The sequence below is a fragment of the Ignavibacteriales bacterium genome (assembly GCA_026390795.1).
Classification (GTDB): domain Bacteria; phylum Bacteroidota; class Ignavibacteria; order Ignavibacteriales; family Melioribacteraceae; genus Fen-1258.
This window is the reverse complement of record JAPLFG010000005.1, coordinates 1-57,671: the sequence shown is the minus strand read 5'-3', so window position 1 is coordinate 57,671 and position 57,671 is coordinate 1. Positions and strand designations below refer to the sequence as shown.

General features: G+C 36.4%; 60 protein-coding genes and 5 tRNA genes (1 of these 65 running past the window's edge). 54 read left to right on the top strand and 11 right to left on the bottom strand.

Features of this window, described 5'->3' with window-relative positions:
• Positions 1–429, top strand: the 3' portion of a protein-coding gene (locus NTX65_16290) for a leucyl aminopeptidase (protein MCX6170897.1). It extends 1,068 nt beyond the left edge of the window; only the last 429 of its 1,497 coding nucleotides appear in the window; its start codon lies off the left edge, out of view; its stop codon occupies positions 427–429.
• Between the two features lie 185 nt (positions 430–614).
• On the opposite strand, the gene NTX65_16285 is transcribed toward NTX65_16290, so the two are convergent.
• The 10 genes from NTX65_16285 to NTX65_16240 all read right to left on the bottom strand — a co-directional run bounded on the left by NTX65_16285 (position 615) and on the right by NTX65_16240 (position 10,242).
• Positions 615–1,220, bottom strand: a complete 606-nt coding sequence (locus NTX65_16285) for a LysE family transporter (protein MCX6170896.1) — start codon at positions 1,218–1,220, stop codon at positions 615–617.
• Between the two features lie 104 nt (positions 1,221–1,324).
• Positions 1,325–4,171, bottom strand: coding sequence for an insulinase family protein (locus NTX65_16280; GenBank protein MCX6170895.1), 2,847 nt, complete (start codon positions 4,169–4,171; stop codon positions 1,325–1,327).
• 134 nt (positions 4,172–4,305) lie between these two features.
• The gene (locus NTX65_16275; GenBank protein ID MCX6170894.1) at positions 4,306–4,749 is read right to left on the bottom strand and encodes a hypothetical protein; all 444 of its coding nucleotides are present in this window, start codon (positions 4,747–4,749) and stop codon (positions 4,306–4,308) included.
• 283 nt (positions 4,750–5,032) lie between these two features.
• The gene (locus NTX65_16270; GenBank protein MCX6170893.1) at positions 5,033–5,461 is read right to left on the bottom strand and encodes a VOC family protein; all 429 of its coding nucleotides are present in this window, start codon (positions 5,459–5,461) and stop codon (positions 5,033–5,035) included.
• Between the two features lie 25 nt (positions 5,462–5,486).
• Complete coding sequence (locus tag NTX65_16265; protein ID MCX6170892.1) at positions 5,487–5,897, bottom strand: DUF1801 domain-containing protein; 411 nt, start codon at positions 5,895–5,897, stop codon at positions 5,487–5,489.
• 80 nt (positions 5,898–5,977) lie between these two features.
• Entirely contained in the window at positions 5,978–6,451 is a 474-nt protein-coding gene (locus NTX65_16260; GenBank protein ID MCX6170891.1) for a VOC family protein, read from the bottom strand.
• 63 nt (positions 6,452–6,514) lie between these two features.
• Positions 6,515–6,940 (bottom strand): hypothetical protein, encoded by a 426-nt coding sequence (locus NTX65_16255; GenBank protein ID MCX6170890.1) that lies wholly within the window; start codon positions 6,938–6,940, stop codon positions 6,515–6,517.
• A 152-nt stretch (positions 6,941–7,092) separates the two neighbouring features.
• Positions 7,093–7,770 (bottom strand): ABC transporter ATP-binding protein, encoded by a 678-nt coding sequence (locus tag NTX65_16250; GenBank protein ID MCX6170889.1) that lies wholly within the window; start codon positions 7,768–7,770, stop codon positions 7,093–7,095.
• Positions 7,771–7,790: 20 nt separating this feature from the next.
• Positions 7,791–9,017 carry an ABC transporter permease gene (locus NTX65_16245; protein MCX6170888.1) on the bottom strand — a complete coding sequence of 409 codons (1,227 nt, stop codon included), beginning with the start codon at positions 9,015–9,017 and terminating at the stop codon, positions 7,791–7,793.
• 1 nt (position 9,018) lies between these two features.
• Positions 9,019–10,242 (bottom strand): ABC transporter permease, encoded by a 1,224-nt coding sequence (locus NTX65_16240; GenBank protein ID MCX6170887.1) that lies wholly within the window; start codon positions 10,240–10,242, stop codon positions 9,019–9,021.
• Between the two features lie 119 nt (positions 10,243–10,361).
• Here NTX65_16240 and NTX65_16235 point away from each other — a divergent pair.
• From NTX65_16235 to NTX65_16040, 40 genes are all read left to right on the top strand, one after another.
• Positions 10,362–10,436, top strand: a tRNA-Pro gene (locus tag NTX65_16235).
• A 58-nt stretch (positions 10,437–10,494) separates the two neighbouring features.
• Positions 10,495–10,568, top strand: a tRNA-Arg gene (locus NTX65_16230).
• Between the two features lie 36 nt (positions 10,569–10,604).
• A tRNA-His gene (locus tag NTX65_16225) sits at positions 10,605–10,678 on the top strand.
• A 19-nt stretch (positions 10,679–10,697) separates the two neighbouring features.
• Positions 10,698–10,769 (top strand) — tRNA-Glu (locus NTX65_16220).
• Between the two features lie 47 nt (positions 10,770–10,816).
• Positions 10,817–10,909 (top strand) — tRNA-Glu (locus NTX65_16215).
• Positions 10,910–10,974: 65 nt separating this feature from the next.
• Positions 10,975–11,790 carry a lysophospholipid acyltransferase family protein gene (locus NTX65_16210; protein ID MCX6170886.1) on the top strand — a complete coding sequence of 272 codons (816 nt, stop codon included), beginning with the start codon at positions 10,975–10,977 and terminating at the stop codon, positions 11,788–11,790.
• Between the two features lie 214 nt (positions 11,791–12,004).
• Positions 12,005–13,282 (top strand): TolC family protein, encoded by a 1,278-nt coding sequence (locus NTX65_16205; GenBank protein MCX6170885.1) that lies wholly within the window; start codon positions 12,005–12,007, stop codon positions 13,280–13,282.
• A gap of 4 nt (positions 13,283–13,286) precedes the next feature.
• Complete coding sequence (locus NTX65_16200) at positions 13,287–14,213, top strand: HlyD family efflux transporter periplasmic adaptor subunit (protein ID MCX6170884.1); 927 nt, start codon at positions 13,287–13,289, stop codon at positions 14,211–14,213.
• A gap of 113 nt (positions 14,214–14,326) precedes the next feature.
• Positions 14,327–17,335 carry an efflux RND transporter permease subunit gene (locus NTX65_16195; GenBank protein ID MCX6170883.1) on the top strand — a complete coding sequence of 1,003 codons (3,009 nt, stop codon included), beginning with the start codon at positions 14,327–14,329 and terminating at the stop codon, positions 17,333–17,335.
• Between the two features lie 479 nt (positions 17,336–17,814).
• Positions 17,815–18,924: a hypothetical protein gene (locus NTX65_16190; protein MCX6170882.1), complete on the top strand. Its 1,110-nt coding sequence runs from the start codon at positions 17,815–17,817 to the stop codon at positions 18,922–18,924.
• A gap of 283 nt (positions 18,925–19,207) precedes the next feature.
• Positions 19,208–19,696: a nuclear transport factor 2 family protein gene (locus NTX65_16185; GenBank protein MCX6170881.1), complete on the top strand. Its 489-nt coding sequence runs from the start codon at positions 19,208–19,210 to the stop codon at positions 19,694–19,696.
• Positions 19,697–20,057: 361 nt separating this feature from the next.
• Positions 20,058–20,360, top strand: a complete 303-nt coding sequence (locus NTX65_16180; protein ID MCX6170880.1) for a type II toxin-antitoxin system Phd/YefM family antitoxin — start codon at positions 20,058–20,060, stop codon at positions 20,358–20,360.
• A complete protein-coding gene (locus NTX65_16175) occupies positions 20,344–20,670 on the top strand; it encodes a type II toxin-antitoxin system RelE/ParE family toxin (protein ID MCX6170879.1) in 327 nt (108 codons plus the stop codon). Before NTX65_16180 ends, NTX65_16175 begins: the two co-directional genes overlap by 17 nt.
• A gap of 185 nt (positions 20,671–20,855) precedes the next feature.
• Positions 20,856–21,092 (top strand): hypothetical protein, encoded by a 237-nt coding sequence (locus NTX65_16170; protein MCX6170878.1) that lies wholly within the window; start codon positions 20,856–20,858, stop codon positions 21,090–21,092.
• Between the two features lie 160 nt (positions 21,093–21,252).
• A complete protein-coding gene (locus NTX65_16165) occupies positions 21,253–21,636 on the top strand; it encodes a hypothetical protein (protein MCX6170877.1) in 384 nt (127 codons plus the stop codon).
• Positions 21,637–21,751: 115 nt separating this feature from the next.
• A complete protein-coding gene (locus NTX65_16160) occupies positions 21,752–22,711 on the top strand; it encodes an NAD(P)-dependent alcohol dehydrogenase (GenBank protein MCX6170876.1) in 960 nt (319 codons plus the stop codon).
• Positions 22,712–22,785: 74 nt separating this feature from the next.
• A complete protein-coding gene (locus tag NTX65_16155) occupies positions 22,786–23,223 on the top strand; it encodes an SRPBCC domain-containing protein (protein ID MCX6170875.1) in 438 nt (145 codons plus the stop codon).
• Positions 23,224–23,484: 261 nt separating this feature from the next.
• Entirely contained in the window at positions 23,485–24,543 is a 1,059-nt protein-coding gene (locus NTX65_16150; protein MCX6170874.1) for a porin, read from the top strand.
• A 29-nt stretch (positions 24,544–24,572) separates the two neighbouring features.
• A complete protein-coding gene (gene pstS, locus NTX65_16145; protein MCX6170873.1) occupies positions 24,573–25,619 on the top strand; it encodes a phosphate ABC transporter substrate-binding protein PstS in 1,047 nt (348 codons plus the stop codon).
• 14 nt (positions 25,620–25,633) lie between these two features.
• Positions 25,634–26,602 carry a phosphate ABC transporter permease subunit PstC gene (pstC, locus tag NTX65_16140; protein MCX6170872.1) on the top strand — a complete coding sequence of 323 codons (969 nt, stop codon included), beginning with the start codon at positions 25,634–25,636 and terminating at the stop codon, positions 26,600–26,602.
• Entirely contained in the window at positions 26,602–27,453 is an 852-nt protein-coding gene (pstA, locus tag NTX65_16135; GenBank protein ID MCX6170871.1) for a phosphate ABC transporter permease PstA, read from the top strand. The genes pstC (NTX65_16140) and pstA (NTX65_16135) overlap by 1 nt, the downstream gene beginning before the upstream one ends.
• A 14-nt stretch (positions 27,454–27,467) precedes the next feature.
• Positions 27,468–28,217: a phosphate ABC transporter ATP-binding protein PstB gene (gene pstB, locus NTX65_16130; protein MCX6170870.1), complete on the top strand. Its 750-nt coding sequence runs from the start codon at positions 27,468–27,470 to the stop codon at positions 28,215–28,217.
• 14 nt (positions 28,218–28,231) lie between these two features.
• Positions 28,232–28,918 carry a phosphate signaling complex protein PhoU gene (gene phoU, locus NTX65_16125; GenBank protein MCX6170869.1) on the top strand — a complete coding sequence of 229 codons (687 nt, stop codon included), beginning with the start codon at positions 28,232–28,234 and terminating at the stop codon, positions 28,916–28,918.
• 37 nt (positions 28,919–28,955) lie between these two features.
• Positions 28,956–29,156, top strand: a complete 201-nt coding sequence (locus NTX65_16120) for a hypothetical protein (protein ID MCX6170868.1) — start codon at positions 28,956–28,958, stop codon at positions 29,154–29,156.
• A 479-nt stretch (positions 29,157–29,635) separates the two neighbouring features.
• Complete coding sequence (locus NTX65_16115; protein MCX6170867.1) at positions 29,636–30,838, top strand: PP2C family protein-serine/threonine phosphatase; 1,203 nt, start codon at positions 29,636–29,638, stop codon at positions 30,836–30,838.
• 181 nt (positions 30,839–31,019) lie between these two features.
• Positions 31,020–31,814 carry a phosphate ABC transporter substrate-binding protein gene (locus NTX65_16110; GenBank protein MCX6170866.1) on the top strand — a complete coding sequence of 265 codons (795 nt, stop codon included), beginning with the start codon at positions 31,020–31,022 and terminating at the stop codon, positions 31,812–31,814.
• Positions 31,815–31,841: 27 nt separating this feature from the next.
• On the top strand, positions 31,842–32,699 hold the full coding sequence (pstC, locus tag NTX65_16105; protein MCX6170865.1) for a phosphate ABC transporter permease subunit PstC: 858 nt from the start codon (positions 31,842–31,844) through the stop codon (positions 32,697–32,699).
• Positions 32,696–33,532: a phosphate ABC transporter permease PstA gene (gene pstA / locus NTX65_16100; protein ID MCX6170864.1), complete on the top strand. Its 837-nt coding sequence runs from the start codon at positions 32,696–32,698 to the stop codon at positions 33,530–33,532. The genes pstC (NTX65_16105) and pstA (NTX65_16100) overlap by 4 nt, the downstream gene beginning before the upstream one ends.
• A gap of 15 nt (positions 33,533–33,547) precedes the next feature.
• Positions 33,548–34,303 carry a phosphate ABC transporter ATP-binding protein PstB gene (pstB, locus tag NTX65_16095; protein ID MCX6170863.1) on the top strand — a complete coding sequence of 252 codons (756 nt, stop codon included), beginning with the start codon at positions 33,548–33,550 and terminating at the stop codon, positions 34,301–34,303.
• Positions 34,303–35,079 (top strand): phosphate ABC transporter ATP-binding protein PstB, encoded by a 777-nt coding sequence (pstB, locus tag NTX65_16090; protein MCX6170862.1) that lies wholly within the window; start codon positions 34,303–34,305, stop codon positions 35,077–35,079. Before pstB (NTX65_16095) ends, pstB (NTX65_16090) begins: the two co-directional genes overlap by 1 nt.
• Before the next feature lie 14 nt (positions 35,080–35,093).
• On the top strand, positions 35,094–35,786 hold the full coding sequence (gene phoU, locus NTX65_16085; protein MCX6170861.1) for a phosphate signaling complex protein PhoU: 693 nt from the start codon (positions 35,094–35,096) through the stop codon (positions 35,784–35,786).
• A gap of 189 nt (positions 35,787–35,975) precedes the next feature.
• Positions 35,976–36,917 carry an LD-carboxypeptidase gene (locus NTX65_16080; GenBank protein ID MCX6170860.1) on the top strand — a complete coding sequence of 314 codons (942 nt, stop codon included), beginning with the start codon at positions 35,976–35,978 and terminating at the stop codon, positions 36,915–36,917.
• 203 nt (positions 36,918–37,120) lie between these two features.
• Positions 37,121–38,503 (top strand): [FeFe] hydrogenase H-cluster radical SAM maturase HydG, encoded by a 1,383-nt coding sequence (hydG, locus tag NTX65_16075; GenBank protein ID MCX6170859.1) that lies wholly within the window; start codon positions 37,121–37,123, stop codon positions 38,501–38,503.
• Between the two features lie 240 nt (positions 38,504–38,743).
• Positions 38,744–39,790, top strand: coding sequence for a [FeFe] hydrogenase H-cluster radical SAM maturase HydE (gene hydE / locus NTX65_16070; GenBank protein ID MCX6170858.1), 1,047 nt, complete (start codon positions 38,744–38,746; stop codon positions 39,788–39,790).
• Positions 39,791–39,860: 70 nt separating this feature from the next.
• Positions 39,861–40,364 carry a tetratricopeptide repeat protein gene (locus tag NTX65_16065; protein ID MCX6170857.1) on the top strand — a complete coding sequence of 168 codons (504 nt, stop codon included), beginning with the start codon at positions 39,861–39,863 and terminating at the stop codon, positions 40,362–40,364.
• A complete protein-coding gene (locus NTX65_16060) occupies positions 40,364–41,272 on the top strand; it encodes a DUF58 domain-containing protein (protein ID MCX6170856.1) in 909 nt (302 codons plus the stop codon). Before NTX65_16065 ends, NTX65_16060 begins: the two co-directional genes overlap by 1 nt.
• A 112-nt stretch (positions 41,273–41,384) precedes the next feature.
• Positions 41,385–41,579 carry a hypothetical protein gene (locus NTX65_16055; GenBank protein ID MCX6170855.1) on the top strand — a complete coding sequence of 65 codons (195 nt, stop codon included), beginning with the start codon at positions 41,385–41,387 and terminating at the stop codon, positions 41,577–41,579.
• 145 nt (positions 41,580–41,724) lie between these two features.
• A complete protein-coding gene (locus NTX65_16050; protein MCX6170854.1) occupies positions 41,725–42,084 on the top strand; it encodes a DUF3795 domain-containing protein in 360 nt (119 codons plus the stop codon).
• Positions 42,085–42,282: 198 nt separating this feature from the next.
• Complete coding sequence (locus tag NTX65_16045) at positions 42,283–42,540, top strand: AbrB/MazE/SpoVT family DNA-binding domain-containing protein (protein ID MCX6170853.1); 258 nt, start codon at positions 42,283–42,285, stop codon at positions 42,538–42,540.
• Positions 42,541–42,861, top strand: coding sequence for a type II toxin-antitoxin system PemK/MazF family toxin (locus NTX65_16040; GenBank protein ID MCX6170852.1), 321 nt, complete (start codon positions 42,541–42,543; stop codon positions 42,859–42,861).
• Between the two features lie 42 nt (positions 42,862–42,903).
• Here the strand turns inward: NTX65_16040 and glmM are convergent, their stop codons facing one another.
• Positions 42,904–44,256, bottom strand: coding sequence for a phosphoglucosamine mutase (gene glmM / locus NTX65_16035; GenBank protein MCX6170851.1), 1,353 nt, complete (start codon positions 44,254–44,256; stop codon positions 42,904–42,906).
• A 96-nt stretch (positions 44,257–44,352) separates the two neighbouring features.
• Between glmM and NTX65_16030 the strand changes: the two genes are divergently transcribed.
• The 13 genes from NTX65_16030 to NTX65_15970 all read left to right on the top strand — a co-directional run.
• Positions 44,353–45,069, top strand: coding sequence for an endonuclease III (locus NTX65_16030; GenBank protein MCX6170850.1), 717 nt, complete (start codon positions 44,353–44,355; stop codon positions 45,067–45,069).
• Between the two features lie 86 nt (positions 45,070–45,155).
• A complete protein-coding gene (locus NTX65_16025; GenBank protein MCX6170849.1) occupies positions 45,156–46,013 on the top strand; it encodes an EamA family transporter in 858 nt (285 codons plus the stop codon).
• A gap of 207 nt (positions 46,014–46,220) precedes the next feature.
• Positions 46,221–47,624, top strand: coding sequence for a dihydrolipoyl dehydrogenase (gene lpdA, locus NTX65_16020; protein MCX6170848.1), 1,404 nt, complete (start codon positions 46,221–46,223; stop codon positions 47,622–47,624).
• Positions 47,602–48,309, top strand: a complete 708-nt coding sequence (gene lipB / locus NTX65_16015; GenBank protein MCX6170847.1) for a lipoyl(octanoyl) transferase LipB — start codon at positions 47,602–47,604, stop codon at positions 48,307–48,309. The genes lpdA and lipB overlap by 23 nt, the downstream gene beginning before the upstream one ends.
• Positions 48,310–48,323: 14 nt before the next feature.
• Positions 48,324–50,414: a dehydrogenase E1 component subunit alpha/beta gene (locus tag NTX65_16010; GenBank protein MCX6170846.1), complete on the top strand. Its 2,091-nt coding sequence runs from the start codon at positions 48,324–48,326 to the stop codon at positions 50,412–50,414.
• Between the two features lie 69 nt (positions 50,415–50,483).
• Positions 50,484–52,088, top strand: a complete 1,605-nt coding sequence (locus tag NTX65_16005) for a 2-oxo acid dehydrogenase subunit E2 (protein ID MCX6170845.1) — start codon at positions 50,484–50,486, stop codon at positions 52,086–52,088.
• A 114-nt stretch (positions 52,089–52,202) separates the two neighbouring features.
• Positions 52,203–53,105, top strand: coding sequence for a lipoyl synthase (lipA, locus tag NTX65_16000; protein MCX6170844.1), 903 nt, complete (start codon positions 52,203–52,205; stop codon positions 53,103–53,105).
• A 404-nt stretch (positions 53,106–53,509) separates the two neighbouring features.
• Complete coding sequence (locus tag NTX65_15995) at positions 53,510–53,797, top strand: ferredoxin family protein (protein MCX6170843.1); 288 nt, start codon at positions 53,510–53,512, stop codon at positions 53,795–53,797.
• Positions 53,794–54,864 (top strand): 3-methyl-2-oxobutanoate dehydrogenase subunit VorB, encoded by a 1,071-nt coding sequence (locus tag NTX65_15990; protein MCX6170842.1) that lies wholly within the window; start codon positions 53,794–53,796, stop codon positions 54,862–54,864. The genes NTX65_15995 and NTX65_15990 overlap by 4 nt, the downstream gene beginning before the upstream one ends.
• Positions 54,861–55,679, top strand: a complete 819-nt coding sequence (locus NTX65_15985; protein ID MCX6170841.1) for a thiamine pyrophosphate-dependent enzyme — start codon at positions 54,861–54,863, stop codon at positions 55,677–55,679. Before NTX65_15990 ends, NTX65_15985 begins: the two co-directional genes overlap by 4 nt.
• Position 55,680: 1 nt before the next feature.
• The gene (locus NTX65_15980; protein ID MCX6170840.1) at positions 55,681–56,235 is read left to right on the top strand and encodes a 2-oxoacid:acceptor oxidoreductase family protein; all 555 of its coding nucleotides are present in this window, start codon (positions 55,681–55,683) and stop codon (positions 56,233–56,235) included.
• Between the two features lie 89 nt (positions 56,236–56,324).
• Positions 56,325–56,882, top strand: a complete 558-nt coding sequence (locus tag NTX65_15975; protein ID MCX6170839.1) for a hypothetical protein — start codon at positions 56,325–56,327, stop codon at positions 56,880–56,882.
• Between the two features lie 110 nt (positions 56,883–56,992).
• The coding region (locus tag NTX65_15970; protein MCX6170838.1) for a F0F1 ATP synthase subunit beta at positions 56,993–57,671 on the top strand (679 nt) is incomplete at its 3' end.

Here is a 57,671-nt window from a genome sequence, read left to right as displayed (position 1 = left end):
GCAGACGCGTTGCATTACGCTTCTCAGCAGAAGCCGGATGAAATAATTGACTTTGCAACTTTGACCGGCGCTTGTGTTGTAGCGCTCGGTGAAATTGCCGCCGGATTATTCACTCAGAATGATAAACTTGCAGGAAATTTGTTGAACTCGGGTTCACATTCATTCGAACGTTTGTGGCGTATGCCTTTCTGGAATGATTATAACGATATGATTAAAAGCGAAATTGCTGACATAAGCAATCTTGGTCCGCGCTGGGGCGGGGCAATTACGGCGGGTAAATTCTTAGAAAATTTTGTTGATGAAAAAATCCCTTGGGCTCATATTGATCTTGCAGGACCAGCGCTCAAGCATAAATCGAATAACTACACGGAGAAATATGATACAGGGTTCGGTGTAAGATTGATGATAAATTACCTACAATCTGTTTAATTAAATTAAAAGGTCGTCTCAAAAGTCAAACTAGTCATTGCGAACGGTTCGCCATAGGCAAATCGTAAAGCAATCTCTAGCATATTATTCTGGAATGAGATCACTTCGCTTCGCTCGTGATGACAAACGATCTTTTAAGACAACAAAGCATATAATAAAATCGTAATGATTAATTAATTCTTTCATTACGAAATTATCCCCATCCACAGCTGGTAAATTCCGAAACCGATTAATGCTATTACAGAAAACCCGAGTGTTATGCGGTTAACGCGGGGACCGATATTTTTAGCATATGCGAAGAGAAAAATAATTCCCATTAAACATAAGATCAGCGTTACATAAAAACTTACAATCAACGAGATGCCATTTAGAGGGGTTTCGCTATATCCTTTAAGAAACAACGGTCCCATGACAAGACTCCATCCAAGATAAGGAGCGGGATTAAGAACATTTACAAGAGTTGCGTTCATTAATGTTTGGCTGGTTTTAGTTTCCGTGGGTACTGTCATATCAAATTTTTTCCATGATTTATAAGAACCGAACGCTAAATAAAATAAGAAGAGCGCGCCGCCGAAATGAAGAAATTTTACGAACCACAGCGGAATCTGATTTAATAAAAGTAATACAAGAATTATGATAGGTCCGTCGCTTATAATTGGAGCGAACGCGGCGGGAAGCGTGTGCTTCCAACCTTTGCTCAATGTCTGTGATATTAAATATGTAAGAAGCGGTCCCGGCTGAACTGCTGCCGCGAAAGCAAATGTGAATCCGAAGATTATGTAGCTGAGCATTTCATAAAAATTTTAATTATGAAATTATAATATCACTTTCTAATCTACGGATCAAAAAAATATTTTATCAGCCCATAGATAAACTATGGGCTGATTTAAGAATGCTACTTTTTCTCCGGGTACAGAACAACCTTAATATAATTATCACCGAATGTTTCTTTAGCTCTCTTTTGAATAATTGACTTATCCAGGGTTTCGGTAAGTTTATCTTTTTCTAAAATGAGAAGAGGATCTTCATTATACCAATAACTTGAGTACAAGGAACTAAGCCAGTAGCGGTTCTCTTTCAAATTTGTTTCGTTTGTTCTTTTTTGTATCTCTTTAACTTTGGTTAAATAAAGATCACCAATGTTGTAATTCTTCAAACTGTCTAATTGTACAAAAACCGTTTTAGTTAATTCATCCACTCTTTCGGGATTACATCCGAACCAGATATTAAACGTGTACCTTTCTTTAGGATTCTTTTCCGGAGATCCATAGACTGCAACTCCGTATGTTCCGCCTTTTTCTTCACGGATAACTTCGCGCAATTTAATATCGAGAACATTTCTCATTGATTCGTATTCCCAACGGTTCTGTGGTGTCCAGTTGAATGGACCTGTAAAAATTAATTGAACAAAACTTTTCGGTTCAATTCCTTTATAAACGTTTTTCTCCACAACCCCTTGCGGGTAGTTTATTCCGATATCTTTCCATGTTTCATTTCGTTTAATGGAGGGGAGACTGCCTATATATTTTTCAATAAGCGGTTTTATCTTTTCTTTATCGAATTTACCGACAAAATAAAAAGTGAAATCGCTTGCATCTGCAAAACGATCTTTATAAATCTGATATGCTTTGTCGAAATCAATTTCATTCAATAATTCGGAATTCATTGGGCGGCGGCGGATATTATAATCATTAAGTGTAACCTGAATTGTATCTTGAAATGCTTTTTCCGGAGAAGCTTTTTGATTTGCCAAATAATTCTGCATTTGAGCTTTATATGCAAGGTAACCGGCACTATCTTTCCTCGGCGAAGTAAAGTTTAGGTAGATTAATTGAAAAGCGGTTTCTAAATCTTTTGGTGAGCATGTTCCATTGATGCCTTCGCTTAGATCTCCTACAAACGGAAAAACAGAAACTATTTTACCGGTTAAATATTTTTGAAGCTGAATATAATTGAAACTTCCGGCTCCGCTCTGGCGGATTATATTACCTGCCTGCGAGGCAGAAACATAATCTGCATTGTGTACCAGAGAACTTCCTCCGGGACTAGCTGCCATGAACATAATTTCATCATTCTTAAAATCAGTTGGTTTTAAAACCACTTTAGCGCCATTTGCAAGAGTCCATTCGGTTACATCAATTTCTTTCAGATATTTTTCATCCACAACTGGTGATGCTTTTGGTTCTTTCTCCACCAACGGTTGATTTGAAACTTTATCTTCATATGCCGTAATCTCTTTCATCGGAACAGCGTCAATAACGGCCTTAAGATCTTGCTCAGTTGGTATTTGCAGTCCTTCTTTTTCCGGCATATTGATTGTGATTACTCTGTTATCACCGGTCATTAATGAAGGGGCAATAGCATTCACTTCTGCGAGAGTGATTGTCGGAAGATATTTTTTGTAAAACAAATATTCATATTCTCTTCCAGGGATTATTTCATCCTGCAAAAAATTGCGCAGATATTCTTCTGCATATTCACGTGAATCGGCTTTATCTTTTTCTAAAAACCATTTTTCTGAAGATCGCAAACGACTTTCTTTTGTACGTTCCAATTCCGATTGAGTAAAGCCAAATCTTTTTGCTCTTTCATATTCGGTAAGTAAAACATCAAGACACTGTCCCATTTTGTTATCCTTAACTGCATATCCTATAAGATTAAAAACATTCTGATCACCAAGGAATCTTCCTTTACCGGCACCGGCATATGCAAATGGTGCATCCGGTTTTTGTGTCAATTCATTTAAACGCTGAGAAAGCATTCCGCTGAACAATCCTTCAACCGTTGATGTGCGGAAGTCCTTCACATATATATCAGGCTCTGCTTTGGATTTACTGTAGATAGTCACACTTGACATAGGAGCTTCTTTATCTGCCGCGATTGCAAATAGAGTTCCTTTCTGTGCCGGGATTGGAAAATTAATTCTTTCTCGCGGATCTTTCGGATCAACCAATTTTGAAAAATGTTCTTTTATTAACGCTTCAATTTTTGATTTATCGAAATCGCCAACAGCAACAACAGCCATTAATTCCGGACGGTACCAATCCTTATAAAATCGTTTTATTGTTCCGTAGTCGAACGATTCAAGAATCTCTTTTTTCCCGATGACGTACCTTTCGGCATATTTTGAATCTTTAAAAAGTACCGGAAGCTGTTTCTTGAACATTCTTTCACTGGCACCTCTTCCAAGCCGCCATTCTTCAATTATTACACCTCTTTCTTTATCGATCTCTTCATTTTCGTAAGAGACATTATGAGCCCAGTCTTCTAAAATCTGAAATGCCTTTTGCATTACGTGAATACTATCAGTAGGAACTTGAATCATATAAACTGTTTGATCGAATGAAGTGTAGGCATTCACTTCGGGACCAAATTTCATACCGATTGATTCAAGATAATCGATCAATGCCTGCTTTTTGAAATTCTTAGTCCCGTTGAATGCCATATGTTCGCTGAAGTGAGCTAATCCTTGCTGATCATCGTCTTCAACGACGGAACCAACTTTTACCGCAAGACGTAATTCTGCTCTCTTTTCCGGTTTTTTATTTTTCTGAATATAATAAGTAAGTCCGTTATCCAACTTACCGATAGTGATAGTGCCATCCAGAGGTATTTTATCAGTCAGTTCTAGAGGTAATATTTTTTGATTTGCCTCCTGAGCTTTAAGGTCGGTAAAGGATAAACTTCCGAAAAGGAAAGACAATAATAACAATACACTTACTTGAATGATTTTTTGTTTCATGGTAGCACCCCTTGAATGTAATTAAATAAGTTAATGAATGATCTTCTACTAGCCGGTAACGGAAAATCTATTTGCTTAACTATTTTTGTATATCAACCTTCTACCTTATTGCGCCTTTCGAATAAATTTTGTTTTTAAAAAATTCTAAAAATGTAAAAAAGGATAATCGTTAAAATAGTGATTGAGGAGACGCCGATTGGAAACCAAACTGGTGCAATCCATGGACGTGGAATAAGGAATAGTACATCGGTTGTAGTAAATTTCGGCGGCCATTTAATTAAAATATATAAAGAGACATAATAGAATAAGTCCCAAAAAGCGAAGGTCCACAGAAAAATAATAATTCTTTCCAGCCAGGTTTCTCCGGCTAATAGAGACATTGTAACAAGCATTACTATTGTTGCTGCTTCTCTGGTTTTTTCAATATTAACGAAGTGCTTATCTAATTCTCCGAGAAGTTTTTTATTCGATTCCTCTTCTAAAATGCCAAGAGCTTTTCGTAGATAAACAACAACAACTCCTTCGAGGTGTGCCATTGCAATTCCGAAAATCATTAGAAGTGAGAATTTTTCAATCATGTTTTTTTCATACTTATTAACAACAAACGTGTGTAATTATTACTTACTTGCCTTCAAGAATAACGATAGTTATTAATTATCAATGATATATATAAATTTATAATATTGCGAAAAGGAGAATTAATTTTCTTTGTTCATATTTCAAAACAAAGTACCCCGATTAAAGATGTGATTTGGTACTGCTTCAACTTAATGTAAAAGAAATTTGTAGTCAATCGTTTTCTTTTTACTCTATTGCTTCATTACTTCATCGTAAAATATCAAAATGAAATCATCATAAATCTTAACCCGATTTATAATACTGAATAAAATCCCATTTATTACCGTATAGATCTTGAAAGATTACAACTTTGCCGTAAGATTCTTCTCTCGGTTCTTCAAGAAAATTTACACCCATACCTTTCATCTTCGTATAATCCCGTCCGAAATCATCTGTATGAAGAAAGAATGCAACACGCCCGCCGGTCTGATTCCCGACCGATTTATCCTGCTCTTGGTCTGATGCCTTCGCAAGAAGTAAGGAAGTTCCGCCGCTTCCTTTAGGAGAAACTAAAACCCATCTTTTAACTTCGCTTAATTGAAAATCCTCAATTAAATCGAACTGAAGTTTTTTTGTAAAATATTCAATCGCTTCATCGTAATCTTTAACAACAAAAGTAACCGCGCCGATTGATTGTTCCATATGCACACTTATTCCTTGATTAATTACCAATTATTACTCATTCAAAAAAAATGTCCTAATCCTTTTTTCTATTTTTCCATGCTTTCGAAATCATTTTATTTAATACGGGAGTGTTGATCTCATTTAACGATTTGATATAAAGGCATGCCTTACCGGTTTTGTGCTTACCGAGTTTTTCCAGCTCATTTTTTAATGGTTCCAAGCCGCCCATTAGATATAAAGAAATATTCTGTTTCCTTGGAGAAAAACCAAGCACAACCGTATCACCTTCGCGCCCACTTTCGTAAACATAATGGTAAAGTCCAAAACCAACTATTGAACTTCCCCACATAACCGGTTTCAATTTGGAAACCGATTCCATCATGTCGATTATTTTAAAGCAATCTTCACGTAAAGTTAAATCTTTTATTTGATTGAGAAATGCAGTTACACTATTAGCGGTTGGTTTTGTTTTATTCTCTGCCATAGCAACACCTTATTCCTTTCGAATTTACTTTTAATAATTTGTTTAATTCTCCAGTGAAATGAAAAAATCTTAAACTACACTTAAGATTCTTCATAAGCTTTCTGCAAAATATTTATATCCAGTTTTATCATTTGAAGCATGACTGATGCAACTCGTTTTACTTTTTCCGGATCCGGATCGCCCAGCATCTTAATTAAAATAGAAGGAACAATCTGCCATGAAACACCGTATTTATCCTTAAGCCAGCCGCATCTTTCTTCAGATCCTCCATTGGAAAGTTTCTCCCAATATTCATCTACCTCTGCTTGTGTTTGGCAATCAACTGATAATGAAATTGCCGGGGTGAAATTATACATTGGTCCGCCATTTAAAGCAATAAATTCATTTCCATCAAGTTGGAATGTCCCGGCAAGTAAAGTCCCTTTAGGGAAAGGAGTTCCTTCTCCGTAACAGGTAATACTTCCAATTTTTGAATTTTTGAAAATTGATGTATAAAAATGGATTGCCTCTTCTGCATTGTTATCGAACCATAAGCATGGAGTTATTTTCTGCATTTGGTTTTTTCCTATCCGATTAAAACAATTGGATGTTCTATTTTAAACAGCTGCAGACATTAGTTAGAAATCAAGCATATATTCTTTCATCTTTTTAACATCATCTTTTACTTCTTTGAATACCTTTTCATTTGCCATCTTTTCTTTTGCATAATTCAGGATTGGTCTAACCGATTCAATTTTTCTCCCGAATTTCTCCATCCAATCATAGCGCGGAAAGATCCAGAGATGAAAACCATGTTCAGTATCTTCATTCTGAAAAAGATAAACTTCCTCTATCTTAAGAAGTTCCCGCATTCCTTTCCGTACTTTACGGATTAGCTTCATAAATTCAGCCGATTCCTCATCTGAAAACTCTGAAATTGATTTTAAATTACGCAATGGAGCCATAATGAAAAAACCGGGTATCGGGACTTCCCAATCCTGACCAACATTAAAGAGTTTTGTTGTTATTATATTTTCAGCCGGGAACAGAATTTTATTTTTCATAACAAAAAGTTAAAAATTGAAGTTCATGAATTCGAGAAAAATATTTTTATTGCTAATAAACAGAAATTTGAACTTGTTGGTCATCTTAGTTATTAAACCGGTATGGAGATAAAAGCTGATCCAAATTAGTTTACTGCTTTTCAACTGTGAGCTTATTGAATTACACCGTCTTTCATCTCAAAAACTTTGTCACCAAGGTTTACAAGCTGTGGATTGTGGGTTACAACTAAAAATGTTATTCCTAATTTGTTTTTAAGCTCGACAAATAGTTTGTGAAGCAGTTCGCTATTGTCGGAATCTAAGTTACCTGTTGGTTCATCTGCGAATATAATATCCGGGTTATTTGCAAGCGCGCGCGCTACGGCTATACGCTGCTGCTCTCCGCCGGAAAGTTCAGATGGTTTATGATTGGACCGATCGCTCAGTCCGACTAGTTCAAGCAATTCTTCTGCCCGTTGTAATGCTTTATGTTTTGGCAAACCGTTAATCATTAATGGAATTGCTATATTTTCAGCGGCAACAAATTCCGGTAGAAGATGATGAAACTGAAATACAAATCCTATCTTCTGATTTCTAAGTGAAGAAAGTTTTTCATCGCTTAAATTAGAAATGTTGATACCGTTCAGTTTCACCTCGCCGGAATCGGCATTGTCTAATCCGCTTAGAATGTGAAGCAGCGTGCTTTTACCAGCACCGGATGCGCCAACGATTATAGAAATCTTTCCACGTTCAACTTGAAGAGAAACTCCTTTAAGAATATTTAGCTTCTGTTCTTTTGTCTTGTAGAAAGATTTGAAAATGTCTTTTGCTTCTAAAATTATTTCGCTCATTATATTAACTCTTTATTTCTCTATTCATATTTGATTGCTTCAATAATTATTGTTTGAGACGCGCGCCTTGCCGGATAAAGGGATGCTACAACCGCAAGAAACATTGCCATTCCGCCAATTGCAAAGATGTCCGTCCATCGAATTTCAATTGGGAGTGCGTCGATTATATACTTAGTAGAATCAAGCGGATAAAAATTATAAGTGATTTGTAGATAACAAACCAGCAGTCCAAGCCCTATCCCAACGGACGTGCCGATCGCACCTACTAAAATTCCTTCATACATAAAAATTCGTAAAACGGAATTTTTGTTTACACCCATTGCTCGCAGAACTCCTATATCTTTTTTCTTTTCAATTACGGTCATTGTTAGAGAAGCAAAGATGTTGAAAGTAGCAACCGCAATTATTAAGCAGAGTAAAATATAAGCCGCCCACCGTTCAATCTGCATTACATTGTAAAGTTGTTTATGAAGATCATACCAGGTATTGACCGAAAATAATTTTGTATCAATTTTCTTTACAAGTTTTTCTTTTACGGATTCCGCTTGCTTAAAATTATTCAAACGAAGTTCGTAACCGGTAATTTTACCGTGTAATCCAAACAGTCTTTGCGCAGATGAAACCGACGTGAATACGTATGAAACATCGTAATCCCTATTTTCGGATTCAAAGATGCCGGCAACAATAAATCTTCTTGTCTGAGGAATTGAAAGGGAAGTAATCGTTTTTTCGATATTGTAAGCCGATGTAACAGTAATAGTATCGCCGATGCGGGACGAAAGACGCAATGCGAGAGGGATTCCTAAAATTATCTTATCGTATGCACCTTCCGTAAGATCGAATTTACCGCTGATTATTTTTGACGCAACTCCCCACGATTCGTCATTCGTTTTATTTTCAATTCCCTTGAGATTTACAATCTCGTAACTTTTCTTGTTTAGTAAAATTGCTTTCCCTTCAACATAAGGGGAGTAGCTTGAAATGTTTTCTGTCTTAGCTAGAGCTTCCTGAACGGAATTAATTTGCGAGAATCCTTTTTCATCTTTAATCGAAATTCTGATATGCGGATCGAAACTGACCATAATAGAAGTTACGAGCGATCCGAAACCGTTGAACACCGAGAGGACAATTATCAACGCCGCAACACCGATTGTAATTCCCAATGTTGAAAGAAGCGAAATAATTGTGATAAAATTTAATTTGTGTTTCGCTCTCAAGTATCTTTTTGCTACAAAAAATTCGATCATCCTATTCGAACCTAATTGCTGAAATTGGTTTTATCTTTGATGCGATAACAGCCGGAAGCATTGACGCAATTAGAGAAACCGCGATTGTAACAGCCGTTACCAATAAATAATTTTTTAATTCGATTGAGATTGGGACATGTGTGACGAAATAAATTTTATCCGGCAGAGAGATGATATCAAACCTCTGCTGAAGAAGAGTTAGAACGAGCGCCAATAAATTTCCAATCAGAACGCCGATTACTATTAAATACATTGCATGAAGGAGAAATGTTTTCATTATCAATTTTCTGTTGGCGCCGAGAGAACGAAGAATGCCGACCGAATTTGTTCTCTCAAGAACTATCATCAGCAATGTGCCAACAATATTAAAGACCGCAACGAAGATTATTAATCCTAACACAATTGGTATTGGCTCTTTCTGAAGATCAATCCATGTGAAAATATTTTGATTCACCTGAAAAATTGTTCTGACATAATAGGGATAGCCGAGGAAATCCTGCAGCTGATCGGCAAGAAGATTAACTCCGGATAACTCTTTTACCTTTATATTGTAACCGGAAACTAAATCTCCCATCCCGAACATTTTTTGAGCTGTCGAAAAATTTACAAACGCATTTAGGTCGTCGTACTCGCTCATACCGCTTTCATAAATTCCGGAGACATAAAACTGTTCGATTGCCGGGGGATTCTCTTGGGAAGGAGATTGATCATTCTTCAAAGAAAAAATTGTAACTGTTTCGCCGACTTTAATCAATAATTTTTCGGAGAGAGTTTTACCAAGAATTATTTTAGGCAGTCCGGAATCATTTTGCAAATTGAACGAACCAGTTTGAATAAATTCGTTAAGTTCGGAATTAGATCCGGGTTCGATTCCGGTAAGAGTAATTCCTTCTGTCATCTTTTTCGATTTAATGATTACTAATTTTGAAACGAACGGCTGAATTCTTGTAAAGTTGTTCTGATATTGCTTTTGAAGTTCAGGAATAACCGTTAATTGTGACGGGAGATTTCTGCTTCCGAAACCGGTTACTTTTATATGCGAGTTAAAATTTGTAATTTTTTCTGAAACTACATTTTCAAATCCGTCTAAAACCGTTAAAGCAATTATTACAACAGCGACACCGATTGCTATTCCAATGATTGTAATAGATGAAATTACCGAAAGGAACCTGGAATCTTTCCTAGTTCTGAGATATTTCCTTGTTAAGAATAGTGGAAGCGACATTATGCTCATTATTTTTTGTAAAGATATAAATATTCGTTGAGAAGCGAAAATTGCGCCATAAAATTGACAATCCGGAACTAAAGATATATTTTTGAACTCCAATTTTAAGAATTATATTACGGGGCGTAGCTCAGCCCGGCTAGAGCGCTTGGTTTGGGACCAAGAAGTCGCAGGTTCGAATCCTGTCGCCCCGACAAACAAAAGAGTCTATGCGTGTTAATCGGATTATTAACACGTTCTTTTTTTATTGATGTGCCCATAGCTCAATTGGATAGAGCAACAGCCTTCTAAGCTGTAGGTTAGTGGTTCGATTCCACTTGGGCATACAAAGTAAAATTGTTCATTCGAATTGTGAGAATATGGTGAGCATAGCTCAGTTGGTTAGAGCATCTGGTTGTGGCCCAGAAGGTCGTGGGTTCGATCCCCATTGCTCACCCTAAAGTTCATTTATATCCGGCCCCATCATCTAATGGTTAGGATAGCGCCCTTTCACGGCGTCAATACGAGTTCGAATCTCGTTGGGGTCACATTCTTTTCTTTTAGCAAATCTTCAATCTCGTCATTTATTTAGAGCGGCCCCTCATTTAATGGTTAGGATAGCGCCCTTTCACGGCGTCAATACGAGTTCTGCCACAGGCATCCCTTCGGGAGAATCTCGTTGGGGTCACTTCTTTCTTAATTCATAAAACTCTTGGATTGATTTTTTTCATTTTGTAAATTCACACAAAATTTATGGCAGATATGGAAAAACAATATACATTTCTTAAAAGAGTTTCCGACAAGGATAAATACGTAACTCCGGATTCCGAATTAGGAAAGAGATTATTTCCTTCCCTCTATTTCTTTACCAATATGTTAAGAATACTAATCTATTCAAACCGACAGGCAAAGAAAGGGATTTATGATGATGTTAGATGGTATGATTCATCAGTAGATACTCGTGAAAGTTTAGAACGTGCCGGAATCAAAATGCATTTTACGGGAATGGATAACCTTCGCAAAGTTGATGGTCCGGTTGTCTTTGTCTCGAACCATATGACAACAATGGAAACAACAATTCTCCCTTCGATAATCAGAGCGGTTAAACCGGTTGTCTATGTTATTAAAGAAGAACTAAGTAAATATCCTTTGTTCGGACCTGTTGCGCTTGCGAGAGATCCGATTTTAGTAGGAAGAGAGAACCCCCGTGAAGATTTGAGAATTGTTCTTGAAGAGGGAAGTAAAAGAATTCAAAACGGAAAATCCATTATAATTTTCCCTCAAAGAACAAGATCAATGGTTTTAGACCCAACTTTTTTTAATTCTTTGGGAAATAAATTAGCAAAAAGAAATAACGTTCCGGTAATACCGATTGCTCTTATTACGGACGCATGGGGAAATGGAAAGTTTATAAAAGAAGCCGGTAAGATTGACCCTTCCAAGCCGGTTCATATTGCTTTCGGCGAACCGCTTTTTATTAAAGGAAATGGTTCCGAAGAACATCAGAAAATAATTGATTTCATATCAACGAAGTTTAGAGAATGGGGAAGAGCTGAATTTGTAAAATAATCCCGTAAACACATTTTACATCTAACGTATCAGAAATTAGTTTCTGCTTTACTTCTTCATTGGAAAGCTTTTCATTTTACCTGAGAATAAAGATAGTGAGAAAACAGAATTTCTACAGAATTAATAAATATATTTAGATTGTACTTTTTACTGATATTCAAAATATTTTTAATAATTATTACGAATTAACTCATATGATGCAGCGGGATAATCATTGAAAACTAATTCCTTCAAAATTCTTTTCATCATCGCATTTTTTTTATCTCTTGGATCATCCTTCGCTCAAAATAATTTACAATTTTACATAGATGCCGCCTTTCAAAATAATCCTACAATGAAAGAGAATTCCAATCTTTTACGAATCGGCGAGCTGAACAAATCTTTAACGGAGTCTCAATACTCATTGCCTCAGATTTCGTTAACATCGAATTATCTCTTTGCGCCTTTTTTTAATAATAACGGAAAAATCATTTCTACAAATCCGGATTCTAAAGCGATTGGTTATGATGCGGGAATTACAAACGGCGGACTTTATTCTGCTCTGATTAATATTGAAAAAAATATTTTCAACGGCGGATTGACGGACGCACTCCAAAAGCAGATCGGCATTCAGCAGGAACAGTTCAAGTACAATTTTGAGTTGGAAAGGCGAAATCTGAAGAAGCAGGTAACGGAACAATATTTAAATGCCTATAAATCTTTATTGATTTACCACCTGGCAAATGACGTTGTTAAAAATATAGAAGACCAACTAACACTTACTGCCGGATTGGTTGAAAAAGGTTATTCAAAAAGCCAGAACTATCTTCTCTTGAAAATCGAATTGCAGTCGCAGCAAATTGTATCGAAAGAGAATTTTCAGCAATATAAAAATGATCTTCTTCAATTAAATTCTTTTTGCGGAGTTAAGGATACTCAAACCGTCTTTATCGATTCAGCACGGATAAAGATGAACGATGCAAAAACGAAATTTACTTTTTTAGAAAAATTTAATTTGGATAGTCTGGCAGCGGTAATTCAACAAGATGTATTCGAGACAAAATATCAGCCGCAGGTAAAGTTATTCTTTAATACCGGTTTAAATGCAGTTGAACTTGAGGGAATTCAAAGAAAATTCGGTTTGAGCGCCGGTATTGATTTTCAGATGCCGATTTATGACGGCGGACAAAAGGGAATTACGCGTCAGCAAAATGAAATATCAATCAGCACAATCCGGAATTACAAACAATTTGCCGCAACCAATATCGAGAATCAAAAACAGATCACAATTTCGAATATCAAACTGATTCAAGATAATTTGAAAAGTATTGATACGCAGCTAAACGATTACAAAGATTTGATCAATCTTTCAAATAAGCAATTGAGAACCGGCGATGTTTCGATGATTGACTATCTAATCATTCTTAGAAATTTTATTGATCTTCAAAAAACGAAAATCGAAAAAGAAATTAACATGTTCTTGGAAATAAATAACTATAATTATTGGTACTGACGATATGAATTCAACCAAAAAAATTTTTCTCAAAATAACCGCGGCAATATTTCTAACAGTACTACTTATTTCGTGCGGTAATAAAGATGACAGAAGCAACAGCGAAAATACCGGCGCCCCGGTTAAAATAACAGAACCGCAAAAAATGAATTTAACGGAATACATAACACTTAACGCTACTACGGTTTTTCTGAAGAAAGAAATTGTACGGGCTACTTTCCAGGGATTCATAGAAAAGATTTACAAAAACATAGGCGATCAGATTTCAAGCGGAGATCTTTTATTAGAAATCAAGACAAAAGAATCCGCAGCCGATGATAATCTTCAAGTTCCTTTTGGAAATAAAATATTTAAAGGAACAATACAGATTAAGGCAAGTTCGAATGGAGTTTTAACAGAGCTTAATTATAATACCGGCGACTTTGTTTCCGACGGCGAACAGATAGCAGTTATTTCAAATCCATCTTCTATGCGGATTAATCTTAACGTTCCTTTCCAATATTCAAACAAAATAAAAATCAATACCTTGTGCGAAATATATCTGCCAAACGGTAAAGTTGTTAATGCATCGATTCAAAGAATTATTCCTAAAGTTGATCTAAGTGCACAAACTCAAACGTATATTCTTGAGATGAAACAATTTGAAAATTTACCCGAGAACTTAAATGTAAATGCAAAAATTCCATTAAGGGCAGTAATAGACGCAACAGTTCTTCTCAAAAGTGCGGTATTGACAAACGAAACATTGGACAAATTTTGGGTGATGAAACTTGCAAATGATACAACCGCGATCAGAGTAAATATAACAAAAGGAATTGAGAACGATTCTTTTGTACAGATTATGAAACCAGAATTAAAACCAACAGACAGAATAATTTCCGAAGGAGCTTTCGGTCTGCCGGATACTGCAAAAGTGGTAATAGAAAAGTGATTGAAAAAGAATAGGGACAAAATTGATTTATAAAATATTATCTGCGTGAATCAGTTTAATCCGCGTCATCTGCGTTCTATTGCCTTTTAATGAATATAAAATAACTTACAACTATGAACAACTTCTACATAAAATTCAAAAGTCCAATTGCGGCAATACTTATTTTCATACTGCTGGGCGGTATCTACTCATTGTTCAATCTAAAGACCGGATTATTTCCCGATATTACTTTTCCAAAAATTAAAATCATTGCGGATAACGGTGAGCAGCCTGTTGATAAGATGATGGCGACAGTTACAATACCTTTGGAGAACGCCATTAAGCGCGTTGAAGATCTAAACATATTACGAAGCACAACGAGCAGAGGAAGCTGCGAGATTTCTGCGTTCCTAAATTGGGGAGGCGATGTTGATCTCGGCAAACAAAGAATTGAAGCGCAGATCAATGCAATAAAACAAAATCTTCCCCCGGGTGTAAATATTACGGTTGAGAAGATGAATCCTTCCATTCTGCCAATCATGGGCTTTTCGCTGGAAGGCACGAAACAGAATCCGATTGAACTGAGGCAGATTGCCGAATACACAATTAAACCAATCCTTTCACGTATTGACGGCGTTTCCGAAATCGCCGTCATTGGCGGTAAGGTAAAAGAATATCATATAATTCTCGATCCGATGAAGATGAGTAATCTTCGGTTAACACCGGCTTACATTGCCGATGTATTATCCAAATCAAATTTTATTTCTTCAAACGGATTTATGGTAGATAACAACCGGCTCTACCTGAACTTGACCGACGCCGCGATAGAGAATAAAACGGAGCTTGAAAATACAGTTATACTCAATTCTCCCAAAAGTAAAATTCAGCTTAAAGATATTGCGCAGATTCAAATTGCAGAAAAGAGAGATTTTCTAAAGATAAACGCAAATGGAAAAGATGTTCCGCTGATCGCAATTTTAAAACAGCCGAACGCAAATTTAATTGATGTCTCTAATGCTGTTAAAAATCAATTGAAAGAAATAAAAAGAGTTCTTCCGCAAGGTGTTGTTTTAAAACCATATTACGATCAAGCCGATTTTGTGAGCGATTCCGCAAGCAGTTTAAAAGATGTTTTATGGATCGGACTGCTTCTTGCAATATTCGTTACAATAATATTTCTCCGTTCTTTTAAAGCCAGTTCCGTAATACTTCTTACTATTCCGATTACGCTCGGATTAACTCTAATAATTTTAGATGCGCTGAATTACACATTCAACATAATGACGATTGGCGCTATTGCCGCGGCGATAGGATTAATAATTGATGATGCGATAGTTGTTGTTGAACAAATTCACCGGACGCATGAAGAAAATCCGACTGAGGGGAGTTACGTACTTGTAACCAAGGCGATCAAATATCTTTTTCCGGCAATGGTCGGTTCATCGCTCAGTACAATTGTAATATTTCTTCCGTTCATTTTAATGGGAGGAGTTGCCGGAGCGTATTTTAAAGTAATGACAGATACAATGATCATTACACTCGTTTCTTCTTTCTTTGTAACATGGATCGGACTGCCGGTAATCTACATTTTGTTCTCGAAAGAAGAACACGCGGTTAAAAGTTTTTCTAAAGAAACAAAACAAAGAAACTGGGTTTACTTCTTCATTAGAAAGCCGTGGATCTCCGCGCTGTTTGTTCTCTTCCTTGTAATCTCTGCCTATTTTATAATCCCAACATTGCCTTCGGGATTTTTGCCGGAGATGGATGAAGGTTCAATCGTTTTGGATTTCACAAGTCCCAACGGGGCATCGCTTGAAGCAACGGATAGAATGCTTCAGCTTGTCGACCGGATTCTTCAAAATACTCCGGAAGTAAAATCATTTTCGAGAAGAACCGGAACGCAGATGGGATTTTTTATCACGGAGCCGAACCGCGGTGATTACTTAATTCAACTTCATAAGAAAAGAAATAAAACAACTGATGAAGTCTCGGACGAGATCAGAACAAAAGTAGAAGCGGCATTACCAGCCCTCCGTATCGACTTCGGGCAGGTGATCGGAGATATGCTCGGCGACCTAATGGCTTCTGTTCAGCCGATCGAAATAAAAATTTACGGTGATGATCATTCAAAACTTGCAGAAATTGCAGATTCGGTTTCAAATATTATTTCCGGCATTAACGGTATTGAAGATGTCTTCAACGGAATAACTATTGCCGGTCCTTCAATTAATCTTGAACCGAAAGTTGCCAATCTTGCTCAATACGGTTTAACACCGAACGATCTGCAATTTCAGATGCAGACAAAAATTGAAGGTACTGTTGCCGGAAATATTCTTGAGAAGAACCGTCTTGTTGATATAAGAATGCTTGAAGCGCCCGGACATGTTTCATTTAACAATTTAAAGAAGAATTTTATTTTCCTGCCGGATGGGAAGTTAAAACCGATTGATGAATTTGCGGACGTGGTTGTTACAAAAGGTGTTGCAGAAGTTGATAGAGAAAATTTGAAAGAGATGATTGCCGTAACCGCCCGTTTGAATAATATTGACCTGGGAACTGCACTAAAGGAAATTCAAAATATAATAGAGAAGAGATTGAATCTGCCGAAAGGTTATCAGATAATTTACGGCGGAGCTTATGCAGAACAGCAGCAAGCGTTTAAGGAGTTATTAATGATTCTTTTCTCAGCAGTTTTGCTGGTCTTTACAGTAATTCTGTTTTTGTTCAGAAATATGAAAGTCTCTCTGGCTATTATATTTATCGCTGTACTGGGACTGTTAGGAAGCATCCTGGCTCTCTTCATAACCGACACACCGTTAAATGTAGGCAGTTATACCGGAATGATTATGATTGTAGGAATTATCGGAGAGAACGCGATCTTCACATATCTGCAGTTCAATGAAGCGCGCAATAATAAAATGAACAAAGAGGACGCGATTGTTTATTCCATCTCAACCCGATTAAGACCTAAATTAATGACTGCGCTCGGCGCAATTGTAGCTTTGTTCCCCTTAGCTCTTGGTTTTGGAACAGGCGCTCAAATGCATCAGCCCCTCGCAATTGCAATTATAGGCGGGTTTATAATTGCGATGCCGCTGCTATTGATTGTATTGCCTACAATATTAAGATTAATTAGAGAATGATTTTATTCTAACTCTAAATTCCATTCTGAACACTAAAAGCTAACAGCTAAATGCTGACAGCTGAAAGCTATCCACAATTTCTTCTTGATTACTTTACAAGTTAAAATTAAATTGATGCCTGCTTTCAAAGTCTTATCCAAAGACTCTTCTATACGACGGGGATAAAAGTTGAAAAGATGTAACCAAAATAAAATTCCTTTCCTGGGCAGTCTCACTGTAATAACATGCTTCACTATATAAATTTTAAATGGATTTAATTCTAACGCGTTAAAGAACCATTGTCATAATTAAACACGAAACTTGATTGCCGGCTGAGATTCTTATCAAGAAATAATTTTGTGTTTAGATGATTTTAGAACATTTATTTGAGGATAAAGAACAATATGAATTTATTTTATATTAGTAAAAAAGGAAGATAAGACGATTCGCCGCTGCGGATCGAATTCAGTATAAATATATGTTAGGTAGCTAAAGAATTTATGAAAGAAAAGAATCCGTGGATATTCGTTTCAATATTTCCCAATCTTTCGTTTAGGGATAAGATAGAGACAAAATATGCTATGATCGTATCTGAACAAGATGAGAGGCTAAAATATCTGCAAAGTAAAAATGAAGCGGTTGAATCATTAACAAAATGTTTTGTTGATACAAGGTTGAAAGAATACAAACCTGCTTTTCTATTAATTCATAATAAATTAAAAACCAATCGTGAACGGCATAATGCCGTTGTATCTTTTCGTAATATAGTTGCTTTAAGTATCATACTAGATGGTTGGTTAAATATGATACTAAGTGATAATGGTAATGTATTTACCACACTATATTCCGACTATTATGATTTATTCCCGTTAAGCGGATATGCAGATAAGTATTTTTTTATACAGACTCCGGCAGTTAGTAACACAGTATCGAACTTTATAACTAAATACCAACGTGATTATTCTCTTCCGGACACTCATCATTTTCATCTCAATAAAGACGATGATATGTTTAATTCATTGATAAATGTTTGGGAAGATTATTTTATTAGAAGAAATAAAATCATTCTTTATAATTCGCTTTTTAGATCGTTACAGATGGCATACTCTGCTTGTAAGATGCCAACAGATAATTTTTCGTCTTTTTATGATTATGGGACTAAAATTGGTTTATGGATAAGTGCATTTGAAATACTTTTTCATCCTGGCGCTAATTCTCACGTCGGTTATCAACAAATAGTTGCAGAACTTTCCCAATATCAATTTTATGACAAAAAATTAAATGACTCAGTCTATCTAATTGATAAAAAAACTAAAACGAATATTATTGGTAAAGTATATAAAGATATTTATGACGCTAGAAATGAATTTTTCCACGGAAATCCAGTCAATAAAAACAATCTTTTTACATTTGACAACAAAAAGAGTCCTGCGCTAACAAAGGCAGCTCCAGTTATATTTTTTATAGCATTGCAAATCTTTCTTCAGAAGAATAATCTACTAAAGAAAAAAATACATAATAATTTTAGCAATGCACTGTTTTCAGATTTTAAACGTATTCATATTGAGGATATTTTTATAAAATTCAATAAAATACTAAAAGCTACCTAACACGCAACTCAAAGCGACCGCATCTATGATGCAGTCGTTTGATGTAGTTATCGGGTTTAGTTTTTCAGAATTAGTTTGTTGTTTATCGTTGATTTATAAAACGAAGCTGATTATAAAACAAAAAGGTAGTTGCCAAAAGCGTTATTGTAATTATGGGCGGCGCTTTTGTTGCAACGCCGTTATACCGTTTGATGTGAAAAGGATTATTTATGATAGATGCAAAATTACTTAATAAGGTAACAAGAGAGTCAATATGACATCTGTTAAAAACATGGAGATAGTTATGTCTATTAAAAAATTGTTTGTAATAATTTTTATAATCATAATTTCATCAACAATACTTATGGCAAACAATTCTGATTTCTATTATTCCAAGGGAGATTCAACACAGATGACACCACAAGAAATAATAATTGCAAAAGAAAAAGCAGTTCTAGACCGTTGGATAACCGGCGATACAGCTGGATTCATTGAAGCTGCCGCCGAAGAAATAACCTATTTTGATCCCGGCTTGGAAAAACGCTGTACAGGTAAAAAAGAGTTTCATAATTGGATTGCCGCTTTTAACGGTACATTCAGCTTTCCCGATTATGAATTGCTTGATCCGCAGGTTCAAATGCATGGGGATGTTGGTATTCTTACTTTCAACTTTATTGGATTTATGCAGGATGGTAGCAAAGAATATTTTAATACAACTGAAGTATACAAACTGAATGAAGGGGATTGGAAGCTTATAAGTTCTCATTGGTCACAAACTAAACCTAAACGATGATATATATAAAAAATATTCATTTACTAAATAATTAGTCAAAGAAAATGCGTTTGTTACTTAGGTTGTGGTTAAATAAAGTAAGAAACGGTATAACCCGCAACTCAAAGCGACCGCGTCTTTGACGCAGTCGTTTGATAATGTTATTGGGTTTAGCTTTTCAGTTTAAGTATGTTGTTAAAAGTTGATTTGTAAAACGAAGTTGATTTTAGAACAAAAGAGGTAGTTGCCAAAAGCGTCATTGTAGTTATGGGCGGCACGTTAGTCGCAACGCTGTTATAAGCCTTAAAACTTGATTTGATGTATAGGTTGATTTAGACTACTATAAGGTCTATATTGTAGTCGCATAACGAAAGGGAGTAAAATGAAATTCAGTGAAGCTGTTAAGCCAATTAGTTATCTAAAAACCCATGCTTCTGAAGTTGTCCGTGATGTAGCAGCAAACCAGAAAACATTGATTATTACACATAATGGTGAGGCAAAAGTAATTCTTCAAGATGTTAAAGTGTATGAAAAAACTCAAGAAAGTATTGCTTTATTAAAAATACTTGCATTGAGCGGACGAGAAACTAAAAAGGGTAATTATAAAACATTAGAAAAATCGTTTGTTAATGTTCGAAACCGCATAAATGATTTTAAACGGGGACAGCGTGAAGTTCAAAGTTAATATCGTTTCCTCTGCCGAAGAAGATCTAGTTGATATTTATAAATATGTTTATTTAAATGATTCTGAAGAAAAAGCTGAGAAATTATACTCAAAATTGTATGAAAAATGTTTATCCCTTCATGAATATCCCAATCGTGGTCATGTCCCTCCAGAATTAAATTTACTTGGAATAGATGATTTCCTAGAGCTAAGCTATAAACCTTATCGTATTATTTATCAAATTATTGAGAAAGTAGTTTTTATTCACTGTGTCTTAGATGGTCGTAGAGATATGCAAAAACTATTACAAGAAAGATTAATGCGAGAGTAAAACACCTTATTACATCTTTAATAAGTAAAAAAGCAAGAGGATAAAATAATTCTTGACCGATCAGTAAAGAAGGATGATGTAAAGTAAATGTCCATTCGTTTAGTGACTGGAATAAAAGAAAATAAAGCGATCCGCGGGGTGGATTGTATAAATAAATATATTGTTCCTAAAAAAATGGGGTTTATATGAAGCTGGAAATTATTGCGGCAATTATTTTATCGGTAAGTATTTTTTCAAACGCGCAGGTTAAAAATAATGAACTTTCTTTTTCCGGTACTATCGGCGCATTCAAATCAAATCTCGAAGCAAGCGGGAACTATAGTTACACTTCTGAAGAGAGTCTTAATTATTACATTATGACAAATACGCGTTTCGGTTTTTTCTTAATTCGGAATTTTGGAATTATTTTAATCCTCCTTTAGTAAACCGGTATTCATATTATATGCATAATTCGCTCTTCGGTATTTCGTTTTTCATTTAAGGAATTAATATTATTTTTAATCCCGTTAGATGAAAGCGAACTTGTATGCAGAATGTATAAATGACGATAGGTAACAAAAATTAATATAAAAAGGATTTACGATGAAAGACTCATCAAATAAAATTCTATTCTGGTCTCCCCGCATTCTTTCAATTCTCTTTGCTCTATTTATTTCTATTTTTGCTTTTGATGTATTTGCTGAGGGCTATGGTTTTTGGAAAACATTTCTTGCTTTTATTATTCACTTAATACCAACCGCCTTAATAGTTATTGTAATAATTATTTCCTGGAGATGGGAGTGGGTTGGAGGAATTATATTTATCGCTCTTCCCATATATTATGTTTATTCGGCGTGGGGGAGATTTCCTATTTCGGTTTATTTTATAATGTGCGGACCAATGGTTTTGATAAGCATTCTCTTTTTTATTAATTGGCAGAGGAAGAAAGAGATGAGCAAAAAAAAGAGTGACACATACGTTATTTAGTCGGCACCAAAGAGTGCCGGTTAGATAAAGCGAAAAGAGATTGTAGACTTATAATGTAAATTGTATTGAACAGTTTTGTAATGAAACGATTCAAAATAATCTTAAGAGGATATTTATGAAAGCCATTGTATACACAAAATACGGATCACCGGATGTTCTTCAACTCAAAGAGGTAGAAATACCTACTCCCAAAGATGATGAAGTCTTGATAAAGATCCAGGCGGCGTCTTTGAATGCATATGACTGGCATTTTCTGACCGCTGACATCTTCTTGATTCGCCTTATGGGCGGAGGATTGCTCAAACCAAAATACACGAGACTCGGCGCTGATATAGCGGGAAAAATTGAAACAGTCGGCAAAAACGTCACGCAGTTTCAGCCGGGTGATGAGGTTTTCGGTATGGTAAAAGGCGGTTTTGCAGAGTATGTCTGTTCTCCTGAAAGCGCGTTGTTTTTGAAACCGGTTAATACTTCGTTCGACGAAGCAGCAGCAATTCCGATGGCGGCGATCACCGCACTTCAGGGTCTTCGCGATGAAGGTCATATTCAAGCGGGTCAAAAAGTTTTAATCAATGGAGCTTCGGGCGGAGTGGGAACTTTTGCGGTGCAGATTGCCAAATCGTATGGTGCCGAAGTTACAGCCGTGTGCAGAACAATGAATTTGGATCAGGCACGCTCGATTGGTGCTGACTATGTTATTGATTACACAAAAGAAGATTTCACCAAAAATGATCAGAAGTATGATCTCATTTTTGCGGCAAACGGATACCATTCGTTATCAGCTTATAAGCGTGCCTTAACTCCCAAAGGTATTTATATTATGGCAGGAGGCACCATGGCTCAGATCTTCCAGTCAATGCTCACCGGATCAATAATGTCGGAAACAGGCGGTAGAAAAATGGGAGGCGTAAGAGCAAAACGAAGTCAGCAAGACCTGGCTTTTCTCAAAAAGCTTGTAGAAGCAGGCAAAGTCAAATCTATTATTGATAGACGTTATCCCCTAAGTGAGACTGCTGAAGCGCTCCGGTATCTTGGTGAAGGACATGCAAGAGGAAAAGTAGTAATAACTTTTTAACTTGATTCGATACCAAAATCCATTTATTAGCTTAAATAATTTTAATAAATTATGATAAAAGATTGAGAGGCAGTATGAAAGTAAATGATGAACTGATAATTGTAGAACAAATTTTGGATGTATCTATTGAATCGGTTTGGAATTCTCTTACGGAGATAGGGGAGATGCACAAATGGTATTTTGATAACATTCCTGAATTTAAACCTGAAGTTGGATTTGAGACGCAATTCAACATTAAAAGCGAAGAGAGAAATTTTTTACATCATTGGAAAGTGATAGAAGTTGAGCCTTTGAAAAAGATAAAATACAGATGGACATTTGAGAATTATCCCGGTAAATCTACATCTGCTTTTGAATTATCAAGAGAAAATAATTTAACAAAGCTGCGGCTTACAGTTGAAGTCCTAGAAGATTTTCCGGATGAGATTCCCGAATTCGAAAGGGAGAGCTGCATCGGCGGATGGAATTATTTTATAAATAACAGATTGAGAGATTATTTAAAAAATAAATGATTTGTTTAGCTTCAGCATATTAAGTCGCACTTTTTGTCAAATGTACAAGCCAGATTTATACATAATTTTCTGTTTCTGACGATATGCATAATGTCATCTAATTAGTAAGCTACAAAATTGGTCATTACACCAGTAAAACGTGACTAAAAAAAGTCATACCTCAAATTAAAATTTAACAATTCCTTAACACTCAGATAACATTCAGTTAACACTCAAAGTATAAGTTTGGTCATCACAAAAAAACAGGAGTAACATTTTTCTATGAAAAAATTTTATGGTGTGTCGTTAATCGTAATCTTATTCGCATCAATCAGTTTTGCTCAAACAGCGCCCGAAAAAGTAAAATTCAGCGGATTGATGTTTGGGGATTACTTCTACAATATTAATAACGTAGACGGTAATCTCAGAAATTTGAACGGCTTTCAATTCAGAAGAATTTATTTTACAGCAGATATTGCTGTATCGGATAATTTTGATGCCCGTTTTCGTACCGAAACCGATCAGAGCGCTGCTTCAAATACCAGTGGCGGTAAACTTGGTGTAATGGTTAAAGATGCATACTTAAAATGGAAAGGGATCTTTAGCGGTTCCGATTTATTAGTGGGCATTTCTCCAACTCCTGCTTTCGATATTTCCGAAGGTGCGTGGGGATACCGTGCCTTAGAAAAAACAACTATGGATCTAAATGGAATCGTTCCCTCACGCGATCTTGGTATTGATCTTAAAGGAAAAATTACTGACAACGGTTCAATAAATTACTGGGTAAAGATCGCTGATAACAGCGGTAACGCTCCGGAAACCGACAAGTACAAAAGATATTATGCATTAGTCCAGGTAAAACCAATAGACGGCTTACAGGCAACTCTTTATTATGATCTTGCGGCTAAAGCTGATGTTACCGATGCATTCGACAGTAAAACCAAATCAAATAATGCGACTGTTGCAGCAATATTCTTAAACTATCAGAAGAAGACTGATTTTGCGCTTGGGTTCGAAGGATTTACCAGAAGCATTCAAAACGGATATAAAACTACCGGCGCGTTGATGAACCAAAGCACAATGGGACTTTCATTCTGGGCGTGGGTTTCATTGTCGGAGAAATTTAGATTAGTTGCAAGATATGACAGCTATGATCCGAATACGGATGTTGATAATGACGGAACATCTTTATTGCTGGCGGGTCTGGACTTTAGAGCAGCTAAAAATGTAAGTATTATTCCAAACATAGAAATCTTCACACCTCAAAGCGTTAAAAACACAAATGGTTCTTCGGATTCAAGCAATCTACAAGGTAGAGTAACTTTTTCTTTCACTTTTTAAGTAATAATAAAAAATAATAGGAGAATAAAATGAAATTAAAAAATATCATATCGGCACTTTTTCTAATGCTGTCGATCTCATCAATTGCAAGCGCACAATTACAATTGAACGGTGCCGGTGCAACTTTTCCGTACGTAATTTATTCAAAATGGTTTGATGAATACAAAAATATTACGGGCGTTCAATTCAATTATCAGTCAATTGGAAGCGGCGGCGGAATTAAACAGGTAATTGAAGGCACAGTTGATTTTGGCGCAAGTGATGGTCCAATGACAGATCAACAATTAAATGATGCAAAAACAAAACAAGGTACTAACATTCTTCATATCCCAACTGTAATGGGTGCTGATGTTGTTTGTTACAATCTACCCGGTGTAGGTAGCGGTCTAAATTTAGATGGTGAAACTCTATCGGCAATTTTTTTAGGCAAGATTTTGAAATGGAATGATGCAGGAATAAAAAAATTAAATCCTAAACTCAACTTACCAGATAAATCAATAATTGTTGTTCATAGATCCGATGGAAGCGGAACTACTTACATTTTTACGGATTATCTTACTAAGGTTAGCAAAGAGTGGGAATCAAAAGTTGGAAAAGGAACTTCAGTTAATTGGCCTGTTGGTTTAGGCGGTAAGGGTAATGAAGGTGTATCCGGAGTAGTTAAACAAACCGAGGGAGCCATCGGTTACGTTGAATTAGCATACGCAGTTCAAAATAAAATTGCTTATGCCAATATGAAAAACAAAGCGGGAAATTTTATTGAAGCAAATTTTAAATCTGTAAGCGCTGCCGCAGAAGGTGCCGCTAAGAATATGCCTGAAGATCTACGCGTTTCAATTACCGATGCGGCAGGAAAAGATTCATATCCGATTTCCGGATTTACATGGCTGCTTGTTTATCAAAACATGAAAGATGAAACAAAAGCCAATGCATTGGTAAAATTTGTGAAGTGGGCAATGGGAAAAGGTCAATCATTTGCCACGGGTCTTTATTATGCGCCTCTTCCGAAAGCAGTAGTTAAAATGTGCGAAAAGAAAATTGCTACAGTTACAGCCAACGGGAAAAAGATTAAATAATTGATGGAAAATGTGTGAATAGTTCGGAATCCAATAAAAGAAAAAATAAAATTCTAAAAAAGATTTTTCCTTCGAACAACATTGGCGATTTTATTTTTGAGAGACTGACACTGCTTTTTGCACTGTCAGTCTTATTCCTAGTCATACTGATGGGTTATGAAATGTATGATGGTTCAAAACTTTCGATCGGAAAATTCGGTTGGAGCTTTTTAGTCAATTCAACTTGGGATCCTGTTCAAGAAATTTACGGAGCGTTACCAATTATTTACGGGACGGTTGTTTCATCTTTCCTGGCTCTGTTAATTGCACTTCCTCTTAGTATTGGCGTTGCGGTTTTTTTAGCAGAAGTAGCACCACCCTGGTTGGAAAAACCTCTTTCATTTTTAGTTGAACTCCTTGCAGGAATACCAAGTGTGATTTACGGTTTATGGGGAATCTTTGTTCTTGTACCATGGATAAGAAACTATATTGAACCTTATCTATCGGATAAATTAGGTTTTCTTCCATTCTTTAGAGGAGCTCCATATGGATTTGGATTACTTGCCGCTGTAATAATCCTTTCAATTATGGTTCTTCCAATTATATCATCAATTTCACGCGATGTGCTAAAATCTGTCCCAAGATCGCAAAGAGAAGCAGCATTAGCATTAGGCGCATCAAAATGGCAATCTACGATGATAGTTATCAGAGATGCAAAATCTGGAATTCTTGGTGCAACAATGCTTGGGTTCGGAAGAGCAATCGGCGAAACGATGGCAGTAACAATGGTAATCGGTAATAGAGCATTGATATCCCCGTCATTATTCGATCCATCTTATACAATGGCAAGCCTTATTGCGAATGAATTTACAGAAGCTACTTCTGAAATGTATTTGAGTGCCTTAATACAATTAGCATTGGTCCTGTTTGTTATCACTATTATAATTAATGCTCTGGCAAGACTCTTAGTCTGGAGTATGAATAGAAAATGGAAGACAACATAATGGATTCAAAATTTTTTTATTACAAGAAAAAAGTTACAAGTTTTATAATGATGTCTCTGACATTTGTTGCCGCATTGGCGGCTATTATTCCGTTAATATTCATTTTCTACTATACAATTTCGAAAGGTGTAACTTATTTAAATCTTGATTTTTTTATTGCGATGCCTAAACCGGTCGGCGAATCCGGAGGGGGAATGGCAAACGCAATTGTTGGAACACTGATGTTAGTTGGTATTGGCGGAGCTATTGGTATTCCTGTTGGAATAATGACCGGTACATACTTATCGGAATTCGGTAATAATAAATTTGGTTATGTAGTTAGATTTTTAACAGATGTTTTAAGTGGAATTCCTTCAATCGTAGTAGGAGTTGTTGCTTATACTATGGTTGTTGTACCGATGAAACACTTTTCTGCATTAGCCGGAGGAATTGCTCTCGGTATTTTAATGATACCAACTATCACAAGAACAACCGAGGAGATGATAAAATTAGTCCCTCATTCATTAAGGGAAGCCGGTTTAGCATTGGGAATCCCTAAATGGAAAACCACTCTTGCAATTGTATTACGATCTGCATGGAAAGGAATCGCAACCGGAGTATTGTTGGGGTTATCAAGGGCAGCCGGTGAAACAGCACCCTTATTATTTACCGCTCTCGGTAACCGTTTTTGGTCTACTAATATTGAACAACCAATCGCGTCACTATCTGTATATATCTACGATTACGCAAAATCACCTTTCGAAGATTGGAATCAGCAGGCATGGACTGCTGCGCTTGTACTCATTTTATTAATTTCAATTCTAAGTCTGCTATTTAGAATTGTTACACGATCAAAATATAAAACGAATTAAACATTCTGGAAAAAATGGAAATTAAATTATCAATAAAAAATTTAGATGCGTTTTACGGCAAGAATCAAGTTCTTAAAAATATCTCACTCGATATTCCTAAAAATAAAGTTGTCGCAATCATCGGTCCTTCCGGCTGCGGGAAATCAACTTTTATTAGAACGCTGAACCGGATGCATGAAGTAGTTGGAGGATCGATCAAAGGTGAAATTTTAATGGATGGAGAAGATCTAACTAAAACTGACCCGGTATTATTACGAAAGAAAGTTGGAATGGTTTTTCAAAAACCGAATCCGTTCCCATCAATGTCTATCTTTAATAATGTTGCCGCAGGTTTGAAACTGAACGGTGTCCGGAATAAAAAACAGATTACACCGATTGTTGAAAAATGCTTAAAGCAAGCCGCGCTGTGGGATGAAGTTAAAAATAATTTGAACGACTCAGGCGCGAATATTTCCGGAGGACAGCAGCAAAGATTATGCATAGCACGAACTCTCGCGGTGAATCCTGAAGTGATTTTGATGGATGAACCTGCAAGCGCACTCGATCCGATTTCTACAACTAAAATAGAAGATTTGATTTTTGAATTGAAGAAAGATTACACTATTGTAATCGTTACTCACAACATGCAGCAAGCCGCGCGTGTAAGCGACTACACTGCGTTTTTCTACATGGGAGAACTAATTGAGTTCTCCGATACAAAAAAAATGTTTACATCACCCGATAAACAGCAAACAGAAGATTATATCCGTGGACGTTTCGGATAATAAAAGGAAAAATTATGAAAGAACATTTTCAAGGGGAAATAGAAGAATTAAAAAGTAATCTTATTAGAATGGCGTCGATTGTAGATGATCAGGTTGATAAAGTTATTACTGCACTGGAAACCGGCAATATCGAATTGTGCAAAGGAGTTAAATCGAGAGACCTGGAAGTAGATGCGTACGACAACTTGATCCAAACTCAATGTGAAAATATAATTGCGCTTTTTCAGCCAGTGGCTGTTGATCTGAGATTGGTAATGTCTGCTATAATGATCAACAATAATTTAGAAAGAAGCGGCGATATTGCCGTTAATATATCTCAACGAGTTAAAAAAGCTGGAAGTGAACGTGCTCTGATTGAAGAATCCGGGATTATCGAAATGGCTCGCATCGCTCAAACGATGCTCAAAAACGCAATTGATTCATTTATTAGAAATGATACGGATCTTGCAAGTCAAGTTATCGCAAGTGATGAGATGGTTGATAATTTGAACAAACAATTATTCAATTTTCTTGTTACAAAAATGCAGTCGAGCCCGGAATTAATAGAAGCATGTACACATCTTGTTGTTATGACAAGACATATAGAACGAATGGCTGATCATGCAACAAACATTGCCGAGAACTTAGTTTTTTATGTTGAAGCAAAAATAATTGCTCATAGAAAAAAACTTGATGATAAAAAAAAGGATAATCAAAATTAGAATATATTGTTAGTAATTTTTTATAATAGGAGGATATATGGAAATGTGGCAAGTTTGTTTTAATAATGCAAAAGGCTTAAAAATAAAAGCCAAAAAAAAGGATTTGCTCAAAGTAGATCAAAGATTTATTGCAGTAAAGATGGCTGAATCTGATCTTGACGAGAATATCTTGATTAATCTTGATAATGTTTTATGGCTAATGAAAGTAAATGAGAAAGAGAATGAAACTCTAGACTAAAACGTAACCTATAATCTTCAATTAGAAATCGTCTAATTCTTAGAACTACCTTTTAATCTGGTGAGAAGAAAGATTTAAAATATAAGTTAAATTATCACCATCTCTTTCTAGGAAGTTAATAGATGAAAAGTCCCATCGATAGAAACTCAATATGCTTATTCATTTCGCCAAATATGAGTAACCTCTGAATCGTATTTTTCTTGTCTCGTAAATTAAACTATAGTTTATTTCTTGTTCTTATAAGTGATAAAAGATATAAATCTGATAAGTTTTCACAGAGAAGTATAACAAGGGCCAAAGTAAAGATTGAATCACGAAGTAAAAATTTTTATTTGTATAAGGCTTTGGATAAGTAATACTTCCAGAATTTGCATTAAAAATTGAAGTAAAGCCAAAGAAAGAATTGTGATATAGATAATGAAGTAATATCAATTTGGTAATATTTTTTTATAATTTTTGTCAAAAGAAAGTGAGGATAAATGCTAGAACCGAAAATTTTCTACAGAAAACTCGATTCGTTATTAACCAAGATAGGAAGTCAGAAAAGTGGTAAAGATTTTCTTTTTTCTATTGTTAAAGAAATTGAAAATACATTTGGCAAAGATCTTCGAATTAGCAATGGAAGAATTTACGAAGAGGAAGAAAATAATTTTGTACTTATCTCACCTGTAATAGAAACAATTGAACAAACCGCTAAAACAATTCCGGGGGATTCACCAGCAATGCGCGAATTGCTAAAATCTAAAACTTACATTTTTGATAATCCATTATTAACTATCGATAATGGAATTAACAATCAAGGTGAGTATAGAATCCCTGTAGCAATAACGATTGGTAATTCCGAATTCTCATGGATATTTGTCTTTGAGCTAAAAAGTGGATGGGTTCGTGAAGAGATAGAATTTTGCTTCAATGCCGTACGTACAATGTTGAATTATCGTTTTCTTTCTGAAGCATCTCAAAATGAAATTGAACAAGCAGCACTTATTCAAAAAAGTCTTTTACCATCTATTGCACCACAATTTCCTAGATTATCTGTTGCCGGGTTATCGAAGCCGGCAGAATTAGTCGGTGGAGATCTTTATGATTACTTCGATTTCGACCAGGAACAATTCGGCGTATGTATTGGAGATGCAAGCGGGCATGGGTTGCCTGCAGCTTTATTGGTGAGAGATGTTGTTACCGGTCTTAGAATGGGACTTGAAAAACATATGAAGATGGAGTACACTTTTAAAAAACTAAACAGTGTTATCTACAGAAGTGTTTACTCAACCCGTTTCATTTCACTTTTCTATGCAGAAATTGAAAAGGATGGTAATCTTTTATATGTGAATGCAGGACATCCATCACCATTACTTTTCCATGGTAGCGAGATTTCGGAACTTAGATCCACAGGATTACTTTTCGGTGCTTTGCCCGAAATTGAACTTACCAGAGGTTACAGTAATCTGAACACCGGAGATATTTTACTTCTTTATACTGATGGAATTATTGAAAGAATGAATAATATTCAGGAAGAATATGGTGTCGAAAGATTGAAGGAAATTGTTCTTACGAATCTGGACAAATCGCCTAAGGAAATTATTGATGCCATCTTTTATAGCGCAGAAAAATTTGGTAATAACAAAAATTGGGAAGATGATGCAACAATTGTTGTAGTAAAACGATCAGACACAATTTAAGTAACAATAGAAGAACAACCTCTAATTTCCATAAATACGAACCTGGGAATATCGTTTTGCATCATTTCAATTAGATTTTTGAAATTAAATCCATTTGGAAAGAATGGTCTCAAATCCCTAACTTTGCACATCATATCAAAATCAATTTAAATTAATCAGTGATTATTTACCGGAGGAATTCATGTGTAAGAGAATATTAATATTTGGTTCGGCACTTCTACTTATCGCTATTATTTCTGGTTGCGGCAAATCTAAAACATCCATTACATTAGCAGGCTCTACGGCATTTCAACCGTTTGCAGAAAAACTTGCAGACCAATACATGATGACAAATAATAATGTTGTTGTTACTGTACAGGGAGGCGGTTCTGCTGTCGGAATTCAATCTGCAAATTCCGGCGCGGCGCAAATTGGTATGGCAGATCTTGTGGTCTTGCCGAAAGAAGCTAAAGATTTAACCGCTACTGTTGTTGCAAAGGATGGAGTAGCTGTCGTTGTAAATCCTTTAAACAAAGTTACAGATATCTCTACAGATCAAGTACGCGAAATTTTTAACGGGAAAATAACTAATTGGAAAGAAGTCGGCGGCATTGATGCACCGATTACAGTCGTTTCCCGAGAAGCAGGTTCCGGAACAAGATCATCATTTGAACAAATCGTTACCGGAATCAATTTGAAGAAAGATGCATTGATACAGGATTCAAACGGTACAATCCGCGAAACTGTTGCTAACGACGCTAACTCCATTGGATATGTTTCTCACGGATTACTTAATGAAAAAATTAAAGCCCTTAAAGTTGACGATCAAGAATGTACTGTAGAAAACATTATCAGCGGTAAATATAAATTGGTTAGACCGATCTTCTTACTTGTAAAAGGATCTTTAGAAGGAGAGACGAAAAATTTTATAGATTATATTCTTTCTGACGAAGGCCAGAAGACAATTAAATCAGAAGGTTTATTGCCTGCAAAATAATTTAATTCTTATTACGGAAAAATTTTAATGAAGTTGATCGGTGAAAAAGGTGTAAAGCGGATTCTGACGTTAACGGCATTCTCTGCAATATCTGCATTACTCTTAATTGCCCTATTTATTCTTAATGAAGGATTGCCGTTCATTTTTAAATACGGCATTAAAGATTTTCTATTCTCTTCCGATTGGGATCCGCATTTAGGGAAGTATGGTATCTATCCGATGATTGTAGCTTCATTATGGGTTACATTCGGCGCTTTAGTAATTGGTGCGCCTTTAGGAGTTGCCGGTGCATTTTTTCTGACTGAGTATGTCCCGAAATCAATTATGCGTATTATCAAACCAACCATTGAACTGTTAGCGGCTATTCCCTCGGTAGTTTACGGGTTTATCGGAGTTATGGTACTCGCACCGATAATAAGAAATAATTTTGGCGGTCCGGGCTTATCACTTCTTGCCGCATCAATTATTCTTGGTATTATGATTCTTCCTACGGTAATCAGCATCTCTATCGATTCGATTATGGCAGTGCCTCAATCATTCCGTGAAGGATCGTTAGCGCTGGGAGCAACCACTTGGCAGACTATTCATATGGTTACTGTCAAAGCTTCTAAATCCGGGATTATTGCAAGTATAATTTTAGGGATGGGACGTGCCATAGGAGAAACGATGGCAGTTATAATGGTTGCGGGAAATTCGGTGAACATACCGCATTCTCCCTTAGATTCTGTCAGAACATTGACTGCAAATATTGCGTTAGAAATGAGTTACGCCACGGGACTTCACAGACAAGCTCTCTTTGCAACCGGAGTAATTTTGTTTATTGGTATAATAATATTGAACTCGATTGCCAGTGTTGTACTTAGAAAAAGGGCAATCAAGAAATGAGAATCCATCCACGATATACACAAAGAGGTGCTATTGCAATCTTGGGCGGAGCAACTTTACTTACTCTTCTTATTCTGGCATTCATTATCTTCTTCATTTTAGAAAAAGGTCTTCCCGGTATCAGCTTGAATTTTCTTACAAGCAAACCTGAAGATATGGGACGTTCCGGTGGAATCTTTCCAACTTTGATCGGCACAATCATTTTGCCTCTACTAGCAATCATTATTGCAACACCATTAGGAATTTTCACTTCGGTTTATCTTTCGGAATATACTAAAGAAAATAAGGCAACAAGAATAATCCGATTTGGTACAGATTGTCTTGCTGGAATCCCTTCGATCATTTTTGGTTTATTCGGTTATATCTTTTTTGTTGTTACACTTGGATTCGGGTGGTCTATTCTTTCCGGAGGATTAACATTAGCGGTAATGATTCTGCCAACAATTATACGTACATCGGAAGAAGCTATTAGAGCAGTACCAAAATCTTATCGAGAAGTCAGCTTTTCGTTAGGCGCTACAAGCTGGCAGACGGTAAAAAAAGTAATCTTGCCTAACGCACTTCCGGGAATTGTAACCGGAGTTATGCTTAGTATCGGTCGTGCAATTGGAGAGACTGCCGCCGTTATATTTACTGCCGGATCTTCATTACGAATTCCAAGTTCAATCTTCGATTCAACACGTACGATGGCAGTTCATTTTTATATTTTAGCGCGTGAAGGAATCTCAGCTGAAAATGCTTATGCTACCGCTGCAACCTTAATTATTGCGGTACTTATTGTTAATCTTTCAGCTTACTGGCTGATGAACCGTTTTATTGCAAAGAGAAGTTAAATTATTGGTTAATTGATGAAGATAAAATTTCACATAAAAGATCTGGATTTATTTTTCAAGAATGAAAAAGTTTTAAAGCAGATTAATTTTGAAATTGCTGCAAATAAAATTTTAGGAATCATTGGTCCATCCGGTTCCGGCAAAACTACGTTTTTGAGAGCATTAAATCGTATGAACGATTTGGAAGATGGTTCTAGAATCGAAGGCAATATTTTATTGGATGAAGTAGATATTTACAAACCGGATTATGATGTAGTTGCATTACGGAAGAAAGTCGGAATGGTCTTTGCAATGCCTGTTCCGCTGCCAATGAGTATTTATGAAAATGTTGTTTATGGCGTGCGACTCTCAGGAGTTAACGACTCACAACGATTGGATGAATTGGTAGAAAAGAGTTTAACAGCCTCATACCTTTGGGATGAAGTTAAAGACCGTTTAAAAACCTCCGGAATGAGACTTTCCGGCGGACAGCAGCAGCGTCTTTGTCTTGCTCGTGTGCTTGCAATGGAACCAGATGTAATTCTTCTTGACGAGCCTTGTTCCGGATTAGATCCGATTTCAACTGCAAAGATTGAAGACGCACTTACAGTTCTTAAAAAAGATTATACAATTATTTTGGTAACCAACAATACCAAGCAGGCAGCAAGAGTAGCCGATAATACAGCATTCTTCTTAATGGGAGAACTGATAGAAATCGGATCAACCGGACAAATTTTTACCACACCGAATAGAACCGAAACGAGTGACTACATTACTGGAAGGTTCGGATAATGATTGAACTTAAAACTGATATTAAAAATAAAATCGTAATTGATAATCTGGATCTATTCTATACTAAGTTCCAGGCGCTCTTAGCAGTAAATATGTCTGTTCAGCAAAAAATGATTACTGCATTAATTGGTCCATCGGGTTGTGGTAAATCAACATTGTTGCGTTGCTTAAACCGAATGAATGATTTAATTCATGGAGTTAAAATAACTGGTAGTGTTCTTCTTGATGAGATTGATATTTATAATTCATCATTGGAAGTAGCTGAGTTGAGGAAAAGAGTTGGAATGGTTTTCCAGAGACCAAATCCGTTTCCGCTTTCAATTTATGATAATGTTGTCTATGGGCTTAGAGTTGCCGGTATAAGGAATAAAAGAGAAACTGATGAAATTGCCGAAAAAAGTTTAAGAGGGGCGTGGCTTTGGGATCAAGTGAAAGATAAACTGAATCATAGTGCTTTAGAGTTGGCGCTTGATCAACAACAGCGTTTGTGTATTGCGCGTTTATTGGCAGTCCAGCCGGAAGTTATTCTAATGGACGAACCCTGCTCTGCTCTCGATCCAATTGCTACAATGAAGGTTGAAGAATTAATGATAGAACTAAAAAAGAATTATACAATTGTTATAGTAACTCACAATATGCAGCAGGCTTCGCGTGTATCGGATTTTACAGGTTATATGTTGATGGGAGAGATGATTGAATTCAATCAAACAAAAACTATATTTACAAATCCATCAAAAAAATTAACCGAAGATTATATTTCGGGAAAGTACGGCTAAAAAAGGAAGGGCTTATGCAAGATAATTTCAATCAGCAGATAGAAAATTTGAAGGTTAACCTTATAAAGATGGCTTCGCTTGTTGATGAACAGGCAGAAAGAGCTTTCACGGCACTAGAAACGGGAAATATAGAATTATGCAAGGGAATAAAAGCCAAAGAGCTTGAGGTGAATATTTACGATAATCTAATTCAGACTCAGTGTGAAAATATTCTGGCTCTTTTTCAACCCGTAGCGGTTGATTTGAGATTTATCATATCAGTGATGATGATAAATAACCAGTTGGAAAGATGCGGTGATATCGCGGTGAATATTGCTCAGCGTGTTAAAAAAACTAATGAACACCATTCGCTTATCGCCGAAACGCAAATATTAGAAATGGGAAAACAAGCCCGCGAAATGTTGAAAAATGCAATTGATTCATTTATCAATAATAATATTGATCTTGCAAACAAAGTAATTGAGAGCGATGAAAGTGTGGATAAGCTGAATAAACAGATTTTCAAAGAGCTTGTCTTAAAAATGCAGAATGAAACACAACTGATTGAACCATGCGCTCACTTGATTGTTTTGACACGTCATATTGAAAGACTGGCTGACCATGCAACAAACATTGCCGAAAATTTGGTTTTCTATGTGAATGCAAAAATCGTCTCACACAAGAAAAAGTTTGAAAAATGGGGTGTAACCGACCAAACTATTGATTAATGCGTCAGACGCTGTTAAAAATTTAAAAATGAGCTTTATATAAGGTTTTTTTGGGGAATAAAAACTATGCCCTGTCCGGTAATAACCTCAATTTATTCTTCAAATTATTCCTATTTTGAACTTAAATTTTGCATCGAATATATCCTTTTACTATATTGAAATAGAATTCGATCACGGAAATTATTGTTAATGGGAATAATCAAACCAAAGAAACTGAAACCCGGAGATGTAATTGGAATAATTTCTCCGGCCTCATCACCAGACGATCTTACCAAAATTAACAGCGGCGTACAGTATTTAGAAAAAATTGGTTATCGTGTTGAAGTGGGAAAAAATGTCGGATCTCAAGAAGGATATCTGGCTGGTTCAGATACACAAAGATTAGCAGATCTGCATGAAATGTTTAGAAACAAACAGATCAAAGCAATTTTTTCGATCCGCGGCGGATATGGTTCCGGGCGACTTCTTGATAAGATTGACTACAAACTGATTCGCAATAATCCTAAAATCTTTGTCGGATATAGCGATATAAATGCATTACAACTTGCATTTTTTACAAAGTGCGGATTAATAACATTTGCCGGTCCGATGGTTGCGGTTGATTTTCATGATGAGGTGAGTGCTTTTACAGAAGAAGTATTTTGGCGGACGATCACATCGAATAAAAAAATTGGAAAACTTCAAAATCCCCGCAAAGAAAAATTTTATTTATTGAATAAAGGAAGAGCATCCGGTAGAATTCTTGGCGGCAACTTAAGTTTGTTAAACTCACTGATTGGAACTGAATATCTTCCTAAACTTAAAGGCGCAATCCTTTTATTAGAAGATATTCATGAAGCGCCTTATAGAATTGACAGAATGCTTAACCAGCTCCGACTCGCCAAGTTGTTCAAACAGATAAATGGAGTAATACTTGGTCATTTTGTTGATTGCGTAGAACAAGATCCAACTAAACGAACATTTACTCTCAATGAAGTGATAATTGAATATTTTCAGAACAAGAAATTACCTGTGCTTTACAACATTAAGCACGGTCATATAAAAGATAATATTACAATTCCATACGGTATAAAGTGTGTTCTAAATGCAACACGCGGGTATATAGAAATACCTGAAAATGCCGTATTGTGATTACTATTAAATCTATTAGTTTTTTCTTCGATCACTGATTTATTATCTGATCTTTTCGCTCATTCTCTTTTTTAAGAAAAGGTTTTCAGATTCTTCCCAAATTATTTCAATTAACTGCATATTCGTTCGATAATAGCGCTGGTATATTTGTTGCATCACTTGGACTACAATACTCATTTTAACTGTTCTACCGGAGATACTTTATGGAATTTATTGACGAATCTTATATTGCTTCCCTAATTGATGATGCCAGGCTTAATGATCATGGACTTCAGAGGGAAGCGATCCAGAAATCTAAAGATGCAAAAGGATTAACACTTCGCGAAAGCGCCGCTCTTCTTAACATCAATGACCCGGAAATAACTGAAGAGCTTTTTAATACAGCAAGAGAAGTTAAAGAGAAGATTTACGGTAACCGACTGGTTCTGTTTGCACCGCTTTATATTACTAATCTTTGTATCAACAATTGTTTGTATTGCGCATTCCGGAGAGATAACAAAGAATTAACACGCAAAACTTTAACGTTGGATGAAATAAGAGGTGAAACGGAATTTTTAGTTAAGCAAGGACACAAAAGAGTTTTACTTGTCTGTGGTGAGCATCCAAAGAAATCGAGTATGGAATTTATTGGTGAATCGATTAAAACAATTTATGATGTAAACATTAATGGTGGAAATATCCGCCGTATTAATGCAAATACCGCACCGTTAAGCATTGAAGATTTTAAAACATTGAAAAGTTTTGGCATTGGGACTTATCAATGTTTTCAAGAGACTTATCATTATAAAACATATATGCAGATGCATCCGGACGGACCCAAGAGAGATTATGCATGGCGGTTATTCGCAATGGACCGCGCGCTTCAAGCCGGTATTGATGATGTTGGAATCGGCGCATTATTCGGTTTAACAGATTACAAATTTGAAACACTCGCTATGCTTAGTCACGCATTCAATCTCGATCAAAGATTCGGTGTTGGACCGCATACAATTTCTGTCCCGCGGATTGAACCGGCATTCAACGCACCTGCTTCAGATAATCCGCCGTTTGCTGTTGATGACGCTTCATTCAAAAAATTAATTGCAATAATACGTCTTGCTGTTCCATATACGGGAATAATTTTATCAACCCGTGAACGCGCAGATTTACGCCGTGAAATATTTAAAGTCGGCATTTCTCAAATTAGTGCCGGCAGCAGGACTTCTCCTGGTGCTTATATCGAATCGGAAGAGAATCATGAGATGGAACAATTCCAACTTGGGGATCACCGTACACTTGATGAAGTTGTAAAGGATTGCTGCGAATTAGGTTTCCTTCCAAGTTTTTGTACAGCTTGTTACCGTTCAGAACGAACCGGCGACCGTTTTATGGAATTAGCAAAAAGCGGTAATATCGGAAAGTTGTGTGTGCCGAATGCACTTTCTACATTTAAAGAATATGCTAATGATTATGCATCTACCGCAACAAAAGAAACTGCTTCTAAATTTATCATAAAAGAAACTGAAGCATTGGACGGCGCAACAAAACGTAAAACTGATGAGATGATAAAGAGAGTTAACAACGGTGAACGGGATGTTTTCTTTTAAGATTCTGTTGTTAACCCCTTATGTGAATTAGTATGAAACCGTTAAAACGGTTCTAACATTTTGCTTTGTGTTACTAACCCCGCGATTAATCGCGGGATTAATCACTGAAACAATAATTTTTTAAACTGTTTCAACAGTTTATTAAACTATATTTTTTAATTCACACAACACGTTTTTGTTAATAAAATTAAAATAAAAAATACTTTTTTCAATCGAATCGTAAATGATAACGTTTATAAAATGAACTTAGATCTATTACTACATAAAGAAAATCTTTCAAAAGAAGAGATTGTTTTTCTTCTTAATCTTTCCAATAAAAAAGATCAGCAAATTCTTTTTGACCGTGCCGATGAAGTGCGTGCTCAATATTGCGGCAACGAAGTTCATCTGCGCGGAATTATTGAACTCTCGAATTATTGCGAACAGAATTGTATCTATTGCGGGTTGAGAGAAGAAAATAAAAAGCTCCAGCGGTACAGGATGACACCGGAAGAAATTATTGAAACCGCTCATGTCATTTCCAATCTTGGAATTTACACTGTCGTTTTACAATCCGGAGAGGATCATCAATTTGATACCGCAATGATTGCATATATTATTTATGAGATCAAACAGAACGCTGAACTTGCAGTTACACTAAGTCTTGGTGAACGGGGATTTGATGAATACCGTGCCTGGAAAATGGCTGGTGCCGACCGCTATTTATTAAAACACGAAACTGCAAATCCGAAACTCTACTCGGTTTATCATAACAAACAAAAATTAAATGACCGGCTTGCACATTTGAGATTTCTAAAATCGATCGGTTATCAAATCGGTTCGGGCAATATGATAGGACTTCCTTTGCAGACAGTTGAAGACCTTGCCGACGATATTCTTCTATGCAAAGAACTTGATCTGGATATGACTGCATTCGGTCCTTTTATTTCTTCACCGGAAACTCCATACAGAAGCAAATCTGCCGGTGATGTTGATCTAACTTTGCGTGTTATGGCTGTGGGAAGAATTGTTCTTAAACAAGTTCATATTCCGGCAACAACAGCTCTGGCTACATTGGATGAAATTGGACGAATAAAAGGTTTGAATGTCGGCGCAAATGTAATTATGCCGGATTTAACTCCCAGTCCTTATAGAGAACGTTACCAAATTTATCCGGATAGAAAAGTGCTTAACGATAATCCATTCAACGTTAAAGGGAGCCTGCAATCTCAAATTGAATCGATCGGAAGAAAAATTTCAAATAGCAGAGGCGATTCAATGAAAATTGGACATCATTCACAAGTATAAATAAATCCCTTTCCTTGCTTAATCATTGATCGTATATTTGCCGCCGAGAATATAAAACTTAAGGACTAATATGAAAAAACTTATTACCGTGATGATAGTTATTGTTCTTCTCTTTAACGGGTGCGATTCAAATAAAGAGAAAACATTACTTGATTCTGCAGCTGCAAAAGCAAAAGCAAAAAATTATTCCGAAGCAATTAAAGATTATCAAAAAATTATAGATGAATATTCATCAAGTGATAATGCCGCCGAAAGTTATTTCGCAATTGCCGCAATGTATCATATGTATCAGATTCCAAATATTTCAAAAGAAGAATCGATCAAGAAAGCGGTTCAATATTATGAAAAACTTTACGAGCAATTTCCGAAGAATGAAAAATCGCCGAAAGCATTATTTATGGCTGCTTATTTAAAAGGAAACGAATTGAACCAATTGGACGGTGCGCGTAAATCGTATCAGACATTTCTAGATAAATACCCTGGCAACGAACTTGTACCGCAGGCAAAAATTGAATTGGAAAATCTCGGAAAAACTCCTGAAGAAATTCTTCAAGCAAGTACGGCAAAAAAATAGTGGCTGTTAAAACAGAAGACTACAAAAAGTATCTAGACCCGGTTGTAATCTCCAAACTGAAAACCCTCGAACTCCGTGCGCGAATGGTGGTCGAGGGTTTTAAAGTGGGATTGCACCGAAGTCCTTACCACGGTTTCAGCGTTGAGTTCAGCGAGCACCGTCCATATATGCAAGGCGATGCTCTGAAGAATGTAGATTGGAAAGTTTACGCGAAGAGTGAAAAATATTACATCAAACAATTTGAAGAAGAAACAAATCTCATTTGCAATATCTTCATTGACATAAGTAAATCAATGAATTATAAATACACATCTAAGATCACAAAATTAGAATATGCCAAAATCCTTGCCGCAACTTTGAGTTATGTTATGATAAACCAGCAGGATTCAGTGGGACTTGCAATCTATTCCGATAAAATTCATAGTTATTTACCGCCCAAATCAAACCGTGTTTATCTAAGAACAATTTTATCCGCACTAAATCAAATTGAACCTGCCGGGGGTACAATAACATCTAAATGTTTGGATTCGGTTGCAGAAAAAATTAATAAGAGGGGACTTACAATTATTATTTCGGATTTTTTTGACGATATGGATTCAATTCTTACGGCACTGAAACATATTCATTATAAGAAGAATGAAGTGATCGTTTTCCAAATATTAGATCCTATTGAAAAGAATTTCGGTTTTGGAAGTGATTCTATTTTTGTTGATCTGGAAACCGGCGAGCAGATGACAACTCAGCCGCATCAGATTCAGAAAGCTTACCAGCAAGCGATGAATGAATTTATGAACAAACTTAAAAGTGAATGCTTGAACTATGGAATTGAATACAATGTGATTGAAACAACACAGCCGTTTGATAAAGCATTGATAAGTTATTTCGCTAAGAGAAGCAGACTGAACTAAGGATTCTGCCGTGAAAAGTGAAACGTGAGACGTAAGAAGTGATAGATGAAAAATGATTTGAATTGATGGCAATTTATTTTATGTTGCCAGCGGATGTAGGGGAAATTCCAAAATGTTATTAGTAGTAAGGATTATTAAAAGAACAAAAGCTAAACCGCACCATAAACTCCGGATTGTACACAGCACAAACAACTATAGTTTATTATATCATTCCACATATAAGATAAAAGAAAAACAATTATACGGCAGTGAAGAAATTGGATTGGTGTATGCAGCTGCATACACATCTACGTTCCTAAATCAATAAGCCTATGTACTAATAAGTAATAGTTGGAAATCTAAAAAGTGATATTATCTCAACAAAATATTTTTATTCAGTTAAAGTTCATCATGTCCCATCTCTTTAAACATTGCGGCGATATTATTTTTTGTAATGGAATGAAATATATTTTATGAACAAATCAATATCATATTGCGGATTGTTATGCCAAGGATGTCCAATTTATTTAGCGACTAGGGAGACGGATAAATCAAAAAAGGGAGAAATGATTTTGGGAATTATCCGTGCTTGCGAAGAACACTATGGAATTGAATATAAATATGAAGAGATCAATGACTGTGACGGTTGTAAATCAAAAAGCGGAAAACTATTCAGTGGATGCGCAAATTGTAAAATAAGAAAATGCGGTTTTGAGAGAGGATTTGAAAACTGTGCTTATTGTAAAGAATATCCATGCGATAATCTAAAAGATTTATTCAAAACAGATCCAAACGCAAAAACACGGTTGGATATAATTCAGAGCAGTTTATAAATATTTTAATAATAATTAAATGTGTAATAAGCGCCTTTGCTCACTTTCTTTTCTTTAGAGACAAGTATATTTAGGCGGCGGTTTGTTGTAGTATCTTCTGGTTGATTGTAGTGTGCTTAAAAATTGGAGAATATAGATACTTGATTGTTGAAAAATATGTAATTACTTTGTAGCCACGTATTTAAGAGAAAGAAAAAAATGAAAACAAAAATTATAAAAATTGGCAATTCACGTGGGATTAGAATACCAAAATCACTTATAGACCACAGCGGTTTAAAGAGTGAAATAGAACTTGAAATAGTTGATGGTCAAATTGTCATTAAGCCAATTTCAAAAACCAGAGACTCGTGGGAAAAAGCATTCCAAAAGATGGTTATAAATAAAGATGATATTTTATTGGATAAAGATTCATTACCGGAACAATCGAAGTGGGATAAAGAAGAATGGGAGTGGTAAATGTTCTCGCGGTTTGAAATTTACTATGTTAATCTTGACCCAACAATAGGAAGCGAAATCAAAAAGACTCGTCCATGTGTTATAATTTCGCCCAATGAAATGAACCACCACATATCTACTGTTATTATAGCCCCACTTACTTCTAAACTACGTAATTATCCTACGCGTGTTCCTTGCAAAGTAGAAGGCAAGCAAGGTCAAATCGTATTAGATCAAATTAGAACGGTTGATAAAGTAAGACTTGTCAAAAAGATAAATACATTGAACAAAATAAGTCAGAGTAAAATATTAAGCATTTTAAAAGAAATGTTCTCTACATAAGTAACTTATTTTTTACCCTCATATTAAAAATTCTCTTTAATCTCACTGTAGGTTCATAATTTCGTCAACATATTTTGCCGCCAAACTTTCAGCATCATTTTTACTCTTCGCCTCAACTATACAACGTATTATCGGTTCTGTGTTGGATTTTCGGAAATGCACCCAGTGATCTGCAAAATCGATTCTAACGCCATCCTCAAGATTGATCTTGCCTGACCTATATTTATTAACAATAGATTTTATAATCTCATCCGGGTTCATAGAGCCAAGTTCAATTTTTTTCTTAGCAATAAAATATTGAGGCAATGATTTTTTCAGTTCGCTCATCTTTCCGTTAAATTCTAAAAGATGTTGAAGCATAATAACTGTTCCGGTTAAAGCATCTCTCCCAAATACAACTTTTGGAAGAATAACTCCGCCGCTTCCTTCTCCGCCAATAACTGCTTTTACTTCTTTCATCTTCTGAACAACATTAGCTTCTCCAACCGGCGAGCGGAATACTTCGCATCCGAATTCATTGGCAACATCTTCAACCGCACGAGTTGTTGAAAGATTAACTACAGCGTTTCCTTTTTTCTTACTGAGATAAAATTTTACAGCTTGGGTGATTGTATTCTCTTCTCCAAAAGGTTCTCCTTTTTCCGTTATAAGAACCAATCGGTCAACATCCGGATCGACAACAATTCCAATATCGGCTTTATGTTTCTTAACAGCCCGCATAGTGGCGGTTAAGTTTTCCGGTATCGGTTCTGGCAGACGAGGGAAGATTCCGGTCTTCTCGCAATTCATTTTGATCACTTTGCAGCCGAGCTTCTCCAATAGCAGAGGCATCGAATAAGCACCGGCACCGTTAACGCAATCGAGTAATACTTTGAATTTTCTTTTGCGGATCTTCGCAAGATTAATGTAATCAATATTTAAAACAGCTTTGATATGATCTTCCAATCCTTTTTCGTACCTGGTTAACTTTCCAAGTTTATTCCACTCAACAAATTTTATATTTGCATCATCAAGAAGTTCTAACATTTTAATATTTTCTTCGGGAGTCATGAACTCACCGCTGCGGTTCAAAAGTTTGAGGGCATTCCATTGGTTTGGGTTATGGCTTGCTGAAATCTGAATTCCACCTGCTGCTTTTAATTTTTTTACGTTGAACAATACGGTAGGAGTTGGACAAATGCCGAGATCAATTACATCGTTTCCTTTAGCAAGAAGAGTTCCGATAACAATATTACGGACCATCTCACCGGTGATTCGTCCATCACTGCCGATAACAATTTTACCTTTACCGCATAAATCAGCGTAAGCAGATGTATATTTAACTAAAACATTCGGATCGAGTCCGTCGCCGATTATTCCTCGTATACCGGAAATGCTAACCATTAATGTGGGCATAAATCACCTTGTAATTGATAATTTAGAACTGAGAATTAAGAATTCACAAACTCATGTAGAAATTTAATAACTTTTGTCGCCAAAAAAATCTATTAAATGAAAAACAAACAGATTCTCATTTCCTCTGTAAACGAGTTGCTCATTAAGAAGTTTGGAATTCCTAAGCGGAGTAAAATTCTTCCTAATCCGCTTGATCTATTAATAGCAACAATCCTTTCGCAAAATACAAACGATAACAATTCATATAAAGCTTTTCAAAATTTGAAAAGCCATTATCGATCGTGGGAAAAACTATTACTTGTAAAAAGAGCAGAAATTGAAAACGTAATTCGAGTCGCCGGATTAGCAAAACAAAAATCGGGTGCTATTAAAAATCTAATAACTGAATTGAATAAGCGGGGAGCGCTTTCCTTGAATTTTGTGAAGAATCTAGATGACAGTTCAGCAATCGAACAACTAACTGAATTCAAAGGTATTGGTGTTAAGACTGCAAGCTGCGTCCTGCTTTTTGCACTTGATAGAAATGTCTGCCCGGTTGATACTCATGTTCACCGGACAGTAAACAGAATTGGAATTGTTTCTGAAAAAACACCGGAAAAAACATTTTATGCGTTGAATAAAGATTTTCCGGAAGGGATTGCGCATTCATTTCATACCAATCTCATTCGTCTTGGTCGTGAAATTTGTAAGCCGGCAAATCCAGTATGCGGAGTTTGTCCTTTGATAAAACTTTGCGGATACAAAAACAAAAATCTAAAAATAAAAGCAGCGGGGAAGAAGAGAGAATTTATGCTGCTTGATAATGTTTCTTAGGAATTGATAATGGATAATTGAGAATTTCTGAATAATGAATACAAATGAAAAACTGATCACTAACATAACTTACTATAAGCGGGAATATGTGGGTATTATTCGCAACACTTAATCCAATTTCGGAAGGTATTCGAAGTGTCTTTATAAAAAAAGCTTCTAATCAATTCGACTCAATTTTTATTTCATGGGCAAATAATTTACTTCCGGTAATTGTTTTTACTCCGATTCTTTTTTTCATTGATCTAAAGTTTAATACATTGTTCTGGGTTGGTTTGATCGGTTCAAGTGCCTTAAATGTTGCCGCAAATATTTTTTATATGCGTTCAATCTCGAAAGGAGAGATTTCAAGTGTAATGCCGATGCAAAGTTTCGCGCCGATCTTTTTACTTTTTTCAAGTCCAATTCTTCTAGGTGAATTTCCAAATCTTGTTGGACTAATCGGAATTCTTTTAGGATTTGTTGGTTCATATCTTCTGAATTTAGATTTAAGAAAGAACAGCATTCTAGATCCGCTCAAATCATTAGTGAAAGATAAAGGAACCCGGTACATGCTGATCGTTGCATTCCTTTGGAGCATCTCAGCTAATTTTGATAAGATCGCAATTAAAAATTCTTCTACATGGCAATACATGGCATGTACGAATATTCTTATCTTCACAACAATCTCAATCTTAGTGATGACAACAAAGAAATTTAAGATCGGCTCAACTGCAGGCAGCAAAAAATATTTATTTATAATAAGCGCATTCACGGTTGGTTCTTATATATTTCATATGACGGCTCTCTCTCTGACATTAGCCGCATATGTTATTGCGATGAAAAGAATGTCCGGTGTAATTTCTGTTTTCCTCGGAAATATATTTTTGAAAGAGGCGAACTTGCGCCAAAGATTACTAGGCTCATTTGTAATGCTGCTTGGTGTTCTCCTTATTGTGTTTTCATGATCTTCCTTTGTAATTCCCGCATGCTTTAAGAGGGAATCTAAAATATAGAATCCTCCTTTTTGAAACTATAAATTGAAATTCTATGTTGTAACGGATAACAAATTTATGAGGGGAATCTATTCATACGGGATAGAAAAGCTGAAATTTGTTTTAAGAACAGCGTTTTTTATATTGCACGGAAATTCAAACCATCTCTGGACTATTCGGATGACTAAATCTTATGATATTGCCATTTTAGGCGGCGGTCCCGGCGGCTATGTGGCTGCGATACGTGCGGCTCAGCTTGGTTTCAAGACAGTAATTATTGATAAAGATAATCTTGGAGGAATCTGTTTGAACTGGGGATGTATTCCTACAAAATCTTTGTTGAAGAACGCGGAAATTTTTGACTTGATGAAAAATCATTCAAACGATTTTGGAATTAAGGTAGATGGATTAAGTTTCGATTTCAATAAAATCATTAAGCGAAGTAGAGATATCTCAGACCGCATTACTAAAAATGTGGAATTCCTGGTTAAGAAAAATAAGATCGACCGCATCCGCGGATTCGGTAAATTAATTTCTAAAAACCAGATTGATATTTTTGATAACGAAAAAAAGAAGATTGATTCAATCACAGCTGACAAAATAATTATTGCAACCGGCGCGAGACCTAAATCTGTGCCCGCAATTCCGGTTGATAAAAAAAATATTATCACTTCCACAGAAGCGATGAACCTGCCAGCTCAACCGAAAGATTTAATTGTTATTGGAGCCGGCGCAATCGGAATTGAGTTCGCGTATTTCTATTCGGTTCTTGGAACCAAAGTAACAATTGTTGAAATGCTGGATCAGATTCTCCCGGTTGAAGATAAAGAAGTTTCGGAGACTCTCTTAAAGAATTTCAAAAAAAGGGGAATTGAAATTTATACTTCTACAAAAGTTGAAAAGGCAGAAGTGAAACCAGGCAGTGTTACGGTTCATATTGAAAAAGACGGAAAGAAAATTGAATTAAAAGCAGAAAAAGTTTTGAGCGCAATCGGGGTGACCGGAAATATTGAAGGATTTGGTCTAGAAGAATTGGGAATAGAAATTTATAAAAATCATATCAAAGTTGATAAAAATAGTTATCAAACAAACGTTTCTGGAATTTATGTCATTGGCGACGTGATCGGTCCGCCCTGGCTTGCGCATGTTGCTTCATCTGAAGGAATCCATTGTGTTGAAACCTTGAAGGGATTGAATCCGCATCCAATTAATTACGATAACATCCCGGGATGCACTTATTGCATTCCTCAAGTTGCGAGTGTTGGAATGACAGAAGCAAAAGCACTTGAAGCCGGATATGAATTGAAGATCGGAAGATTTCCGTTTATGGCAAGCGGAAAAGCTTTTGCGGTTGGAGAGAGAGAAGGATTTGTAAAATTAATTTTTGATGCAAAGTACGGCGAACTCCTAGGCGCTCACATAATTGGACCGGAAGCAACTGAATTAATTGCTGAACTTACACTGGCAAAATCGATGGAAGCAACGTATGAATCAATTGTAAAAACTGTTCATGCTCATCCGACATTATCGGAATCAATAATGGAAGCGGCTGCAAACGCATATGGCGAATCAATCCACATATAGAACTTTTGATTACTGCGATCTCGGTTTGCTTGATTATAAACAAGCCTGGGATCTGCAGAAAGAAATTTTTGATCTTCGTCTCCGTAACGAAATTAGTGATACATTATTTTTACTAGAGCACCCTCATACTTATACACTTGGCAAAGTTGCAGAAAAAGAAAATTTGATCACTTCCGAATCTCAACTGAAAGAACTTGGTGTTAGTGTCTTTGAGATCGACCGCGGCGGCGATATTACATATCATGGTCCGGGACAAATTGTTGGCTACCCGATTCTCAAGTTAAGCGATTGGAAAGAAGATACACATCAGTATTTGCGCGGATTGGAAGAAGTTATTATTCTAACCTGCCGTGAATATGGAATTGAAACAGAACGGAACCCGAAATATACCGGCGTATGGATTGGCGAAAGAAAAATTGCAGCAATCGGAATAAAAGTAAGCCGGTGGATAACAATGCACGGTTTCGCGTTTAATATAAATACAGACCTTTCATACTTCGGCGGAATTATTCCATGCGGAATTAAAGATAAAGATGTTACGTCGCTTCAAAGAGAACTCGGAAGAGAAATCAGTATTGATGAAGTGAAAGAAAAATTAATAATGAATTTTAAAAAAGTTTTTGATTACACTGACTTTGTAGGAAAATCTAAAGAAAAATTTCTACAAATAACTTTGCAACCATAACAAAGGAAACACCGATGGCACAAAACGGCAAGCATGATGAAGCTGTTATAGATGAAAAAGAAAATAATCTACCAACCGGTAAGATCGATTCATTCGGCGGATTGAATAAAGACGAGTTGATAAATGTTCTCCGTCTTATGAATCTCTCACGTACAATAGATCATAAGGTAATGAACTTGCTTAAACAAGGTAAAGCATTTTTCCATATTGCCGGTGCGGGACATGAGGCAACACAAATCGCTTTCGGACTTGCAATGAAGAAGGGGATTGATTGGGCTTTCCCTTATTACCGTGATATGGGATTGATGCTGGCACTTGGTTCAAAACCGGAAGATCTTTTTCTTGGATTTCTTGGTAAAGAAAACGATCCGATGACCGGCGGAAGACAAATGCCATGTCACTGGTCGGCAAAAGAATTTAATGTTCCTACTCAATCCAGTCCAACGGGAACACAGTTTTTACAAGCAGTCGGTGCAGCACTAGCTTTGCGGAAAAAAGGAATTAACGGAGTTGTTTATGTAAGCAGCGGTGAAGGCACAACATCTCAAGGTGAATTTCACGAAGCAGTCAATTGGGCAAGCAGAGAAAAATTGCCGGTAGTTTTTGTTATTCAAAATAATAAGTGGGCAATTTCGGTTCCGGTTAAATATCAAACCGCTGGGAAAGATTCATTGGTTAGCGAGATGATGAAAGGTTTTGATAATCTTTTAAGAGTTGAAGTTGACGGGACTGATTTTCTTCAGGTAAATGTTGTCGCTCAATCTGCATTCAAATATGCTCGTCAGGGTAAGGGACCAGTTTTAGTTGAAGCTCACGTTGTAAGATTACTTTCTCATTCATCCTCAGATGATCAGAAAAAATATCGCCCGGATGAATCGTTAAAAGAAGATTTGAAGAAAGATCCAATTGAACTTTTCTCAAATGTTTTATTGAATAAAGAAATATTAACTACTCCCGCATACAATGAAATCAAAAAAGAAATTTCAAATCATGTAAATGAAGCGGCTGATTGGGCTTTAAAGCAAGAAGATCCTAAGCCTGAATCAGCAACACATTTTGTTCTAGATGAATCAGGTATACGGGACCGGCTTGAATATGAAAAAATAACCAACGAAGGCAAACCGGTTGTGCTGGTTGATGCTGTTAATCATGCCTTGCATGAAGAGATGGAACGTAACGATAAAATTTATATTTTCGGTGAAGATGTTGCAGACGGCAAAGGCGGTGTTTTTACAGCAACAAAAGGTTTATCAACTAAATTTGGAAATGAGAGAGTATTTAACTCACCATTAGCGGAAGCAAGTATTACCGGGGTCGCTATCGGCATGGCTCTTAGCGGATTGAAACCTTGCGTTGAAATTCAATTCGGTGATTATATCTGGCCTGGATTCATGCAATTCCGAGATGAAATGGTGATGTACCGTTACCGTTCCAATAATTTGTTTGAGGCGCCGGTTGTTACACGTGTTGCTGTAGGCGGATATATTCACGGCGGATTATATCACAGTCAAAACATCGAAGGATTTTTCTCTCACATGCCTGGTCTTCTGATAGCGTATCCGTCGAATGCGGCAGATGCTAAAGGATTATTGAAAACTGCGTTACGTATAAATGATCCCGTTTTATTTTTAGAACACAAGGGATTGTATCGACAAAGTTATGCAACTTCACCGGAACCGGATTCGGATTATTTATTACCTTTCGGGAAAGCAAGTGTTACACATGAAGGAAACGATCTTTCAATTATAACTTACGGTGCTATGGTGCATGAATCTAATTTCGCTGTTAAAAAATTGGAAGATGAAGGTTATTCTGTAGAACTTATTGATATTAGAACAATCGCGCCGCTCGATATTGAAACCATTTATAAATCGGTTAAGAAAACCGGCAAGGCAGTTGTGATTCATGAAGATACTTTAACTTCCGGATTCGGTGCTGAGATTGCATCGCTTATATCTGAAAATTGTTTTGAGTTTCTAGATGGACCGGTAAGAAGAATCGGTGCGGCGGATGCGCCAATTCCTTATCATCCAAATTTGGAGAATGAAATACTTCCAACACGCGGAAAAATTTATCAATCATTAAAAGATTTGTTGCAATATTAATTCGCAACAGGAATCATTTTCTGCAATAAAACAGATATTGAATCTATTCTGACAAAATGTGGAGTAAAAATGAAAGTTGAAATTGTAATGCCTAAGATGGGCGAAAGCATTAGTGAAGGAACGCTGATCAAGTGGCACAAGAAAAAAGGTGATCTGGTTAAGAAGGACGAGATTATTTATGAGATAAGTACGGATAAGGTTGATACAGAAATCCCGTCTCCAGAAGACGGCGTTTTGATTGATGTGAAAGTCTTTGAACAGGAGACTGTTGAAGTAGGAACTGTTGTAGCGGTTCTTGAAACAAGTGGTGAGTCTAATAATGAAATGAAGGAAGAAGGAAAGAAGGAAGAAAAAAAGGAAGAAGAAAATCCTTCTGCAATTCAGAACAGACTTGATTTGATTGATGTTCCAATGCCTAAAATGGGCGAATCAGTTATGGAAGGAACTATTCTTAAGTGGCACAAGAAAGTTGGTGATCATGTAAAACGTGATGAAATTATTTTTGAAATAAGCACGGACAAAGTTGACACCGAAGTTCCATCGCCGGTAGATGGTACAATTGCAGAAATTCTTTTTGTTGAAAATGATATTGTCCCGGTAGGCGTTGCAGTAGCTAAAATTTCTGTAAACGGTGGAGTTGTTAAAAGTAAAGATGATCAAGAGCAAAATTCTGGTCAAGCTCAAGAAGAGAAAAAATTACAAACTGTTCAATCTACCAACTATAAAGGCAACTCAAGTATATTTTATTCTCCACTTGTTCTAAAAATAGCACGTGTTGAAGGTGTTTCAATGGATGAATTGGAAACCGTAGTTGGAACAGGTACCGGCGGACGGTTAACTAAAAACGATTTACTTAAATATGTTCAAAACAGAAAGAAAAGCGCAGGTTTATCTTCAAGACTTCATGGTAAAAAAGAGGAAACTGTCTCTGCTCCTAAAACCATTGAGGTGAAATCCGCAGACGGTAAACGTACTGAAATAATTCCGATGGATGTGAACCGTCAACGTATAATGAATCATATGATCAAAAGCCGTGACACTTCCGTTCATGTTACTGCAGTTATAGAAGTTGATATGTCACGTATTCATAATTTTATTGAGAAGAACAGAGACACATTCGCTGCAAAAGAAGGAATAAAACTCACTTATATGTCGTTCATTTCTTTTGCAATAATAAAAGCACTGAAAGAATTTCCAATGATGAATGCTTCTATTGACGGAAATAATATCGTGATAAAAAAATATATCAATCTTGGAGTTGCAGTTGCAGTCGAACCTAACGGTTTGATTGTCCCTAATATTAAAAATGCCGATGAAAAAAATCTTCGCGGATTATCAAAAACAGTAGCAGATTTAGGTTCACGTGCGCGCAAAAAAAAATTAACAGCCGATGATGTAACAGACGGAACGTTCACAATTACAAATTATGGAGTATTCGGTTCATTATTCGGAACGCCGATTATCAATCAACCCGAAGTTGGTATTCTTGGTGTTGGTGCGGTTACAAAAAAACCGGTAGTTGTGGAAAACGACGGAGTGGAAAGTATTGCGATAAAACCAATGATGTATCTTTCACTTAGTCACGATCACCGTTTGGTTGACGGAATGTTAGGTGGTAAATTTGTGAAGTCAATAAAAGAAACTTTAGAAAATTTTGATACGAGTTTAGTTTAAAATCTCAATCATGCTCTTAACCTTGTTCATGCTCATTTCAATTTTAGAACATGATTAGGATTATGATCAAGAGCATGATAAAATGTACTTTAGTGAAGTGATAAGGAGAAGGTTTTGATTAATCAACACCAGAAAAAATTTGCAGAGACAATTGAGAAGGAAAGACCGGAACTTGGTAAAAGACCGGATTGGTTAAAAGTCCGTCTACCGAGCGGTCAGAATTATAAAGAAGTCCATGAACTGATGCGCAAATCAAAATTAAATACGGTTTGTGAGGAAGCTAAATGTCCTAATCTTGCCGAATGCTGGAATAGAAGAACCGCAACGTTTATGATTCTTGGCGATACATGCACTCGAAGCTGCGGATTTTGCAATATCAAAGTTGGAATTCCGAATGAACTTGATCTTGACGAACCGAGAAGAGTTGCAGAATCTGTTGAAGCATTGAACCTCAAGCATGTTGTTATCACATCGGTTGACCGTGATGAATTGAAAGATGGCGGTTCATCAATCTTTTCTGAAACAGTCCGGCTCATCCGCCAGAAGATGCCGGAAACAACAATCGAAATTTTAATTCCCGATTTTAAAGGTGAAGAAGAATCATTTAAAATTATTCTGCAAAATCCGCCCGATATACTCAATCACAATTTGGAAACAGTTCAGCGGCTTTATCACGGTGTTCGACCACAAGCTAAATATGAACGGAGTCTTGCGTTGATCCGCTGGTTCAAAGATCAAGGGTTAAGAACTAAAAGTGGAATAATGGTCGGCATTGGAGAAACCAAAGAAGAAGTTATAGGAATTATAGACGATCTTTACAATCACGGTTGCGATATAATGACGATCGGACAATACCTTCAGCCGACAAAAAATCATTTGCCGGTTCATCGCTTTGTAACACTCGATGAATTCAAATTCTATAAAGATTACGGATTGCAAATCGGTTTGAAAGCAGTTGAATCATCACCGCTGGTGCGCAGTTCATACCATGCGGATAAACATGCTGAGTTAGTCTAAAAATTTTCACCCGAATGTGTTGAAAATCATTCGAAAAGCAATTCCAAACATTTTTTCATTTCATTGAACTTCTATAAATTTTCCTTATTTTTGGAACTGTAAAAATGAGATAACTAATTTTCTCAGAAAGGATTGGTCATTCTCAAAAATTATAAAGCATGTTGCTGAAATCTGACTGCTAAAGATAAATACGGTTGAAAACATTGATTAAATGCGGCAAATCGGGTTGAAAATTGAAATGAAGAATTAATTATTTGGCACGTTAGTTTCAAGTAATTATTGTTTGATACCGGCTTTAAATGAAAACAATATTAATCGAAATAAATAATAGATTAGAAACTGATCAAGAAAGGTTACTGCCATAAGCTGTAACCTTTTTATTTTTTAAACAAGAGGTGAAAAAGATGGCTAAAGTAAAAGGAGATATCTTAATCGATATCGAAAAATGTAAAGGTTGTGAATTATGTGCCGTTGCATGTCCTCAAGACTCACTCGAACTCTCGCGCAAAATAAATTCTAAAGGTTATCATTATATAGTAAAGATAGAAGATAACTGTACTGGCTGCACTAATTGCGCTTTAGTTTGTCCGGACGGCATTATAAAAGTCTACCGTAAAACTGAAAAGAAGAAAGAGCAGGTAGCAACAATTTCAAATGTAACTGGGGATTTAACAGTGACGGTGAACGCATGAAAGAACTAAAATTAATGAAAGGCAATGAAGCTCTTGCAGAAGCTTCAATTCTTGCTGGATGTGATGCATATTTCGGATATCCAATTACTCCACAATCTGAAGTACTTGAGTATTTGGCACAAGATGCTTTAAAGAGAACCGGCATGGTTGTTCTGCAAGCAGAAAGTGAAGTCGCTGCAATCAATATGATTTATGGTGCCGCTGGCACCGGAAAAAAAGTGATGACATCTTCGTCATCTCCTGGAATAAGTTTAATGCAGGAAGGTATTTCTTACATTGCATGCGCTGAACTGCCATGCCTTTTAGTAAATGTTGTTAGAGGCGGACCGGGACTTGGAACAATTCAGCCATCGCAAGGAGATTATTTTCAAGCGGTTAAAGGAGGCGGTCACGGCGATTATAAATTAATTGTTTTGGCTCCTTCAACAGTTCAAGAAATGGTCGATCATGTAAAACTAGGTTTTGATCTTGCATTCAAGTGGCGTAATCCCGTTATGATTCTTACAGACGGTGCGCTTGGACAGATGATGGAAAAAGTCCAATTGCCTGCTCAGCTGCCAAGAACGACCGAAGAACCCGATTGGGCAACAGTTGGAAAACCGAAAACACGGGAAAGAAATTTTATTACATCACTTCATATACAACCTGATAAAATGGAAGAGATCAATCTTCATCTTCAAAGAAAATATCGCGAGATTGAAAATCAAGAAATTCGGTTCGATAAATTTGAATGTGACGATGCAGAAATAATTTTAGTCGCTTTTGGTTTAGTTGCGCGAATCTGTCAGAAAGCCGCTCAGCTTGCGCGCCAAAAAGGAATTAAAGTTGGAGTATTCAGACCAATTACTTTATTTCCGTATCCATCTAATGAATTAAAGAAGCTTGCAGATAAAGTAAAAGGAATGCTAACTGTTGAAATGAACGCCGGGCAAATGGTTGAAGATGTTCGTCTCTCGGTGAATGGCAAAATCCCAGTCGAGTTTCTAGGTAGAATGGGAGGAGTTGTTCCAACGCCGGAAGAAATTCTTCAAAAGCTGGAAGAAAAATTTGTAGGAGAAATAGTATGAACGAAAAGACAATGACTGAAGAACAACACTTCTCAGAAGTAATTGCAGAAGAAAATATTTGTGTAAATGAAAATTTAGTTTTTGAAAAACCAGAGACATTGCTGGATACACCGATGCATTACTGTCCAGGCTGCGGGCACGGTGTTGCTCATAGATTGATTGCAGAAGTAATTGACGAACTCGGGATTCAGGATAAAACAGTAGGTGTTGCACCGGTAGGATGTTCTGTATTCATGTATAACTACATGAACATCGATATGACCGAAGCACCGCATGGACGGGCATCTGCTGCTGCCACCGGAATTAAACGTGTTCTACCTGATAAATATGTTTTCTCTTATCAAGGAGATGGTGACCTTGCTGCAATTGGAACCGGAGAAACAATCCACACTTGCAACCGCGGTGAAAATATTTTGATTGTTTTCATCAACAACGGAATTTATGGAATGACCGGCGGACAAATGGCGCCCACAACTTTAGTTGGAATGAAATCAACAACTACACCATTCGGACGCGATGTTGCCATAATGGGTAATCCTCTAAAGATTACAGATTTAGTAGCGCAACTTCCAGGTGTTTATTATGCCACACGGTGTGCAGTTAACAATCCTGTTAATGTACGCAAAGCGAAAAAAGCAATCATGAACGGCTTCAAATATCAAGAGCTAAAAAAAGGGTTGAGCTTTGTCGAGATAGTTTCCAATTGTCCTTCAAATTGGAAGATGACACCTGTTGAATCAAATAAATGGATGGAAGAAAATATGCTTCCGTTCTATCCGCTCGGCGATTTAAAAATACCAGGAAAGGAGAAATGATATGCAAGAAGAAATGATAATTGCCGGATTTGGCGGTCAAGGTGTTTTATCTATGGGACAAATTCTCTGCTACAGCGGAGTAATGGAAAATAAAGAAGTGAGCTGGATGCCGTCTTACGGTCCTGAAATGCGCGGCGGTACCGCAAATTGTATCGCGATTATAAGTGATACTAAAATCAGTTCACCAATACTCACAAAGTTTGATACGGTAATTGCGCTTAATCAACCGTCATTGGACAAATTTGAATCTGCAGTTAAACCGGGCGGACTATTAATTTACGAGGCGAGCACAATTTTGAATCCTCCGACTAGAAAAGATATCGATATAATTCCAATCGAAGCGGCAAACGAAGCCACCAAATTGAAAAATTCAAAAGTAATGAACATGATAGTTCTTGGAGCGTTCCTTTATAAGAAACCGATAATCAAGATGGATAATATTATTGAAGGAATTAAAAAAGTACTTCCGGAAAGATATCATCATCTAATTCCTCTAAACAAGCAGGCGATTGAAAAGGGGAAGGAACTTGCTCAGAATGTTGGAGTCTCAGTTTAAATTATTCAGTTAAGACGAGGCAACTTATCCCGCTAATGCGGGATGCCTCGTCTCTATCTCTTTGATTGAATTGTAAGCTTGGGGAGCTTATGACTAAATTCAAGAATACATTTCGAATTGAATCCGTAAGATTAAAAGAATGGGATTATTCTAATCCATGGTGGTATTATGTTACAATCAATACTAAGAACCATGTTGAATATTTTGGTAAAATCGAAAATGAAAGAATGGTTTTGAGTGAGTTAGGTTTGATTGTTCATGAAGAATGGTTGAGAACAAAAACAATTAGGCAAAATGTTGATCTGGATTATTTTGTGATTATGCCAAACCATTTACATGGAATAATCATTTTGGAAGGGGAGAAAATCGTAGAGACTTGCCGCGGCAAGTCTCTACAACAAAAAAATGAACGAGTGTTTTCAAAACTAATTGCTAATTCATTATCAGTTATCATTAATCAATTCAAAGGGGCAGTTAAACGTTTGGCAAATAAAAATGGATACAAATCGTTTACATGGCAGCCCCGTTTTTACGATAGAATAATACACAGTGAAAAAGAATTGTTAAACATTAGAAATTATATAGACCAGAATCCATCAAAATGGGAATTGGAAAAAGGAAAACCAGAAAACATTTTTGATTTGTAATTGATAATTTAGAGACGACTCGGCGAAACGTCTCTACTTATATCTTTTTTGGAATTAACCCCATTCTTTCCTAATTTTCCCCACTAAATTTTGAAATAAAAGGATTAAAAATGGCTCAGAACGAAGGCGTAATTGCCCAAGTAATTGGTCCGGTTGTGGATATTGATTTCCAGGACGGATATCTACCAGCAATTTACAATGCAATTAAAATTCCTAGAAAAAGCATAGAAGGTATTGATGAAGTGCTTATCGTTGAGGCACAACAGCATCTGGGCGAAGATCGTGTTCGCACCGTTGCTATGGACTCGACTGACGGACTCGTACGCGGTATGAAAGCAATTGATACCGGCGAACCAATTACAGTTCCGGTTGGTCCAGAAACTTTAGGACGATTAATTAATGTTATTGGAGATGGAATTGATGGACTTGGCGAGATAAAATCTAACAAGCGTTATGCGATTCACCGCCATGCACCAAAGTTTGATACTCTTTCTACACGTCAGGAAATGTTTGAGACCGGAATAAAAGTTATTGATTTACTGGAACCATATTCCAAAGGCGGCAAAACCGGTTTATTTGGCGGTGCCGGCGTTGGCAAAACAGTTATTATACAGGAACTGATTCATAACATTGCTAAACAGCATGGCGGTTATTCCGTATTTGCTGGTGTTGGTGAAAGAACAAGGGAAGGAAACGATCTCTGGCTTGAAATGAAAGAGAGCGGAGTTCTAAATAAAACGGCACTTGTGTTTGGACAAATGAACGAACCACCGGGAGCGCGTTTAAGAA

Bases quoted from the DNA above. Each gene is read 5' to 3' on its own strand.
- pstB (MCX6170862.1), top strand. From the start codon at position 34,303: ATGATTGAACTTAAAACTGATATTAAAAATAAAATCGTAATTGATAAT.
- NTX65_16240 (MCX6170887.1), bottom strand. From the start codon at position 10,242: ATGTCGCTTCCACTATTCTTAACAAGGAAATATCTCAGAACTAGGAAA.
- glmM (MCX6170851.1), bottom strand. From the start codon at position 44,256: ATGCCCACATTAATGGTTAGCATTTCCGGTATACGAGGAATAATCGGC.
- pstA (MCX6170864.1), top strand. From the start codon at position 32,696: ATGAGAATCCATCCACGATATACACAAAGAGGTGCTATTGCAATCTTG.
- NTX65_16185 (MCX6170881.1), top strand. From the start codon at position 19,208: ATGTCTATTAAAAAATTGTTTGTAATAATTTTTATAATCATAATTTCA.
- NTX65_16115 (MCX6170867.1), top strand. From the start codon at position 29,636: ATGCTAGAACCGAAAATTTTCTACAGAAAACTCGATTCGTTATTAACC.
- NTX65_16040 (MCX6170852.1), top strand. From the start codon at position 42,541: ATGTTCTCGCGGTTTGAAATTTACTATGTTAATCTTGACCCAACAATA.
- NTX65_15980 (MCX6170840.1), top strand. From the start codon at position 55,681: ATGCAAGAAGAAATGATAATTGCCGGATTTGGCGGTCAAGGTGTTTTA.
- NTX65_16280 (MCX6170895.1), bottom strand. From the start codon at position 4,171: ATGAAACAAAAAATCATTCAAGTAAGTGTATTGTTATTATTGTCTTTC.
- NTX65_16165 (MCX6170877.1), top strand. From the start codon at position 21,253: ATGAAAGACTCATCAAATAAAATTCTATTCTGGTCTCCCCGCATTCTT.
- NTX65_16245 (MCX6170888.1), bottom strand. From the start codon at position 9,017: ATGATCGAATTTTTTGTAGCAAAAAGATACTTGAGAGCGAAACACAAA.
- NTX65_16050 (MCX6170854.1), top strand. From the start codon at position 41,725: ATGAACAAATCAATATCATATTGCGGATTGTTATGCCAAGGATGTCCA.
- NTX65_16210 (MCX6170886.1), top strand. From the start codon at position 10,975: ATGGCAGATATGGAAAAACAATATACATTTCTTAAAAGAGTTTCCGAC.
- NTX65_16010 (MCX6170846.1), top strand. From the start codon at position 48,324: ATGGCACAAAACGGCAAGCATGATGAAGCTGTTATAGATGAAAAAGAA.
- NTX65_16110 (MCX6170866.1), top strand. From the start codon at position 31,020: ATGTGTAAGAGAATATTAATATTTGGTTCGGCACTTCTACTTATCGCT.
- NTX65_16200 (MCX6170884.1), top strand. From the start codon at position 13,287: ATGAATTCAACCAAAAAAATTTTTCTCAAAATAACCGCGGCAATATTT.
- NTX65_16080 (MCX6170860.1), top strand. From the start codon at position 35,976: ATGGGAATAATCAAACCAAAGAAACTGAAACCCGGAGATGTAATTGGA.
- pstS (MCX6170873.1), top strand. From the start codon at position 24,573: ATGAAATTAAAAAATATCATATCGGCACTTTTTCTAATGCTGTCGATC.
- pstB (MCX6170863.1), top strand. From the start codon at position 33,548: ATGAAGATAAAATTTCACATAAAAGATCTGGATTTATTTTTCAAGAAT.
- pstB (MCX6170870.1), top strand. From the start codon at position 27,468: ATGGAAATTAAATTATCAATAAAAAATTTAGATGCGTTTTACGGCAAG.
- NTX65_16195 (MCX6170883.1), top strand. From the start codon at position 14,327: ATGAACAACTTCTACATAAAATTCAAAAGTCCAATTGCGGCAATACTT.
- NTX65_16030 (MCX6170850.1), top strand. From the start codon at position 44,353: ATGAAAAACAAACAGATTCTCATTTCCTCTGTAAACGAGTTGCTCATT.
- NTX65_16005 (MCX6170845.1), top strand. From the start codon at position 50,484: ATGAAAGTTGAAATTGTAATGCCTAAGATGGGCGAAAGCATTAGTGAA.
- hydE (MCX6170858.1), top strand. From the start codon at position 38,744: ATGAACTTAGATCTATTACTACATAAAGAAAATCTTTCAAAAGAAGAG.
- lipB (MCX6170847.1), top strand. From the start codon at position 47,602: ATGGCGAATCAATCCACATATAGAACTTTTGATTACTGCGATCTCGGT.
- NTX65_16055 (MCX6170855.1), top strand. From the start codon at position 41,385: ATGTTATTAGTAGTAAGGATTATTAAAAGAACAAAAGCTAAACCGCAC.
- NTX65_16065 (MCX6170857.1), top strand. From the start codon at position 39,861: ATGAAAAAACTTATTACCGTGATGATAGTTATTGTTCTTCTCTTTAAC.
- hydG (MCX6170859.1), top strand. From the start codon at position 37,121: ATGGAATTTATTGACGAATCTTATATTGCTTCCCTAATTGATGATGCC.
- lpdA (MCX6170848.1), top strand. From the start codon at position 46,221: ATGACTAAATCTTATGATATTGCCATTTTAGGCGGCGGTCCCGGCGGC.
- NTX65_16180 (MCX6170880.1), top strand. From the start codon at position 20,058: ATGAAATTCAGTGAAGCTGTTAAGCCAATTAGTTATCTAAAAACCCAT.
- NTX65_15985 (MCX6170841.1), top strand. From the start codon at position 54,861: ATGAACGAAAAGACAATGACTGAAGAACAACACTTCTCAGAAGTAATT.
- NTX65_16190 (MCX6170882.1), top strand. From the start codon at position 17,815: ATGAAAGAAAAGAATCCGTGGATATTCGTTTCAATATTTCCCAATCTT.
- NTX65_16160 (MCX6170876.1), top strand. From the start codon at position 21,752: ATGAAAGCCATTGTATACACAAAATACGGATCACCGGATGTTCTTCAA.
- NTX65_15990 (MCX6170842.1), top strand. From the start codon at position 53,794: ATGAAAGAACTAAAATTAATGAAAGGCAATGAAGCTCTTGCAGAAGCT.
- NTX65_16250 (MCX6170889.1), bottom strand. From the start codon at position 7,770: ATGAGCGAAATAATTTTAGAAGCAAAAGACATTTTCAAATCTTTCTAC.
- pstC (MCX6170865.1), top strand. From the start codon at position 31,842: ATGAAGTTGATCGGTGAAAAAGGTGTAAAGCGGATTCTGACGTTAACG.
- NTX65_15975 (MCX6170839.1), top strand. From the start codon at position 56,325: ATGACTAAATTCAAGAATACATTTCGAATTGAATCCGTAAGATTAAAA.
- NTX65_16025 (MCX6170849.1), top strand. From the start codon at position 45,156: ATGTGGGTATTATTCGCAACACTTAATCCAATTTCGGAAGGTATTCGA.
- NTX65_16045 (MCX6170853.1), top strand. From the start codon at position 42,283: ATGAAAACAAAAATTATAAAAATTGGCAATTCACGTGGGATTAGAATA.
- NTX65_16255 (MCX6170890.1), bottom strand. From the start codon at position 6,940: ATGAAAAATAAAATTCTGTTCCCGGCTGAAAATATAATAACAACAAAA.
- pstA (MCX6170871.1), top strand. From the start codon at position 26,602: ATGGATTCAAAATTTTTTTATTACAAGAAAAAAGTTACAAGTTTTATA.
- NTX65_16155 (MCX6170875.1), top strand. From the start codon at position 22,786: ATGAAAGTAAATGATGAACTGATAATTGTAGAACAAATTTTGGATGTA.
- NTX65_15995 (MCX6170843.1), top strand. From the start codon at position 53,510: ATGGCTAAAGTAAAAGGAGATATCTTAATCGATATCGAAAAATGTAAA.
- phoU (MCX6170861.1), top strand. From the start codon at position 35,094: ATGCAAGATAATTTCAATCAGCAGATAGAAAATTTGAAGGTTAACCTT.
- NTX65_16150 (MCX6170874.1), top strand. From the start codon at position 23,485: ATGAAAAAATTTTATGGTGTGTCGTTAATCGTAATCTTATTCGCATCA.
- NTX65_16120 (MCX6170868.1), top strand. From the start codon at position 28,956: ATGGAAATGTGGCAAGTTTGTTTTAATAATGCAAAAGGCTTAAAAATA.
- NTX65_16260 (MCX6170891.1), bottom strand. From the start codon at position 6,451: ATGCAGAAAATAACTCCATGCTTATGGTTCGATAACAATGCAGAAGAG.
- NTX65_16275 (MCX6170894.1), bottom strand. From the start codon at position 4,749: ATGATTGAAAAATTCTCACTTCTAATGATTTTCGGAATTGCAATGGCA.
- phoU (MCX6170869.1), top strand. From the start codon at position 28,232: ATGAAAGAACATTTTCAAGGGGAAATAGAAGAATTAAAAAGTAATCTT.
- NTX65_16285 (MCX6170896.1), bottom strand. From the start codon at position 1,220: ATGCTCAGCTACATAATCTTCGGATTCACATTTGCTTTCGCGGCAGCA.
- NTX65_16265 (MCX6170892.1), bottom strand. From the start codon at position 5,897: ATGGCAGAGAATAAAACAAAACCAACCGCTAATAGTGTAACTGCATTT.
- NTX65_16170 (MCX6170878.1), top strand. From the start codon at position 20,856: ATGAAGCTGGAAATTATTGCGGCAATTATTTTATCGGTAAGTATTTTT.